Raw genomic sequence first — 57,671 nt, 5'->3', positions numbered from 1 at the left:
AAAGAAAACTTGAACACCAAGACTGTTAAACGTGGCGACAAGTTGGTTTACCAAGTATGGTTGGATACAACTAAATTTGATGCAGCTAACAAGGATAACATCCAATCAGTAGGAATCTCTGACAACTACGATGAAACTAAGTTGGATCTTGATTCTACTAAGATCAAAGCCTACGACTCAGTAACAGGTGCAGAAGTAACCGATAAATTCGATATCGCTGTGGACAACGGTGTGATTACTGCAACTCTTAAAGCTGGCTTCACTAAGTCACTTGGCGATGCAGAAAACACTCAAATCATTGACACAACTAAATTTGAATTTGGACGTTACTACAAGTTCGATATCCCAACAACAGTGAAAGCTGATGTGGCAGCTGGTGTAGATATCGAAAATACTGCGGCTCAAGTAGTCAACTACTACAACCCAACCACTAAGAAAGTTGAAAAACCAAGCAAACCAACTGAAAAACGTGTCAACAACGTCCCAGTTGAAGTAGAATTCAACTTCACAAAACGCTTGGAAGGCCGTGAGCTTAAAGCTAACGAATTCAGCTTCGTTCTTAAAGATTCAGAAGGTAAGACTCTTGAAACTGTAAGCAACGATGCATCTGGTAACGTTAAGTTCAAAGCTCTTGAATTCAAGAAGGGTGACGAAGGTGTTCACAACTACACAGTAGAAGAAGTTAAAGGCTCAGACGCAACCGTTACATACGATACAATGAAGGCTGCAGTAACAGTCACAGTGAAACAAGATGGAACAACTAAAGTTCTTGTGGCTACTCTTGGCGACATCGCTGATAAAGAGTTCAACAACCGTGTAACTCCTCCGGAAGAACCTAAGTTCCAACCAGAGAAATACGTTGTTTCTGAAGAGAAATTCGATATCACAGGTGACAAACTCGTTGATGATGACAAAGAATTGGCAGATAAGGTCGCAGATACCAATGCGAACCCATATGCGGACGATGCATCAAACAACGAAGCACAAAACTTGAATACGAAGACTGTTAAACGTGGCGACAAGTTGGTTTACCAAGTATGGTTGGATACAACTAAATTCTCAGCAACTAACAAAGAAAACATCCAATCAGTAGGAATTTCAGATGACTACGATGAAGCGAAGTTGGATCTTGATTCTACTAAGATCAAAGCTTACGATTCAGTAACAGGTGCAGAAGTAACAGATAAATTCGATATCGCTGTGGACAACGGTGTGATCACTGCAACTCTTAAAGCTGGCTTCACTAAGTCACTTGGTGATGAAGAAAACACTCAAGTTATCGACACAACTAAATTCGAATTTGGACGTTACTACAAGTTCGACATCCCAACAACAGTGAAAGCTGATGTGGCGGCTGGTGTAGATATCGAAAATACTGCGGCTCAAGTTGTAAACTACTACAACCCAACTACTAAGAAGGTTGAAACTCCAAACAAACCTACTCAAAAACGTGTCAACAGCGTACCAGTACCAGTAGAGTTCAACTTCACTAAACGCTTGGAAGGTCGTGAGTTGAAAGCTAACGAATTCAGCTTCGTGCTTAAAGATTCAACTGGTAAAGTTGTTGAAACTGTAAGCAACGATGCAGCAGGAAGCGTTAAGTTCTCTAAACTTGAGTTCAAGAAAGGCCAAGAAGGCGTTCACAACTACACAGTAGAAGAAGTTAAAGGAAGCGACGCAACCGTTACATACGACACAATGAAAGCGAATGTAACAGTCACAGTGAAACACGATGGAACAGCTAAAGTACTTATCGCGACTGTAGGCGACATTGCGGATAAAGAATTTAACAACCGTGTAACACCTCCAGAAGAGCCTAAGTTCCAACCAGAGAAATACGTTCTAAACGAAAAAGAATTTGATTTAACTGGAACTTCATTATTAGATGATGATAAAGAGTTGGCAGATAAGGTCGCAGATACAAATGCGAACCCATATGCGGACGATGCATCTAACAACGAAGCTCAAAACATCAATACGAAGACCGTTAAACCTGGTGCTAAATTGGTTTACCAAGTATGGCTTGACACAACTAAGTTTGATGCAAACAACAAAGACAATATCCAATCAGTAGGAATCTCAGATGACTACGATGAGGCTAAAGTTGATGTTGAAGCTACAACTATTAAAGCCTACGACGGTAAGACTGGTGCTGATGTAACAGATAAATTTGATATCACAGTAGCTAACGGAGTAATCACAGCAACCCTTAAAGATGGCTTCACTAAGTCACTTGGCGATGCAGAAAATACTCAAATCATCGATACAACTAAATTCGAATTTGGACGTTACTACAAGTTTGATATCCCAGCAACTGTTAAAGCGGACGTTAAAGGTGGAGTAGACATCGAAAATACTGCGGCTCAAGTAGTCAACTACTACAACCCAGTAAGCAAGACTGTTGAAAAACCAAACAAACCAACTGAAAAACGTGTAAACAGCGTGCCAGTACAAGTAGAATTCAACTTCACTAAACGTCTAGAAGGACGTGAGCTTAAAGCCAACGAATTCAGCTTCGTACTGAAAGATTCAACAGGTAAAGTTGTTGAAACTGTAAGCAATGATGCATCTGGTAACGTTAAGTTCTCTAAACTTGAATTCAAGAAAGAACAAGCGGGAGTTCACAACTTCACAGTTGAAGAAGTGAAAGGTACTGATGGAACTGTTACTTACGATGCGATGAAAGCAGTAGTAACTGTAGAAGTTAAACATGACGGAACAGCGAAAGCTCTCATCACTAACGTAACTGATCCAGCAGACAAAGAGTTCAACAACAAGGTGACTCCACCAGAAACTCCAGAATTCAACCCAGAGAAGTATATCCTGAATGAATCTAAATTCGATATTACAGGTAACAAACTTGTTGATGATGATAAAGAGTTGGCAGACAAGGTAGCGGATACTAATAAAGATCCATATGCCGATAAGGATGATAACAACGAAGCTCAAAATATCAATACGAAGACACTTAAGAAGGGTGATAAAGTATACTACCAAGTATGGTTGGATACAACTAAGTTCACTGAAGCTCACAATATTCAATCTGTAGGTGTAACAGATAAATATGACAGCGAAAACTTAGACGTCAACGTAGCAGATATTAAAGCATACGACTCTGTAACAGGAGAAGATGTGACAGCTAAATTTGATATCAAGGTTGAAAATGGTGTGATCACTGCAACTTCTAAGACAGACTTGACTAAGTCACTTGGAGATGCAGAAAACACTCCAGTAATCGACACTGCTAAATTGGCATTCGGACGTTACTACAAGTTTGAAATCCCTGCAACTATCAAAGCAACAGCTAAAGATGGTGTAGATATCGAAAACACTGCTTCACAAACTGTTCACCAATACGATCCAACTAAGAAATCTGTTGAAAAACCAGAAAAACCAACAGAAAAACGTGTCGTTAACATCCCAACTAAAGTTGAATTTAACTTCACTAAGAAACTTGAAGGACGTGAGCTAAAAGAAGGTGAATTTAGCTTCGTACTTAAAGATAAAGATGGAAAAGTTATTGAAACAGTTAAGAACGATGCAAAAGGAAACATCAAGTTCTCTGCATTAGAGTTCAAACGTGGAGAAGAAGGAACTTACACTTACACTGTGGAAGAGGTTAAAGGTACTGAAACAGGAGTTGAATACGATAAGATGGTAGCTACAGTAACAGTAACTGTTACTAAAGAAGGCAAAGTCTTAACAGCAACTTCTCAATTACCGGAAGATACTGAGTTCAACAACAAGGTAATTCCACCGAAACCACCAGTAACACCACCAACACCACCGGTGACACCACCAACACCACCGGTAACACCGCCAACACCACCGGTGACACCACCAACACCACCGGTAACCCCACCAACACCACCGGTGACACCACCAACACCACCGGTAACACCGCCAGCACCAGAACTTCCTTCTACTGGTGAAGAACAATCAGCTTCTGCTGCATTGTTAGGCGCTGCTCTTGGTTTGGTTGGACTAGCTGGCCTTGCAAGACGCAAGAAAAACGAAGACTAAACAAGTGGTAGACACTAACGATTCACACTAGGATCGGAAATGGTTTAGTTTTCCACAAGGAGGCCTCGCTCTAAGGAGTGGGGCCTTTTTGTTATTTCTTGAAAGCATTGAAATCACGTCTTGCAATATGATACAATAGAGGATATTTACAATAGTTAGGACAAAGATATGCTTATTTCGATTATTTCACAAGGCTTGATCTGGGCTATTTTGGGACTGGGGATTTTTATGACCTTTCGTATCTTGGATTTCCCAGATATGACTACAGAGGGCTCTTTCCCATTAGGGGGAGCCGTTGCGGTCACTCTGATCACCAAAGGGGTTCATCCTTTGCTAGCCACCCTAGCCGCCATTGGTGCGGGGTGTTTGGCTGGATTAGCAACAGGTCTTCTTTATACCAAAGGGAAGATTCCGACGCTGTTATCAGGGATTTTGGTGATGACTTCCTGTAACTCAGTCATTCTCTTCGTGATGCAACGAGCCAACCTGGGCTTGCTGGGCTACTCAAAAATTCAAGATATGATTCCTATCGCGAGTGGCGTAAACGAGATTATCATTGGGATCATCTTTGTGACCCTGGTGATTGCCACTATGCTCTTCTTTTTGGATACTAAATTGGGGCAGGCCTATATTGCGACAGGAGACAATCCTGAGATGGCTAAAAGCTTTGGGATCCATACCAGCCGGATGGAGTTGATGGGGCTAGTGGTTTCTAATGGGATTATTGCCTTGTCAGGTGCCTTGATGGCCCAGCAAGAAGGCTATGCAGATGCTTCTCGAGGGATCGGAGTCATCGTCGTTGGTTTGGCTAGCTTGATTATCGGAGAGGTTCTTTTTTCAAAACTAACCTTAGCAGAACGTTTGCTCAGTATCGTTATTGGATCAATCATTTATCAATTCTTGATTTGGGCTGTGATTGCCATCGGTGTCAATACTAGCTACATCCGTATCTTTAGTGCTATCATCTTGGCGATCTGTCTCATGATTCCAACCTTTAAAGAGAAACTGCTGAAAGGAGTCAAACTCAGCAAATGACCGCAATTGTAGAATTAAAAAATGCCACCATCGTGGTGAACAATGGCTTGAATGAAGAAAAAGTCATTTTGGACAATGTCTCTTTGGAGATTCATGAGCATGACTTTATCACCATTCTTGGGGGCAATGGTGCTGGGAAGTCAACCCTTTTCAATACCTTGGCTGGGACCCTTCCGCTAACCAGTGGTCAAGTCTTGATCAAGGGGGAGGACGTGACGCACTATGGTCCGGAAAAACGGGCCAAATACCTATCTCGTGTCTTCCAAGATCCAAAGATGGGGACAGCCCCACGTATGACAGTGGCTGAAAATCTCCTGATTGCAAAATTCCGAGGAGAAAAACGGGGCTTGGTTCCTCGTCGTCTTGCCCAGTACAAAGACGAATTTAAAGAGGTTTTGAGCCAGATCGGCAATGGTTTAGAGAGGCATGTCGATACGTCGGTAGAATTCTTATCTGGTGGACAACGTCAGGCTCTGAGCTTGTTGATGGCTACCCTGAAACGGCCAGAACTCTTACTTTTGGACGAACATACAGCTGCCCTCGATCCCAAGACGAGTCAAGCCTTGATGGAGCTGACGGATCGATTTGTCAAAACGGATCGACTGACTGCCTTGATGATTACCCATCATATGGAAGATGCGCTCAAGTACGGGAAACGCTTGATTGTCATGAAGGATGGAAAGATTATCCAGGACTTGAATCAAGAGGAAAAGGCTAAGATGGCCTTGACTGATTACTACCGTTTCTTTGAGTAAATTTAGAAACTAGTTTCAGCGTGTAATCGCTTGCAATACTGATATTAAAGGAGTATACTATAGGTGAAGATAAGGGAGAAGGGGTTGATACCAATGCCTTATAGATTCATACATTAGGTTACTTCGTTTTAGGTTTGCCTTCGCTGACACTTGATCGTGCTTTTTATAAAAAAGCCAGAACGTCGGAAATGTTAAATCGGTTGAGCCGTCAAGTAAGTCTGCTTAACTTACTAAATGACATTGAAATACGTGGAAATAGTAGTGGAAGCTTTAGATGGTTTTCGAACTTCGGTATGCTCAACTGAGTGCTTTGTAACAAAACTGAAAGAGAAATTGCAAAGAAAACCACTGGTATGTAAAAACGTACCATGAAAAGAAATGAAAATCATAACTGTTGTTTTCGTTAGCCTAAATGGTTAATCGCCTCTTGTCAGTGAAGCAGACCAGACCTCTAGTCCCGTAAGACTGGAGGTCTTTTTATCTGTCGTGGTGGAAAGTCGAGGTGAGGTCAGTGGGATTGCCATATGCACATGAATATAGCTGTCGAGATCACTTTAAAGAAAGAGCAATGGAACGATTTGGGGTCGATGAAGAGCAGTTGAGACGTTGGGTCAATCAACACGTGCCCTCGCTTCATCATTTTGACAGCAGTTTTGATCAACGGCCCGATACGGAAGCCTATGTAGCAGAGGACGGTGTCGTCTTTGTGTGTGATCTGAAGAATCGGGAATTTATTACTTGCTTCCAAGCGGTCAATTTGACGGTGGATGAAGAACAGAAGGAAGTCTGTCAAGACATTCATCGTGAGAATGTGCTCGCTTATAAACATAGCCAGAGCAAGCTCCTGAATCGCTACCGGTTAAAAGAAGCCAAAGAATTGCTGGCCAATATTGATGAGCATGTTGATCGGTTTTATAGCTTGTCTCAAACCCTTAAGAAGGGGGCGCTCAGCGATCGGAATTACCAGCACTTAGAAGAACTGCTAAACGAGTTTCATGTCATCAAGGCGGCGATACGGGTGATTGAGAATAAGAAAAATGACTATCATACGGACTAGGGTCTCTTTTTGACAAAGTTGACAATCTAGGCTATCGTCTTTGGTCTTAATAAAGTGAGAGTGGGACAGAAATCGGTAATTCGTTAGGATTGGATTTCGTCGTCCCACCTCCGCAAAGTTGAGTAGGGCTGTAAAAGCTGATGAAACCAGCGTAGTAGAGCCCACTCAACCACTGCGTCTTGCTCGACAATCCAAAGACAATTGAGAGGCTAGGACTTTTGTCCCAGCCTCTTTTGTTTGATCTGACTTTTGAAAAAATCGTGAAAAAATAGTATAATGTTCTAGATATGCAAGAAATTTGCAAAACTGTAATTCGACTTGGTGAGCCAAGGACCGTAAGTATGAACCATCATATAAAGGAGAAAACATGAGTAACATTAAGTTGATTACTTTAGGTGGAGTCCGTGAAAACGGGAAAAACCTCTACATAGCTGAAGTAAATGACTCTATTTTTGTTTTGGATGCTGGTCTCAAGTATCCAGAAAATGAGCAACTAGGGGTCGATGTTGTTATTCCCAACATGGATTACCTCTTTGAGAATAGCGATCGTATCGCAGGGGTCTTTTTAACGCACGGGCATGCGGATGCCATCGGAGCACTTCCTTATCTTTTAGCGGAGGCTAAAGTTCCAGTATTTGGGTCGGAGTTGACCGTCGAGTTGGCCAAGCTCTTTGTCAAGAGTAACGACAGTGTCAAGAAGTTCAATGACTTCCATGTGATCGATGCCAATTCAGAAATCGATTTTGGAGGAACCGTTGTTTCCTTCTTCCAGACAACCCACTCTATTCCAGAAAGTTTAGGAATTGTCATCAAGACTCCTGAGGGTAACATCGTCTATACAGGAGACTTCAAGTTTGACCAGACAGCGAGTGAGTTTTATGCGACAGACTTTGCTCGTTTGGCAGAGATTGGACGCGAAGGCGTGCTAGCTCTCTTGAGTGACTCTGCGAATGCTGACAGCACTGTTCAAGTGGCTAGCGAGCAAGAAGTTGGAGATGAAATCCTGGATACCATTGGGGACTGGGATGGCCGGGTCATTGTTGCTGCTGTTGCTAGTAACCTATCACGGATCCAGCAGGTCTTTGATGCAGCTGCAGAGACAGGGCGTCGGGTTGTTTTGACTGGATTTGACGTAGAAAATATCGTCCGGACAGGGATTCGTTTAAATAAGCTTTCTTTGGCCAACGAAAAATTATTGATCAAGCCAAAAGAAATGTCTCGTTTTGAGGACCATGAATTGATTATTCTTGAAACTGGACGTATGGGTGAGCCGATCAACGGACTTCGTAAGATGTCCATTGGCCGTCACCGCTATGTCGAAATCAAGGATGGTGACTTGGTCTATATCGTAACAACTCCATCTATCGCCAAAGAAGCGGTTATGGCACGTGTAGAAAATATGGTCTACCAAGCAGGAGGAGTCGTCAAACAGATTACTCAAAGCTTGCGTGTATCAGGACATGGAAATGCGCGTGATCTGCAGTTGATGATCAACTTACTGCGTCCGAACTATCTGTTCCCAATCCAAGGGGAATACCGTGAATTGGATGCCCATGCAAGGCTTGCTATGGAAGTGGGGATTTTGCCTGAAAATATCTTCATTCCGAAAAAAGGCTCTATCATGGAATATGACAATGGGGACTTCGTCCCAGCTGGTAGCGTCTCTGCAGGAGATGTTCTCATCGATGGGAATGCCATTGGAGATGTTGGGAATGTCGTTCTCCGTGACCGGAAAGTCCTTTCAGAAGATGGTATCTTTATTGTGGCTATTACGGTTAACCGTCGTGAGAAACGCATCATCTCGAAGGCAAAAGTTCACACCCGTGGCTTTGTCTACGTGAAGAAGAGTCGCGATATCTTGCGCGAAAGTGCAGAAATTGTCAACCAAAGTGTGGAAGAATACTTGGCTCAGGACAGCTTCGATTGGGGTGAGCTCAAGAGTGCTGTTCGTGATAGTTTGGCTAAATACCTCTTTGACCAGACCAAACGTCGACCAGCTATCTTGCCAGTTGTCATGGAAGTACGCTAAGATTAACATAAGAGGAAAAGTCGATCGTCGGCTTTTTCTTGTCAAAGAAGAAAGAAATGGTGAGGAAAGATAGATGGCAGTAATGCAGATTGAATATTATTCAGAAGCGCTCGCAATGGAATGGGGGATCAACGTCCTCTATCCAGATGCGTCTCGGGTGAAAAATCCGGATGATCAAGATATCCCGGTCCTCTATCTCCTTCATGGGATGAATGGCAATCAGTACTCCTGGTTGAAACGGACCAATGTAGAAAGGATCCTACGTTCGACCAATTTGATTGTCGTTTTGCCTAATACCAATAATGGTTGGTATACAGATACACAGTATGGTTATCCCTATTACACAGCCATCGCAGAGGAATTGCCTAAGACCCTGGCACGTTTCTTCCCCAATATGACTAAGAAGCGGGAGAAGACCTTTATTGCTGGTCTATCGATGGGGGGCTATGGCTCTTTCAAACTGGCTCTTCAAACCAATCGCTTCTCGCATGCCGCTAGCTTTTCTGGTGCTCTTAGCTTTGAGGGGCGTCAATTGGCAAACACCGACCTTGGAAGTGCAGCTTATTGGCAAGGGGTCTTTGGAAAGCTAGAAGATTGGACGACAAGTCCTTACTCCTTGGAAAGCATTGCGGAGAAGTACTCAGATAAAAAGACGGTCTTATGGGCTTGGTGCGGAGAGCAAGATGCTCTGTATGAGGCTAACAATATAGCTGTGGATCATCTGAAGGACCTCGGCTTTGATATTACATACAGCCATGGACCAGGAAAACATGAATGGTTTTATTGGGAGCGGGAGTTGGAACATTTCTTAGCAACCCTGCCGATCAATTTTGAACTAGAAGAACGACTCGATTAGGAAGCTACTCCTTGGGAGATATGCTATAATAGAGTGAAAAGTACCTGGGCCAGTTAGATGAGAAGCCCAGAATCAATGAACAATTAGGAGAAACATACGTGACTAAAGATATTCGTGTGCGTTATGCACCAAGTCCAACCGGACTACTACACATCGGAAATGCTCGGACAGCATTGTTTAACTACTTGTATGCGCGCCACCATGGTGGAACTTTTATCATCCGTATCGAAGATACGGACCGTAAGCGTCATGTCGAAGACGGAGAACGTTCACAGCTTGAAAACCTTCGTTGGTTAGGTATGGACTGGGATGAAAGTCCTGAGACGCATGAAAACTACCGCCAGTCTGAGCGTTTGGAACTCTATCAAAAATACATTGACCAACTCTTAGCTGAAGGAAAAGCCTACAAATCTTATGTAACAGAAGAAGAGTTGGCGGCAGAACGTGAACGCCAAGAAGCAGCAGGTGAAACACCTCGCTACATCAACGAATACCTTGGTATGAGCGAAGAAGAAAAAGCAGCTTACGTTGCAGAACGTGAAGCAGCGGGCATCATCCCGACGGTTCGTTTGGCAGTGAATGAGTCTGGTATCTACAAGTGGCATGATATGGTCAAAGGTGATATCGAATTTGAAGGTGGCAATATCGGTGGGGACTGGGTCATTCAGAAGAAAGATGGTTACCCAACCTACAACTTTGCCGTTGTCATCGATGACCACGATATGCAAATCTCTCACGTTATCCGTGGAGATGACCACATTGCCAACACACCAAAACAGCTCATGGTCTATGAAGCGCTTGGTTGGGAAGCGCCTGAGTTTGGTCACATGACACTTATCATCAATTCTGAAACTGGTAAGAAGTTGTCTAAACGGGACACTAACACCCTTCAATTTATCGAAGATTACCGTAAGAAGGGCTACCTTCCAGAAGCAGTCTTTAACTTCATCGCTTTGCTTGGTTGGAACCCTGGTGGGGAAGATGAGATCTTTTCTCGCGAAGAGCTCATCAAACTTTTTGATGAAAACCGCCTTAGCAAGTCTCCAGCAGCTTTCGACCAGAAGAAACTAGACTGGATGAGCAACGACTACATCAAGAATGCAAACCTTGCGACCATCTTTGAAATGGCTAAACCATTCCTTGAAGAAGCAGGTCGTTTGACAGACAAGGCTGAAAAATTAGTGGAACTCTACAAACCACAAATGAAGTCGGTGGACGAAATCGTTCCATTGACAGACCTTTTCTTCTCAGACTTCCCAGAATTGACAGAAGCTGAGCGAGAAGTCATGGCTGGTGAAACGGTTCCGACTGTACTTGAAGCCTTCAAAGCAAAACTTGAAGCCATGTCAGACGATGAGTTTGTGGTAGAAAATATCTTCCCACAAATCAAAGCAGTCCAAAAGGAAACTGGTATCAAAGGGAAAAATCTCTTCATGCCAATCCGTATCGCTGTTTCAGGTGAAATGCATGGTCCAGAATTGCCAGATACCATTTACTTGCTTGGACGTGAAAAATCCATCCAACACATTGAGAAAATGTTGGCAGAAATTTCTAAATAGGAATCAGCTTTCGAAAACATGCTGTTCATTTCTAAAAAGTCATCGATTCGATGGCTTTTTTGCTGAGTTAGAGCATAGATATAGCCAAAATGATTGAAAATAGGATTCAATCATGTATAATCAAGAGAGAATAATTTTTGAGGAGAGAGGGGCATTCTTACCTTGCTAAAAAAAACATGGAATAGAGTGACGAGATTTAAATTAATAAAATCGGGGAAACATTGGATTCGAGTAGCCTGTTCGAATGCTTCTTTTTTACGACCTAAAAAAGAAAGAGATGTTTCCAATCATTCTAGTATGGATGCTCCAAGCTCCATAGCCTTAAAAGGCTTGATTGCTACTGGATCCATTATGGGTGCGATGTCAATCGTGCATCAAGCAACTGCTGATGAACTAGCAGGTCCAACTATACAGTCAGAAGTAGCTTCAGAAGTGGGAGTGGTTGGTAAAGATAGCTTGGTGTTGAGCAGTGTGGAACAGTCGTCAATGACAAGTCTGTCTACGAGCGAGTGGTCTTCATCAGACTTACAGAGTGGGTCTCTTTCTACTACTATGTCCATGAAGCTTTCTGAAGCACCCTCTACTTCAATGACGGAAGTTAGCGTCCTTTCAAATGGGGTTCAAGAGGCTGTAACCGTCTCAGATCCTGCTAGGAACAAACAGCTTCAAAGTATAGCTTGGGACCTTTATTCTTATATAGAGCAAGCGAAAGAATTGAAAGGTGGAGAAGGAGTTGTGTTGGAAGCGGAAGAGGCTCTGGAGGCGATCCGTAACCAATTAGCCGATCCGGATCAAGATGGAGAGGCGACTCTTCTTCAGGCCAAGTCTGCTCGGAATCGCTTGGTCAATGCTGTGTTAAGAGAGCAATCAGGGAAGAGAGATCCGCGTACAGGTAGTGCCTTAGAAGCGGACAGTGCCTTTCGTGCTCCTTTTGTCATGAGCGGTCCGGCAAATAATCATCTCATTACAGCTTATAATTTAGATCCAATTAGGTTGCAATACATTGTGAGAGAGCAGAATGGTGGCGTCATTCTCACTTATATGGGCTATGCTCCCAATAGTGAACGGGTTGAGGGGGTTCTCGTTCCCAATGCAACCTTGAAATCGCCTTTTGCTCCCATGTTGATTGAAGGGAAAGTAGGAGGTACAGAGGTTGTCGAACCTGGGAAGACTTATACAATCACGGTTCGTTTTACCAATTCTAGAAATCAGTTCCTCGACCGTTCTTTCCGCATTAAAGTGTTACCTCAAAATGATGGTATCCGAAATCCAATTGCTCCAGTGACTTCTAATACTCAGGTGACTGATTTGACCAATCTGACTGAGTCTGAAAAAGTGCAGATTTGGGAAAAATTCAAGGCAGCAAATCCACGTCTACTGGCGTCTAAAGATTTTAAGAGCTATTCAGTCTCTGCTGGCGGAGACATTACGGTTGTCTTCAAGGATGATACGTCCAATACTGTAAAGGTGCCTTTGACAGAGGATCCTCGAACGCAGTCGCTCTCGGTGAGTTATTCCCAGAGCGTATCGGAAGCGCAAAGTACGTCTCAAATGCAGTCACAATCGGCCAAATTATCAGAGTCTTTGTCTGAGAACTATTCAGAATCGGAGAGTGCATCAACATCAATCGTTGCTTCTCAAAGCACCTCGCTCTCTACAAGTCTCTCGGTATCACAAGCGGCATCTCAATCTTTGAGTGTTCTAGAATCAGAGAGCCTTTCGGAATCTACTTCGGTTTCAGAGAGTGAGTCTGCATCAGTCAGTGTGGTGCTCTCAGAGAGTCAGTCAAAATCTGTAAGTGGATCAGAATCGTTGAGTACCTCTGTATCAGCCAGTGCTTCTCTTTCGACTTCTAAGTTAGAGTCGGTCAGTCAGTCTGTATCGGCAAGTGTTTCGGAGTTGGTTTCAGACTCGTTGAGTACTTCGGTTTTAGAAAGTGAGTCAGTTTCGACTTCAGAATACGAGTCGATCAGCCAGTCTGTATCGGCAAGTGTTTCAGAATCAGTCTCAAACTCGTTGAGCACTTCGGTTTCCTCCAGTGAGTCATTTTCGACTTCTAAGTCAGCATCAGTCAGTCAGTCAGCGTCGACAAGTGTTTCGGAATCGGTTTCAGACTCGTTGAGTACTTCTGTATCAGCCAGTGAGTCAGTTTCGACTTCCGAGTCAGAGTCAGGGTCGGTTAGTCAGTCTGCCTCGGCAAGTATTTCGGAGTCGGTTTCAGACTCGTTGGGCACTTCGGTTTCCGCAAGCAATTCAGTTTCGACCTCTAAGTCAGAGTCGGTCAGTCAGTCGGCATCGGCAAGTATTTCGGAGTCGGTTTCAGACTCGTTGAGCACTTCGGTTTCCTCCAGTGAGTCAGTTTCGACCTCTCAATCAGAGTTGTTCAGCCAGTCGGTATCATTAAGTATCTCCGAATCAGTTTCAGGATCGTTGAGCACTTCGGTTTCCACAAGTGAGTCAGTTTCGATTTCTGAGTCAGAGTCGGTCAGTCAGTCGGTGTCATTAGGTATCTCCGAATCAGTCTCAGGATCGTTGAGCACTTCGGTTTCCACAAGTGAGTCAGTTTCGATTTCTGAGTCAGCGTCGATCAGTCAGTCTGCCTCGGAAAGTATTTCGGAGTCGGTTTCAGACTCGTTAAGCACCTCGGTTTCCACAAGTGAGTCAATTTCGACCTCAGAATCCGAGTTGATTAGGCAGTCAGCGTCGGTAAGTGTTTCAAAGTCAGTCTCCGAATCCTTGAGTACCTCGGTTTCCACAAGTGAGTCAGTTTCGATTTCTGAGTCAGAGTCGGTCAGTCAGTCTGCCTCGGAAAGTATTTCGGAGTCGGTTTCAGACTCGTTGAGCACTTCTGTTTCCACAAGTGAGTCAGTTTCTACCTCAGAATCCAAGTCAATCAGCCAGTCAGCGTCGGCAAGTGTTTCAGAGTCAGTCTCCGAATCCTTGAGTACCTTGGATTCTACAAGAGAGTCGGTTTCAACTTCCCAGTCCGAGTCGATCAGTCAGTCTGCCTCGAAAAGTATTTCGGAGTTGGTTTCAGACTCGTTGAGTACTTCGGTTTCCGCCAGTGAGTCATTTTCGAGTTCTGAGTCAGCGTCGATCAGCCAGTCGGTGTCAGTAAGTATCTCCGAATCAGTCTCAGGATCGTTAAGCACTTCGGTTTCCGGCAGTGAGTCAGTTTCGACCTTTGAGTCAGCGTCGATCAGTCAGTCTGCCTCGGAAAGTATTTCGGAGTCGGTTTCAGAATCGTTGAGTACCTCGTTTTCCGCAAGCAATTCAGTTTCGACCTCTCAATCAGAGTCGATCAGCCAGTCTGTATCGGCAAGTGTTTCAGCATCAGTCTCCGAATCCTTGCGTACCTCGTTTTCCGCCAGTGAGTCGGTTTCAACTTCCCAGTCCGAGTCGACAAGCCAGCTAACATCAGCCGTGTTATCAGAGTCAGTCTCCAAATTAATGAGTACCTCAATTTCTGCAAGTGAATCTATGTCGGCTTTCCAATCTGAGTTGGCAAGGAGTTCAGATTCTATCTCGAGTTCCTTGAGTCAATCTGCTCCAATAAGCGGGTCTGTCTCAACATCGGAGTCTAGGTCTGAATCAGTCAGTCTAACCGAGTCGTCATCGGAATCCTTGAGCGGTTCAATCTCAACTAGTGAAACCCTTTCAGAATCCTCATTTGACTCACATAGACACTTAGAGTCAATCAGTCATTCTCAGTCTCTTTCAAGGTTGAATTCAACAAGTGAGGCTCAATCTGATGGGGCTCCGGGATTACTCATCCAGTCCCTATCCAACAAAGAAAGCTCTTCGAAAACCGTTCTTCCGGCAACTGGTGAAAAGAGATCTACAGCATCAACCTTATTTGCTACTCTTGCATCTTTCATTGGACTAGCTCTATTGGGGCGCCGTAAAAAAGAAGAGGAAGAATAATGATATTTCTCTGTGAGGAAACCCCCGTCTAGTATTCAAAGTGTCTGCAAAAGAATCTCATTTTGAGGTTCTTTTTTTGTTTTTTACCCTACTAAATTTTACGGATTTTATTAAAAGAAAACGGAATTGCTTTTGGGGAGGAAATTTTTTGAAATTTAAATTGTTATCTACCTCAAATTACTTGAATATGTATAGTAATGATGTATAATATTAATGACTATAATGTTGAGGGGATATTCATGTTTTTGAAAAGTTTGAATGGAAAAGTTAGGGAGATGGATCGAACGACTCGTTTCAAGTTAATCAAGTCTGGGAAGCATTGGGTTCGATCTGAAAATTCTACTTTAGGTTTATTTAAAATTGTTCGTGGAGAAGTAGAAACAACAGTTGTAATAAAGTCAGATAAGGAGCGGGATGGGATCCGTTCTACAAGTCAATTCGTACTGAAAGGATTATTGGCGACAGGAGCAACTGTTGGTGCCACCGCTATTATCAATACGGCCTATGCGGATGAAGCAGGTGTTGATGTGGTGACAACCTCTGAATTACAGAAAGAAACCTTAGCAGAAGCTAATAGCTTAGTGATTGGTTCAGTATCTGATGCAAGATCACTGTCAGAAGAAAGTCTAGAATCGACAAGTGCTTCGGCTTCTTTAAGTGAGCAAGGTTCTGAGAATCTTGCTGTGACTCTGAGCGAATCTACCTCAGAAGCTGCGACGACATCAGAGTCAAGCGTGGAAACGACAGAAACGGTTCTAGGAGCAACGGATAAAGTTGGTCTGGAACAGAATCTGTCAGAGGCGACCTTATTGACCCAGATGGCCGAAAACTATGCTTCAAACCTTACAGATGCGAATCAGAAAGCAGCTCTCTCGGTTGCGATCGCTAAGGTGCAAACAGAATTGTCAACTAGTACTCAGTTGCTTCATGAAAATGTGGCAACGCAAGCATTTGTGGATCAGCGTCAACGGTTAAATAAGTCTGTTGACGAGATGATGCTTGCTTTGAAAGCGACAGGTTTTGTGGGGAATAGCAGTGTAAACGGTAAACCTGCTATTGTAGCTCAGTTAGCCCCAATTTATGAAACAGTAAGAGATTCTAATGAGTTATCAGAAATTACCCCTGATTTGGAAGACCGAAACGGAGCTAACATCGAAGATGTTGCTTTGAAATTTGCAGGAGTAGAAAAGGATCCGCATTTAGATAAATCTGTTACAAATCTTGATCCTGAGGCTCTCAAATCTCTTTCTGAGACTCATGATGTGACGCGCTATACTTTTGCTATTTGGGATTTCGTTAATCGAGTGAAGCCGGATCCTCTGGATTATTATGCAACCTTATCCGTCGATCGTAGCTCGATTGGTTCAACTACTCCTAAAGGTGTCGATGTATACTTCCGCTTGGTTAAAAAGTCTAGTGGTACGGAGGTTTATGCTCAAACAGTTAAAGCAAATAGTGTGGTTGAGTTTGATTTACCAAAGGAATTAGTTGGTTCAGATACAAACCGCCAATACAGGGTCTTTTACTCAATTTATAATGATGGGAAACCTGGAGTTATACGGATGCAAAGTGTAAGTTACCAGACTCCTAAATTTATGATTCAACAGCTTTATGATGTGCTAGAACCTAAAAATGTAGGTCTTTATGCACCATCGACAGTAGCATCCATTGTTCCATCACGAAGTGCTGAACATGTTACCTATTACAAGCTCATTCGGGACAAGGGAGAATTCCGACAAGGAGCTTACGTCCCGAATGGCAGGGAAACTGTTTTGGCTTCTTATGCCCAGGTTGGTATTGAAGGTCAGGAGTACACAGCTTCAGCTGCTCGACAATTGGATGGTTTTGTTCAAGTTCCGCTAGTAGACTACCATCAGAATAAAATGTCTGGTATTTTTGATCTTAGTGAAGTTGGGAAACAGACTGTCGAAGCATATCGAGGAGGGGCAAGAGACCACTATATTAAGCTTGTCCGAGAAGTGACGAGTCCAAATGGCGATTTCACTTTAAAATACTATGTGTTGGATCCTTCCAAACAGAGAAATTACCGGAAAGGTGATAACGGTACAGTATTTGACCTTGCAAATTATACCTTAGTCTATGAAAAGGCCTTTAGAAATGATCATTGGAATGAAACCTTTGAACATCTTGAGACGCGAGAGGTAAAAAGTAAGAAAGAAGATTATTCTCTTACAGTTACTCCTGAGTTTTCAGATGGAAAAAACTTTAAGCTAAAGATCTCAGGTTGGTTCTCCTTGACAGAGAAGGTAAGCTATACAGATGAAAAAACGGGTAAGGAATACTCTTTCCGAAAACCCTATACTTCCGCTCCAGAAAATCAGGCCAAGCTGAGTGGTAGCCATATTGTAGGAGATGATGCATCTCTGCAAGGTGCTGATGGCTTTTCTAAGTTTTATCATACAGTTTCGACTGGTGTTAGTTACTCGCCATCGAAGAGTGTGAATTACTATTACCGAAGAATGAATGCTTCTGAATTGGCATCTCAATCACTCAATCATTCATCTTCTCATTCGATATCAGCGCAAGCTAGTCTGTCATACTCAGAAAGTAACTCGCAAGTAGTTGCTTCAGAGTCTCAATCTCTGTCTGCATCTGTTTCTCTATTGGATCGTCAATCAACGTCATTATCTGAGTCGATGTCAACTAGTGACTCGGTATCAGATAGTCTATCGATTTCACAGGTACTTGAATCTCAATCGTTATCCTCTTCTCAGTCTGATTTTCTGAATAACTCAGAGAACTCAGCCTCAGTAAGCAGTTCTCTATCAGCTTCAGAAAAATCCGCTTCTGAATCATTAAGTGGGTCGCTGTCTGTATCGGAATCGGTTGCTTCGGCATCGACAAGTGCATCGGTCTCAGCGTCAGAGGTAGTCACTTCGGAATCTGCAAGCAGTTCTCTATCGGCCTCAGAGAAGAGAACTTCTGAATCATTGAGTGGTTCCATGTCTGTGTCAGAATCGATTGCTTCGTCATCGACAAGTGCATCGGTCTCAGCGTCAGAGGTAGTCACTTCGGAATCAGTAAGTAGCTCTCTATCAGCCTCAGAGAAATCCGCTTCTGAATCATTGAGTGGTTCCATGTCTGTGTCAGAATCGATTGCTTCGTCATCGACAAGTGCATCGGTCTCAGCGTCAGAAATAGTCACTTCGGAATCAGTAAGTAACTCTCTATCAGCCTCAGAGAAATCCGCTTCTGAATCATTGAGTGGTTCCATGTCTGTGTCAGAATCGATTGCTTCGTCATCGACAAGTGCATCGGTCTCAGCGTCAGAAATAGTCACTTCGGAATCAGTAAGTAACTCTCTATCAGCTTCAGAGAAATCCGCTTCTGAATCATTGAGCGCTTCCATGTCTGTATCAGAATCGATCACTTCGTCATCGACAAGTGCATCGGTCTCAGTATCAGAGGTAGCTGTTTCGGAATCTGCAAGCAGTTCTCTATCAGCTTCAGAGAAATTCGCTTCTGAATCATTGAGCGCTTCCATGTCTGTGTCAGAATCGATTGCATCAGCCTCAACCAGCACATCAGCTTCGGTAGCTCAAATGGAATCTTCTGAACTTCAATCAGCCTCAGTCTCTGAGTTGACTTCGAAATCAATCAGCGTTTCCATTTCAGCAAGTACATCCGAATCTGAATTGAATTCTAAGTCTGTTTCAATTAGTAACTCTGAATCAAGCTCACGCAAGCAATCTTCTGAATTTGCGTCCGTTTCAGCTTCAGAGTCAGTATCAACCAGTGAGTCTGTATCAGAATCGATTGCTTCGGCATCGACAAGTACATCGGTCTCAGCGTCAGAGGTAGTCACTTCGGAATCTGCAAGCAGTTCTCTATCAGCCTCAGAGAAGAGAACTTCTGAATCATTGAGTGGTTCCATGTCTGTGTCAGAATCGATTGTATCTGCTTCAGCAAGCAGCTCGTTGTCAGTCTCAACTAGCACTTCAGAATCTGTAGCTCGTATGGAATCTTCTGACCTTCAATCTGCATCAGTATCTGAGTTGACTTCGGCATCTACTAGCATTTCAGGTTCAGTGTCGTCAAGTGCATCAGTATCCGTCTTAAATTCCGAAACAGTTTCAAACAGTGTATCTGAATCAAGCTCACGCAAGCAAGCTTCTGAATTAGAGTCAACATCAACATCTGATTCAGTGTCAACTAGTGAGTCGGTATCAGTAAGTAGTTCAGAATCTAATTTGAATTCTACATCGGTTTCAACAAGTGCATCTAAGTCAACCTCAAACAATCAGGCCTCTGAGTTGGCGTCTGTTTCAATGTCTGGTTCAGCTTCAACAAGCGTATCAGACAGTGTCTCAGTTTCAACAAGTGCCTCCGAGTTAGTGTCAACCAGCACTTCAGCATCTGAAACTCAGATGGAATCTTCTGACCTTCAATCCGCTTCGGTATCCGAGTTGATTTCAGAATCAGCTAGTGTTTCAGTTTCAGCTTCGACAAGTGCGTCCGAATCGGAAATGAATTCAACATCGGTTTCAGAAAGTGCATCCGAATCTGCCTCAAACAAACAAGCCTCTAAGTTGGCGTCCACTTTAGCTTCAGAGTCAGTCTCAACTAGCACTTCAGCTTCTGTAGCTCAAATGGAATCTTCTGAACTTCAATCTGCATCAGTATCTGAGTTGGCTTCGGAATCAACCAGCGTGTCAATTGCGGCATCGACAAGCATCTCAGAATCCGTCTTGAATTCAACATCCGATTCAATCAGTACATCAGAATCTACCTCAAGCACGCAAGCCTCTGAGTTAGAGTCAGCATCAACATCTGATTCAGTATCAACCAGTGAGTCTGTATCAGTAAGTAGTTCAGAGTCTGTTTTGAATTCAACATCGGTTTCAACAAGTACCTCCGAGTTAGTGTCAACCAGTGAGTCTGTATCAGTAAGTAGCTCAGAATCTGTTTCAGAAAACGCATCTGAATCAAGCTCACGCAAGCAATCTTCTGAATTTGCGTCCGTTTCAGTTTCCGAGTCAGTATCAACCAGTGAGTCTGTATCGGTAAGTAGCTCAGAATCTGTTTCAATTAGTAGCTCTGAATCAAGCTCACACAAGCAAGCTTCTGAATTTGCATCCATTTCAGCTTCAGAGTCAGTATCAACCAGAACATCAGCGTCTGTAGCTCAAATGGAATCTTCTGAACTTCAATCAGCATCAGTATCTGAGTTGACTTCTGAATCAATCAGCGTTTCTGTTTCAGCATCGACAAGTGCTTTAGAAGCTAGTGAGTCAGTTTCAAGTAGCGCATCAGAATCGGTTTTGAATTCCGAGTCAGTTTCAGTAAGTACATCTGAATCAAGCTCACGCAAGCAAGCTTCTGAATTTGCGTCCGTTTCAGTTTCCGAGTCAGTGTCAACCAGTGAGTCTGTATCGGTAAGTGGCTCAGAATCAGTTTCAACCAGTACCTCTGAATCTGCTTCAGAATCAACCAGCGTGTCAACTTTGGCATCTACAAGCGCATCCGAATCTGAATTGAGTTCTAAGTCTGTTTCAATCAGTACATCTAATTCTGTCTTGAGTTCAGTATCCGCTTCAACAAGCGTATCTGAATCCGTCTTGAATTCTGCATCCGTATCTGAGTTGACTTCAGAATCCGTTTCCGCGTCAGCAAGCGTATCTGAATCGGTCTTGTATTCAGCCTCAGTTTCAACAAGTACATCAGAAACAACTTCGAGCAAACAAGCTTCTGAATCAGAGTCAGCTTCCGTATCAGAGTCCATCTCAACCTTGGCTTCAGCATCGCTTCAAACGAGTGCTTCTGATCTGTCTTCGACTTCGATAGATAGATCGACTTCGTCTAGTCATTCTATGTCACTGACACCAAATTGGTCATCCGTTTCGACCTCGGCTTCAAACGTGGTAAACGAATCTACAGTGGTGTACGAGTCCGCTTCGACGATTCTTCAGGAGCCGGTGAGCACACTTGTTTCATCAAAAGCAAGCCAGCTCTCCTCAGAATCGACTTCTCTTTCAACGAGTCGTTCTACCTCTAGTTCGACAAGCCAATCCCATTCACAAAGTCAAGCGACTCCTCAGATGAGCTCTTCTGGTGAGAAATCGGCTGCTTCTGTATCTGAAGCAAAATCGACGTCGGACTCTCTGGGAGTGACGTCACGTGAGCTGTTTATCACGCTTGTAGTGGCTTTCTTTGCAGGTTTGGCCTCATTCTTCCATCGTAAAAAGTAAATACAATCCTCTTTCTTAAAGGTGAGAATTTGCTTCTTTCGATTCTTCTGATATACCGGCAGATCCATGAGAGGATTTGTCGGTTTTCTTTGAGAATGTCGGGTGAAAAGCCTAGTGAAATATGGTATAATGAATGGAGAAAAGCTAGATGAATAGTGGTTCTTCAGATCATCTTCTGAAGAACTTTTTTTCTCTTATAGATCAGGGATCGTTTGGGTGAAATGGTCAAGTTTTACGCGAGTATTTGATGCGCGGATTTAGTTAGGATAAGCATTCGAAAGAAGGGGGAGTAGAAGAGTAGGATATGATGAAACAATCTGGAGTTAGGAATCGATTATTTTGGACGATCCTATTCGTCTTTGTTTATGTTTTAGGAAGTAAAATCACTTTACCCTTTGTAGACCTAGCGAAGGTTCTAAATGTGAACGAAGGTACCGCAAGGGGGCTGGAGTTGACGAGTGCTATCATGGGTGGGAACCTTCGTGGCATGTCCATCTTCGCTCTTGGACTTTCTCCCTGGATGTCTTCCATGATCTTGTGGCGGTTGTTTACAGTATCTAAACGTCATAACCTGGAGAGGACCAGTTCGGACCTTGTGGAGCGACGGAAGATGTATCTGACACTTGCTTTGGCTCTTGTTCAATCTTTGGCCGTTTCCCTCTATCTCCCGTTAGAAACAGACCTGAGCCCTCTTCTAGTCGTCTCACTCAATGCCTTGATTATGATAGCAGGTACTTTTTTCTTAGTCTGGTTAGCTGATTTAAATACCGCACTAGGCTTGGGGAATTCTATTGTGATCATGATGGCGGGGATGCTCCTCTACTTGCCAGAGGATGTCCTTGGGACCTTGTCAAAGAGCGGGCTTCCAGCATACAGCCTCCTGTTTCTATTGCTCCTCTTATTCGCATTTGTTTTTATGGTCGTATGCATCGAGTATGCTCGCTATCGGATCCCTGTGAATAAGCTGGGGATTCACAACAGTTTGAAAGCTCACACGTTTTTAGATGTTAAGCTCAATCCAGCTGGGGGCATGCCCTTTATGTATGCCCTGACCTTGGTTTCTATCCCGCAATACATCTTTTTGCTGGTCCAAGTCATCAATCCCCGTGCTTCATGGGCTACCACTATCGCTAAGGAGTTGGTCATTGGAGAGCCGGCGTGGATATTGCTCTACAGTCTGATGATGGCAATTCTGTCCTTTGCTTTTGCTTTTGTGACGGTCAATGGGGAAGAAATCGCCGACAAAATGATGAAAAATTTAGAGTATATTGATTTCGTTTATCCTGGAGAAGAGACGCGTAGGTACATCAATCGAATTGTCTTCCGCTTAACGGTCTTTGGGACGCTTTATTTAATCCTGTTTACCGTGTTGCCCTTCCTTCTTCTACTTTGGGATAGAGGGCTCCTGCGTTTGGTCATGGTTCCAGGAAGTTTTCTCATGTTTGTGGGGATGATTTCGACGATCCGGGAGGAAGTTCGAGCTCTTCGCGTGAACCAAGGCTACACAAGATTGTTTTAGGAGTTGCTATGTATTACTTTATACCAGCCTGGTATGGCAGCGAGCGTATTTGGCACAATACGACGATGCCTTGGTATTGGTCGAAAGATATGATTGAATTTGATGAGACTATTCATCAAATTCGCGTCTTCCATGAAGCGGGAGTGGATCGGAAATTAGTGCTTCCACACTATTGCCCACAACTGCGTTACTACCTCCACCGGCAAGATTTGTTGGAAACAGATTATCTATCGACTTTTGATCACATTCAGGGAGTTTCCCCTCATCAAGAGATGGTCCCAATTCAGATTGAGGATTTGGAATGGCCTGCTCACACAAGCTTTACTTATACGCCGTTTCAAATAGTGGCATTCTGTCGCGGTCAGGAGATTGCTAGTATCGATCTGGGGATAGACGGGAATATCTTATCAGTTAGACGGGTAAAGGATAAGGAAACGGTTTATGTGCAGTATCTGGATGACCGAGGATTTATTTCCAGTGTCATTTATTACAAAGAGGGAAGTCCCTTTTTCCAAGACTATCTAACCCCCGAAGGAGAATGGGTTTTAAGAGAGTTGTTGACTGATGCTAGCCATATGGTTTTTGTCAATGAAGCTTTTCAGAAGCAGTTTAAACGAGAAACCTACCCGGACATGGGAGAAGTAGTTGCTGAAAAAATGAAAGCCAGCCTAGGAGACCTAGTGCCGGATCAAGATCGTCTGGTGATCGCGGCTCATCCAGCCAATCTACCCTTTGTTCAACAAGTGGGACTAGGTGTTTCAAAGGTTCTCTCTTTTTATGGACAACGCCAGCCATTATCTCAAGAGGATTCATCGCTTCATTTTTCTTTAAAAGAGGTTGACTTGGTGCTGACAGATAGTGAAAAAACGAAACAAGCCTTGCTTGGTCTTGCCCCAAGTCTCGCTTCTAAGGTCCATCGACTGACGTCCTTTGATTCGCGGTTGAGACTGGGAAGTAGTCAGGAAAGGAAGGAATCGAAAATCTTTTTCTACCTGGATGAAAAGAATCTCCCCTCTCAATCCGTTTTACAGAAAGTGTTTGAAATCTTAGGGAAAAATCCTTTATTTGAAGTTGTTTTCGCGATCTACAATGCTTCTGATGAAGCAGTAGCAACACTGGATCATCAGTTAGAAGACTTGGCTAGAGAGAGGGGGATAGCTTCTATAGGTGTTCAGGTTGATTCTCAAGAACTGGGAGAAAACCACCTCCTTGAAGATGCCCCTCTCTTTGAAAAGAAGCAAGATCGTTATCGGGTTCGAAATTTCTTTAATGAGAACGACATTATCAAAGAACTAGAACAAACTCGCTTAATAGTAGACATAAGTGAGGAACCCAATCTGTACACACAAATTGCAGGCATTTCGGCAGGGATTCCTCAGATCAATCGGACCCAAACGGAGTATGTAGACCATTTAAGGAATGGGTATGTCTTGGAGGAGATGGAAGAAGAGCTAGAAAAAGCGATGGACTATTTCCTGAGGGACCTTAAACCATGGAATGAGTCGCTGATTTATTCCGTCGAAAAGATTCAAGAATATACAGGCCAGCGCTTGATTGCCAAATGGGAAGGATGGATGAAAAACTAGGATGGACAGGAAGTTGGAAACGGGCCATATTCTTCAAATTGGACCTACAAATTGGCAGGAAGAAGTGACAATTCCAGAAGGTCTTACCTGGCATTATTTTTCTATTCAAACACCTCTAAAGATAGAGGACTACATGACGGAGCAAGGTATCAAGCAGTTTAAGGCTTTGGTGCTGGATCATCCCGAAAGGCTATTGAGCTTCAAAGAAGAATTGAGTCTATTTCAGCCCTACACCGTTTTCTATGATCAAACATATGATCAAGAGTCAGTTACAGAAGAAGTGGATCATCTGAGACAGCTGGTTCAGGCTAAGGCTTGGAATTTTTCTGATAAGGCTCACTTCCTCTATCAACTCCATCGTTTCCTTTATGACGGACAGTATGGGGATGCCTTTAGTGTTAGAGAGTTACGAGTTAGAGCTGACTTTGTAGGCAGGCAAACGGTTAAAGGCAAGCATTTTTTAGAACTTGATGGCTCTTATGGAGAGGAGTTTACTCCCATAGCCCAGTGGGTCAACACCTATTCTTATGATGGGGCCATTCCTACGGATCTATGGCTAGAGTACGAAAAAACTCCTGACTGTCAGATCCAGTTGCGGGTCCAATTTTTCCAGAGTGGGACCTTGGGATCTTTAGCGAAGGAGCTTGTCTATTCAGAAGTAGATTTGGAAAGTCCGGTTCTGATTGATGAGCTTGGTCGTTATTACCTAACCTTTTCACTGGAAGCGAAGGGGCAGGGGCGACTCGTGATTGGTGCTCTGCACAAGCGCTTCTCCCATGGGCCTTTTGGAGAAATTGCTCTTGGTTCACAGACTCTCAGAGACAGCAAGCATCAGGAAATTTTTGCTTATTTCCATCCAGGAGACCTGAAGCCACCTCTGAATATCTATTTTTCTGGCTATCGTCCTGCAGAGGGCTTTGAAGGCTTTGTCATGATGAAAAATATGGGAGCTCCCTTCATTCTCTTTTCAGATCCGCGTCTAGAGGGAGGATGCTTTTATCTAGGCTCTCCAGAGTTAGAAAAGAAGATTCAGAATTTTATCGATTACCATCTCCAATCTTTAGGTTTCGGTCCAAAAGAATTGAACTTTTTAGGTCTATCGATGGGCACTTATGGAGCCCTCTACTATGGAGCCCCTTACTCGCCTCATGCGATTCTGGTTGGGAAACCAATTGTCAACCTTGGGGATGTAGCTGCTAATCTGAAGTTTAAACGGCCAGATGAATTTGGAACCTCACTCGATATGATGCAATTGTTAGTCGGTCAAGTGACGAGTGCAGGGATAGAGGCCTTGAACAAGCGTTTTTGGGATCGCTTTCATAAAGCAAAGTTGAAGGATACCATTTTAGCCTTGGCTTATATGAGGGATGATGACTACGACCAGAAGGCTTATTCAGATATTTTAGAAGCTCTTTATCACCAGCCTATTCGGATCATTAGTTCAAGTCGGCCGGGTCGCCACAATGATGCAACGGAAACCATCATCGAGTGGTTCTTGACCCAATACAGAGAAATCATGGAAAGAGATTTTGGAAGAAGCGGATGATTAGGATGAGAAAGCAAAAAAATCGTCCCCTTTATTGGGGGCCAATCTCTTCAGCAGATTATTTATGGGGGTCTGTGATAGAAAGACTAGCAGAAGATCAGATTCGGTTTATGAATCCTTTGATGCCTTCTGGTCAAGTCTTAAAAACTTGGAAATCTCTCACAAGCTATGGGGAGGACCGGATGGCACCCAGTCTCCCACTTTTACAGAGAGGCCAGACCTATGTAGTTGAAGTTCAGATGACTTCTTGCCCTGCTCATACGGTTATGCTAGAAGTTGTTTGCCAGGACCGTTTTGGAAAGATAGTGGACCGGCAAGTCAGTACAGAAGGGCAAGTTAAGTTTGTGTATCCAGAGCAAGCCTATTCTTACCAAGTGCGTCTCCTCAGTGCAGGGATGCAAGAGTTTACCTTTCACCATATCACGATTTCATCGATTTCGTCAGAAAAATGAGATATTCAGATACGGACCAAATAGATTGCAGTAAATGAGGACCTAGTGGATTCTATAAAATTGAAAAAAATAAAAAAGATCTTAAACGAGGTGAATAGCTGGAAAGATCGAATGTCCCAGTTGACAGACCAGCAGTTACAAGAAAAGACAGAGGAATTCCGCCGTCGTTTCCGACAAGGGGAGACACTGGACGATTTGCTAGCAGAAGCTTATGCAGTCGTGAGAGAAGTCTCTCAGCGAGTCTTAGGGATGTTTCCTTACGATGTTCAAGTCATGGGAGCGATCGTCCTCCACCAAGGAAATATCGCTGAGATGGGAACTGGGGAAGGAAAGACCCTAACGGCAACCATGCCCGCCTACCTGAATGCGATAGAAGGGAAGGGGGTTATGGTGATTACCCCCAATACTTATCTGGCAACTCGTGATGCGGAAGAAATGGGGAAGATTTATCGTTTTCTAGGTTTGACGGTCGGAGTTCCACTTCAAGACACTGAGAGTGAACTCTCCCCGGCTAAGAAGCGGTTACTCTATCAAGCTGACATTGTCTATACCACCAATAGCAGCTTGGGCTTCGATTATCTTTCAGAAAATTTAACTGCCTCTGTTGATGGTCAATTCCTAGCAAATTTGAACTATGCGATTGTAGATGAAATCGATTCTATCTTATTGGATAGTGCTCAGACACCCTTAGTGATTTCGGGCTCTCCTCGCGTGCAGTCCAATCTATATGGGATTGTAGACACCTTGATCCGAACCTTCAAAGAAGGTGAAGAGTACAAGGCCGACGGGGACAAGAAACAGGTGTGGTTGACCCCAAAAGGTGTAAAAGCAGCCGAGGCTTTTCTATCCCTGCAGCATTTGTATGATCCTGAGCACCGTGATCTTGTCCGCCATATTCGTCTGGCTTTACAAGCACATCAACACTATAAAAGGGACAAGGACTATGTCGTCCGTTCCAATAAAAAAGGAGAACAGGAGCTTGTCCTTTTGGATCAAGCAACGGGGCGTCTTATGGAATTGACTCGTCTTCAAGGGGGACTTCATCAGGCTCTTGAAGCCAAGGAAGGACTTTCCTTGACACCAGAGACACGGGCCATGGCTTCGATTACTTACCAAAATTTGTTCAAGATGTTTCAAAAACTTGGTGGTATGACGGGAACCGGGAAGGTTGCAGAAGCTGAATTTTTGGAGACCTATGCCATGTCAGTGATTCAGATCCCAACCAATCGAAAACGTATTAGGCAGGATCTTCCAGATGAGATATACCAGACCTTGCCAGAAAAAGTCTATGCCTCTATGGCCTACATCAAAGAAGTTCATGCAAAGGGAAACCCGATTTTGATCTTTGCCGGTTCGGTTGAGATGTCTGTCTTGTATTCAAACCTTCTTCTTCGTGAAGGAATTCCCCATAATCTGTTGAATGCCAATAAGGCTTTTCGTGAAGCGCAGATTATTGCTGAATCTGGTCAAAGAGGCGCAGTGACCGTTGCGACCTCGATGGCAGGTCGGGGGACAGATATCAAATTAGGGCAGGGTGTAGCTGCCTTAGGTGGCTTGGTTGTCGTCGGGACGGAGCGGATGATGAATCGCCGGATAGATCTCCAGATTCGAGGACGATCAGGACGTCAAGGAGATCCTGGAAAAACCAAGTTTTTTGTCTCTCTGGAGGATGATTTAATCAAACACTGGGGGCCAAACTGGATCCAAGATAGGTATCAAGATTACGACGTAGAGGATCGACTTCGAAAAGCCAAACCTCTAACCCGGAGGAAATACCAACGCATCGTCGCTCAAGCTCAGGATGCGAGTGAAAGTGCTGCGCAAGCTAGTCGTCGCTTGACCTTGGAGTTCGCAGAGAGTATGAACATTCAACGCGATTTGGTTTATAAGGAACGGGATCGGTTGATCAGGCTGGACAGACGTTTGGATGGACTGATCGAGAAAATTGCTCGGGAAGTGTTTGCCCAAGTGGCTAAAAATAAGAAGTATCAAGACCCGATTGCCTTCTATCACTATATTTTAGATCATATCAGTTATCAGGTTAATCCTGCTCAGATCCATCAAGCCTTTCCTTCCAAGCAGGCAAAAGAGGATTTCCTCTGGGAGCTAGCCCGCTCGGAGTTGCTTGCTAAATATCAAAGGCTGGAATCCGATGAGGTAATTGCTCAGTTTCAACGGATGGTGCTCTTAAAAGCTATTGACGAAAATTGGGTGGAACAAGTGGATTATTTGCAACAATTACGTGTGGCCTTGTCTGGTCAGTACGCCAGTCAAAAGAATCCACTGGTCGAATTTTACCAAGAAGCCTCTTTATCTTTTGATCGGATGAAGGCTTTGGCAAAAGAGCAGATGGTTCGCAATCTCTTACTCAGTCGAGTAGAAATCAATACAAAAGGGGAAATTGTCCTGTATTTCCCATAAAAGAGGATTTATGACAGTATACAATATCAATCTTGGGATTGGATGGGCCAGTAGTGGCGTCGAGTATGCACAAGCCTATCGGGCCAAGTTGCTAAGACAGATCCAAGAACCTGCAAAATTTATTTTTATGGATATGATATTAGCAGACAATATTCAACACTTAACAGAGAATATTGGATTTAAAGACCATGAAATCATATGGATCTACACCCATTTTACGGATATCAAAATTGCGCCAACCACTTATACGGTGGATCAAGTCCTGGCTGGGTTCGCTGGGAAGCCAACGCGAGAAGAGACCACAGGGAAGGTGAAGCGCTATTTCTATGAAGACCAAGACAGTTTTTTGACCTGCTATCTTCGGGACGAAAAGAGTCCTTATGTAGAGCGCTGTGAGTATGTTTCCAGAGGGATTCTAGTCAGAAAAGACTATTTTTCCTATACTCGCTACTGTACAGAGTACTTTATCCCTAAAAATAATCAAGCCAACTTGATTGAACGACGTTTCTACAATGAAGATGGAAGTGTGGCCTATCGGATGCAGTTGGCAGATGGTCAGGAGATTTACCGTTTTCCAGATCGTTATCTCTTCGGTCGGCAGGAATTGATTCGCTACTTTATGCAAAGTCTCAACTTGACCAAACAAGATCTGGTGATTTTGGATCGGGAGACTGACATCGGCCAACCTATTTTTGAAGAGGCCCAAAAAGCTCGTCTAGGAGTCGTGGTCCATGCGGAGCACTATAGTGTCAACAGTACTGATGATCAATATATTTTGTGGAACAATTATTACGATTACCAATTTACCAATGCAGATAAGGTGGACTTCTTTATTGTTGCGACCGATCGCCAAAAGGAAGTTTTAGCAGCGCAATTTGCAAAATATACCCATCATTCTCCTGTTATTTACACCATTCCGGTAGGAAGTCTTGCCAGTCTACCGCAAAGTGACTCTCGTAAACCTTTTTCTTTGATGACTGCTTCGCGTCTGGCAACAGAAAAACACATCGACTGGTTAGTACGAGCAGTTGTCGAAGCAAAAAAAGAGCTACCGTCCCTTTCTTTTGATATTTATGGAAAAGGCGGAGAGGAAGAGAAATTGCGGTCTCTGATTGAAGAGTTAGGAGCGACGGACTATATCCAGCTCAAAGGGCATATGGATTTGACGGCTATTTACAAAGATTATGAAGTCTATCTATCGGCTTCAACTAGTGAAGGCTTTGGTCTAACCTTGATGGAGGCGATTGGTTCTGGTCTTCCAATCATTGGCTTTGATGTACCCTACGGCAGTCAGAACTTTGTTAGAGATGGGGAGAATGGCTACTTGCTTCCGACTGACCCAGACCAGGTTGTGGACAGGATAGCGAGGTCCTTCGCTGAAATGATCTGCTTGCTATACCAGAGTCAAAAGATGACTTCTATGCGTCAAACATCTTATGCGCGTGCAGAAGATTTTCTAACCAGTAAGGTTGAAAAAGCTTGGACTCAATTGATTGAGGAGGTGACCCATGCTGAACGTGTTTGATCGGTTTTCGCGCGAAAGCCAAGATCTGCTCTATTCTTTACAAAGAGCAGGTTACACGCATCCAACAATCGTCTTGGAACCAAATGGTTTTTTACCTGATGGAGTGGAGTCGCCCTTCCTTTACTTTTTAGGTCGACCGACAGGTGAAAAACGGGGGTGTTTCTTTAACGAAATTTTAGTCCCTGATTTTTGGGAAATCACTGGGGATGCGTCTGGTGGACGGATTTCTTATTACGGCCAAGAAAAAGCGCGTATCTATTACCAAGGAGCGACTCATAAGCGAATCGTCGAGCGGGTAGAGTGGTTCAATCAAGAGGGACAAGTAAGGACAGTGGATCACTATGATCAATACGGTCGAAAAATAGCGGTAACCAGTTGTGATGGTCAGGGCAATCCCTTGTTAACCACCTACTTTGAAGGAGAGATGGAACGCCTGACAGAAAATCATCAAACAGGTGATTTGATCTTGACGCTGGATCATGAGCCCATGCGGATCTTCAAAAATCGACTAGATTTCTACGTCTTTTATGTCCAAGTCCGAGGCTTTGCTTTGGATCAAGTGCTCTTCAATACGCTGGCACAGTCTTTTGCTTTGAGTTTGCAACTCGGCAAAATGGGGATTGCAGGTCGAGATTTCTTGGTTTGGCAAGAGCCATTACAGGATAGCTTGCCAGGCAATATGCAACTGATCCTAAACAGTCCAGAGATACGGACGAAGAAGATCTTCATCCCTCAAAGAGAGACCTATCGCCGTGCCCTACAGTTGGTATCAGCAGAGCAAGAGGACTTTTTTGCCCCTCTTGGTTATATCTACGATTTTGCTGTCAAAGACGATATCCGTAAGGATGCTTTTGTATTAACAAATTCAGATCAGATTGAAGCCTTACCTTATTTGCTAGAGCAATTACCGGATGTGACCTTCCGAGTTGCTGCTGTGACAGAAATGTCTCCAGAACTTATGTCTCTGGTTCGCTACCCCAATTTGGTCTTGTATCAGAATATTAGCCAGGAGCGGATCAAGGGACTCCTTCACAAGTCTAGTATCTATCTAGACATCAATCATTTTGGGGAGGTACAAGGGATTGTTCGTCAGGCCTTTGAATACCAACAGCTAATCCTTGGCTTTGAACAAACCTTACATGACCCGCCTTATCTTGCTCAGGAAAATGTCTTTAGGCAAGGAAAAAAAGATGAACTCGTGGCACGCATCAAAGAAATCTATCAATCAATAGAGAACTACCGACAAGCAGTTTCAAATCAAATTGTACAGTCTAACGCGATCGAACAGGAAGTATTCCGTTCGAGATTCCAAGAAGGGATAGGTGATAGAAATGCCTGATCAGAAGAAGGATTTGTTTTATAAAGAAGTAGAAGGACGGATGAATGCGCTGAAGCGACGATCCGCAGAAAAAGAAAAAGCAACGCGCTCAGAAAACGTCAATCTGACTTTAAATGTCATCATCGGCCTCGTTATCTTGTTGGGGGTACTGCTCACCCTTTTCCGAGTATTTGGAGGCTAAGATGGACATGCTATTTGTTGTGCTGATTTTCCTTCTATCAATCAGTCTAATCTTGTTGGTAATCTTTCAACCTCGTCAACAACAAACACTGTCAACAGATGCGACCAGTAACTTAGGGAAGCCAAGCTATTGGCTAGCCCGTCGAGGGATCAAGCTAGCGACCTTGATCGTTAGTGTCCTCTTCTTTTTAACCTTGTTTATCTATCTGTTCCTTTCACGGGTATAGAAGGATAGGAAGAACCTTTCTCTTGAAGTAGCGACTTTGAATGAGAGCGGAAGTAGGATTGACATGTCTCAACCTTTTCTTCTTGGTGATAACTATTTTTTATGGAAGGTATATGAAATATATATTTTTCAAGCTTTCTATTCTATGATAGACTAAGTGTCACCAAGAGAAAAAAGAGGTACATTTATGACAACATTCCAGATTCATACAGTTGAGACAGCACCAGAAGAGGTAAAAGAGGTTCTTGAAACCGTCCAAAAAGATAATAACGGCTATATCCCGAATCTCATCGGTCTTTTAGCAAATGCACCAACAGCTCTGGAAGCCTATCGTACAGTCGGTGCGATTAACCGCCGTAACAGTTTGACACCAGTTGAACGTGAAGTGGTCCAAATCACTGCAGCTGTGACCAACGGTTGTGCCTTCTGTGTGGCAGGGCATACAGCTTTTTCGATCAAACAAATCCAAATGAACGATGACCTTCTTCAAGCTCTGCGTAATCGTACTCCAATTGAAACCGATCCTAAATTGGATACCTTGGCTAAATTCACCCTAGCAGTAATCAACACCAAGGGACGCGTTGGAGATGAGGCCTTAGCTGAATTTTTAGAAGCCGGTTATAGTCACCAAAATGCTTTGGATGTGGTTCTAGGTGTGAGTCTAGCTAGTCTCTGTAACTACGCCAATAACCTAGCCAACACACCAATCAATCCAGAATTGCAACCCTACGCGTAAAAGAACCAAGTTTGTGCATGAAATGATGGAGCCAAGCTTAACAATAAGGAAATGAGAAGTAGCTTTTATGCCTACTTCTTTTTTGATATGGTTCCTTCTCTTTTATGGTATACTGAAAACGATAAAATATTTGGAGATCAAGATGAAAAAGATTCCTTTAGCATTTTCAGGTTGTCTATTAGGTTTAGCAGGAGCGGGAAACCTTCTGTCTGATACTTTCCCAGTTCTGGCTCATTTATTCAGTTTGACGGGTTTGATCCTATGGGCTTTCTTTTTGTGTCACCATCTGATCTACTGGCAAGAAACCAAGATCGAACTTCAAGAACCAGCCCTTCTATCTGGAATGGCGACCTTTCCCATGGCTGGGATGATACTATCGACTTATCTTTTCCGACTCTTTCCGACATTTGGAGGACTCGCCCAGGCAGTTTGGTGGTCTGCTTTCCTCTTAGATTGTAGCTTGATTTTCTACTTTACCAAGAGCCATATATTGGCAAAACCAAGAGCCAATGCAACCCCTAGTTGGACCGTCCTTTATGTGGGGATTGCTGTGGCAGCCTTGACCTATCCAGTGGTAGGAGTGGTTGAGTTGGCCTATCTGACTCTCGGGTTTGGCTTTGTCTTAACCTTGATTCTTTACCCGCTGATCTATCAGGGATTGAAAACCGCCCCTTTACCGAGCCACTTATTGGGGCAAGAAGGCATCTATTGTGCGCCCTTTTATCTTCTGTTAGCGGCCCTGGTTCGTGTGGGTGGAGCCAGTCTACCGGTTTGGCTGTTATCTATCATGATCGGTCTCTCTCAAGCTTTTTATTTCTTCGTTTTAACGCGTCTGCCCAGAATGATAAAAGAGGGCTTTCAACCAGCCTTTTCAGCCTTAACCTTCCCAACGGTCATCACAGCTACTTCCCTGAAAATGGCCCAAGGTCTATTGCAAAGTTCTCTGTTAAGGCCCCTTGTCTGGTTTGAGACCATTCTTTGCCTAGCCATTCTTGTGTCGGTGCTAGTGGGTTTTATGACTTACAGAAAAGGGTAGAGGGAAGCTGATGGGCGACTACAATAAGTTTGTATTCCAATAAAAACTAGAGGTGAGAGACGGCTGTCTCGACCTCTTTTTTGTCCACTTTCTAATTGAATCCTAGGAATGATTATGGTAAGATGCAATAAATCATTTTTAATCCCTTGAAAGGAATGTATGAAATTTTTAAAAACAAAGGCCAAGTTCTTTTATCCACTTTTACTACTGGTCTTTTATATCTTAGTTCGACCACAATTTCGCGAGTTAGCCCAGCTGGTCAGCAACCAAGTCGGCCAAGCCCTTAGCTATTTTTGGACCCTTCTCTTTTTAGAGGCAGGATATCTGATGCTTGTTTTTTCATTGGTGAAGAAATACAGTCCACGTACCGTTTTTCAATGGGCAAAGAAGAAACAATTCCTTCCCGCTATCTACGCTACTATATTCACAAGTTGTGCCATCTATTGGTTAGACTACTTTCTCAGTGGGTTCACCAAAGGTCGTCTAGCTATTTATCATTCCTTTCCAGTGAATTTAGAAGCTATAGGCTCTCTCATCCTATTCATATTAGTGGTCGTCATTCGACCGATGACAGTGGAGTTGATCTTCCGTGGGGCCCTTGTTCAAACTTATTTTAAAAATTGGCCCCTCTATGCTAGTGTATGGGGACCGGCACTTGTCTATGGGGGAATCCAACTCTTTTACCATCCGTTTACCATCATGAGTTTTTTGATCTATATCATCCCTTCCCTGTTTTTTGGATTACTGAATGAAAAGACGGGCTCCTTGTATTATCCTATCCTTGCTCATATCGGCTTGAACTTCATTTATAGCTTGCCCATCATCTTGTCCATCATCCAGCATCTCTTCTCCTAGTCGTTTTGACGATACTGGAGAAGGCTTCAAACCAAGGGCCAGAAGGTCGTTGGTTTTTTTTGAAATTATGGTATAATAGAATAAATTTAAAAGAGGGAGTGGGAGTTTGAGAAAAAGCTATCGTGTCAAGCGAGAAAAAGATTTCAATGCCATTTTTAAAAGTGGTATGAATTGTGCGAATAGAAAATTTGTGATCTACCGTTTGCCGCAAGAGCAGCCCCATTTCCGTGTCGGCTTATCCGTGAGTAAAAAATTAGGAAATGCTGTGACACGCAACCGAATCAAGCGCTTGATTCGTCATGTTTTAATGAAGCACCAGGATCATCTTGTAGCAGATGATTTTGTTGTGATTGCTCGAAAGGGAGTTGAGGAACTGGATTTTGATCAGGTCGAAAAAAATCTAGTCCATGTATTAAAATTAGCGCAAGTCTATCATCAGGAAAGGTAATTACGTGAAAAAGAAACTAAAAATAGCTAGCTTACTCGGAGGAGCCCTCCTTTTATTAACTGCCTGTGGAACGTCTGAAGTGACTTCTCAATCATCAGGAGTGTGGGAAAAATTCGTCTACTTCTTTGCAGAAGTCATCCGTTTTCTTTCTATCGGAGGAAACATCGGAGTTGGGATTATCCTCTTCACTCTCTTGATTCGGACGATTCTTTTACCAGTTTTCCAATACCAAATGACCTCCTCGCGCAAAATGCAGGAGATTCAGCCTCTAGTGAAAGAAATCCAGGCCAAGTACCCTGGGAAAGATTTGGAAAGTCGCACTCGTATGTCAGAGGAAATGCGGGCCCTCTATAAAGAAAAAGGAGTCAAGACTTCTTCTGCCTTCTTGCCATTGTTCATTCAAATGCCAGTCTTGATGGCCTTATTCCAAGCCTTGAGTCGGGTAGAATTCCTAAAAGTCGGTCATTTCCTTTGGTTGGATATGAGCGCAACAGACCCAACCTTTATTTTGCCAGTTTTGGCAGCGGTCTTCACCTTCTTTAGTACCTGGTTAAGCAACAAAGCCATGCCAGAAAAAAATGGTGGAATGACGGCCATGATGTATGCAATGCCAGTGATGATTTTCTTCTTCGCCATGTACTCAGCCAGCGGGGTTGCACTCTATTGGGTAGTTTCCAATGCTTACCAAGTTGGGCAAACTTACCTGTTGAACAATCCCTTTAAGATCATTGCGGCGCGTGAAGCAGAGCAACAGGCAATCAAAGATATAGAAAAACAAAAACGACGTGCATTTAATAAAGCACAGAAAAAGAAAAACTAAGAAGGAGTTTGACAGATGGTCCAATATACAGGAATCAATGTTGAAGAAGCCATTCAAAATGGTTTGAAAGAATTAGATATCCCGCGCATGAAAGCACATATTACGATCGTTTCTCGTGAAAAGAAAGGCTTCCTCGGTCTCTTTGGTAAGAAGCCAGCTGTGGTAGATATCGAACCGATTGCAGAAACTACGGTTACAAAAGCCAATCAACAAGCTATTAAGGGAGTTCCTGAGGAAATTAATGCTCAAAACGAACCTGTCAAGAGTGTCAGTGAAGAGACTGTTGATTTGGGTCGCGTGGTAGCTGCGATTAAAAAAGTTGAAGAAGAAGGCCAAGAAGTTTCGGAAGAGGTGAAGGCTGAGATTCTTAAACATGAGAAGGCTCCTGAAACCATTCTTGAAGAACAAGGTCATGGGGAGATTCTCGATTCAAGTCTTAAAGAAACTGAGTCACGCAAAACGTCTGATTTTGCTGATTTGGGCATTGAAGTTGAAGAAAGCTATGACATTGAAAAGGTTGTCTCTGATGTTACTTCTTATGTTCAAACTGTTATTGATGAAATGGATGTAGAAGCTAGCATTTCAAGTAGCTACAACCGTCGAACCATCAATATGCAGATTGATACCAATGAGCCAGGTCGTGTAATTGGTTACCACGGGAAAGTTCTCAAGGCCCTTCAATTGTTGGCACAGAACTACCTTTACAATCAGTATTCTAAGAATTTCTACATTGCTATCAACGTCAATGATTATGTTGAACACCGTGCAGAAGTCCTTCAAAGCTATGCGCAAAAATTGGCAAGTCGTGCTCTAGAAGAAGGTCAAGCACAACATACAGATCCAATGTCTAATAGCGAACGCAAGATTATCCACCGTATCGTATCGAAAATGGATGGAGTAACGAGCTATTCAGAAGGGGAAGAACCAAATCGTTACGTTGTCGTCGATATTGAAGGTTAATCTGCCGTCTAAAAAGGAAGATTTCAAAAGGGAGAGAGGAGTGTAAGCTTGGTCTCTCCTTTTCTATTTGAGAAAGGAAAATCGGAATGTATAGTAAGATGAGAGACTTTTTGAATTGTCAGGGAATCAAGTACCTAGCTCCTGCTAAAGCAGGTGAGGATGGAGAGCAAATGTTGGCCTATCGAGAGATGGGGCAAGAAGCTCGCAAGGAGTTCACTCATTTGGTTAGTGATTTTCAGATGATCTTTCCGCGTTTAAAACAAGACAGGACCAGTCAGTGGATGAATCAAGCCCAAATCCTTCGCCCTCATTTTTGGGCTTATCTCCAAGGAGAGGGAGAAATAGCGGATCCGATGTTTGCCTTGCGACTTTATGGGGATGCGAAGGACTTTGGTGTATCCTTGGAAGTAAGTTTTATCGAACGCAAGAAGGATGAGGAGAGTCTACAAAAGCAGAACCGAGTTTTAACTCTTCCGGTTTCTTCGCTAGTCTATTATCTAGCCCAAGTCGAAGGTGTCAGTCAACGATTCCAAGGGACAGAGGCCAATCGCCTGAGTCTTCTCAAAGGTGTGGAAGCTGGCCAGGTCCGAAAGGTCTTGGTAAAGGTCGATGTGAATCTATCGCAAGCGACTAGCCGAGATGCCATTCTTGAGGAATTAAAGAAAGGAATGGCTAGCTTGCGTCCCTACTATGAAGCAACTCGTCAAAGGATAGAAGGAGATGCCCGATAAAAGCGGTATCATTGAACCAGACCCAACAAATTTTTCATAGCTATTGACAAACAGGCTCGAATCAGATAGAATAGTAAAGTATGTTTAGTAACTGATCACATTATAGCCGGCTAAACGAATACAAAATCTATGAGGAGGTATTCATCGTGAAACGTACTTATCAACCAAGTAAACTTCGTCGTGCGCGCAAACATGGTTTCCGTCACCGTATGGCAACTAAAAACGGTCGTCGCGTATTGGCAGCTCGTCGTCGTAAAGGACGCAAAGTTTTGGCTGCGTAATTCAGATAAAAACCTAAAAACCAGTAGAAACTCGAGACTACTGGTTTTTGTTTTGCCGAAAGTGAATTTAGAGGCTCTTTCTGCTATAATAGAAAGAAGAAAAACTCAGAAGAAAAGGAAAATCATGCAGATTTTTGATACCCATACTCACCTCAATGTTGAAGAGTTTGCAGGGAGAGAAGAAGAGGAATTAGAACTAGCAAAAGATATGGGAGTCATTGCCCATAATATTGTTGGCTTTGACAAACCGACCATTGAGCGAGCATTAGAATTGGCAGACCAGCACCCAGAAGTTTATCTTACCCTTGGTTGGCATCCTACTGAGGCGGGCGATTATAGTCCTGAGGTAGAGGCCTATCTACTGGAACAGCTGAAACATCCCAAAGTCGTTGCCCTAGGAGAAATCGGTCTGGACTACCACTGGATGACAGCACCTAAGGAAGTTCAAGAGAAGGTCTTTCGCCGTCAGATTCAACTGTCTAAGGAACTGGACTTGCCTTTTGTAGTGCATACGCGTGATGCGCTAGAAGATACCTATGCCATTATCAAGAGTGAAGGAGTGGGTCCACGCGGTGGGATCATGCATTCCTTCTCGGGAACCTTGGAGGAAGCGAAGCGCTTCATGGATCTGGGAATGATGATCTCTTTTTCTGGCGTGGTGACGTTTAAGAAGGCGACAGACATTCAGGAAGCAGCCAAAGAGTTACCTTTGGACAAAATCTTGGTCGAAACAGATGCACCCTATCTGGCACCAGTTCCTAAGCGGGGCCGTGAAAATAAAACAGCCTATACCCGTTATGTAGTAGACTTTATTGCAGAGCTTCGTGGAATGACTAGTGAAGAAGTAGCTCAAGCCACCTATGATAATGCGAGAAAGGTATTTGCCCTTGACTGAGAAAAGAAAAATACCAGAAGTGATTGTTGTTGAAGGCAAGGACGATACGGCTAATCTGAAACGCTATTATGAGGTGGATACCTATGAGACACGTGGATCCGCCATTAATCAAGATGACCTCGAACGAATTGCCACCTTGCAGGAGTTGCGTGGAGTCATAGTTTTTACGGATCCTGATTACAATGGGGAGCGGATTCGTAAGATCATCATGCAAGAAATTCCGCAGGCTAAGCATGCCTTTTTAAATCGTGGCGAAGCAGTACCCAAATCCAAAACCAAGGGCCGTTCCTTGGGAGTAGAGCATGCCAGCTTTGAAGACTTAGAAAAGGCCCTAGCTGGACTGGTTGGCTCCTATGAAGATGAGCATTTCTTTGATATTACCAAGTCAGACCTGATGCGACTCGGCCTGCTGATGGGCAGTGACAGTCGCAAACGACGGGAATATCTAGGCGAAGCCTTGCGCATCGGCTATTGCAATGGCAAACAACTGCTCAAACGCTTGGAGTTGTTTGGGATTTGTTTGGCCCAAGTAGAAGAGGCTTTGGTTCGTTATTAAAAATAGGAATAGAGGTAGAAGATGGGATTGTTCGACCGGTTTACAGATAAGAAAAAAGTGATGGGCTTTTCGTTAGAGAATGTTCAAGCAGAACACCAAAAGAACCCGCGACATTTTTTGATTCCGAGTCAAGAAGAAATCGACCAATTGAAGCTTGGAGATCAGGTTCGCCTTATCTTTGTGCTAGATACAGTCTTGGAGAATGGGTGTCGGGCAGAACGTATGTGGGTCGAACTCACTGAAATCCGCGATGAGAAGTTTAAAGGACGTTTAACCAATCAACCCGCTTTTATTACCTCCATCCAGCTTGATGATGAGCTAGATTTTGCGCGGGAACATATTGCAAGCCTGATGGTCCCTCCACTGAATCTAGATACGCAAAAAGGGGCCATAATTACCAAGGATTGCTTTCTGAAACGTGAGATTAATTGGGCCATTCACGATGAACCTCATCACCCACAAGATAGTGGTTGGCAGTTCTTTACAGGCTTTGAGTCTCAAGATGACTTGGATGATCCATCTAAGATCACCATTATCAGTCTTGAAGACGCCCTGGAAATGGAGCCCTTGTTGGAAACCGTCTTAGATAAGAACGGGGAAGCTTATGTTTATCAAGCGGAGCAGAATGCTTTTGTGGAAGACTGTTAGGCTAGATTGTAGAGAAACACAAGAGAAATAGAGTGATTATTTCTTACACTAAACGGATTAGAAAAGAGAAAAAATGAGAATTGCAGATTATAGCGTGACCAAGGCAGTGCTGGAGCGTCACGGCTTCACCTTTAAAAAATCCTTCGGTCAGAACTTCTTGACCGATACCAATATCCTTCAAAAGATTGTGGATACTGCTGAGATCGATAAGCAAGTCAATGTCATCGAAATCGGTCCAGGAATTGGAGCTCTCACTGAGTTTTTGGCAGAAAATGCGGCAGAAGTGATGGCCTTTGAGATTGATGACCGCTTGGTTCCCATATTAGCGGATACCTTGCGTGATTTTGATAATGTAACGGTTGTCAACCAAGACATCCTCAAGGTGGATCTCAACCAGTACATCGCAGAGTTTAAAAATCCAGAGCTTCCGATCAAGGTCGTAGCTAACCTTCCATACTACATCACGACTCCGATCCTCATGCACTTGATTGAGTCTAAAATTCCTTTCCAAGAATTTGTGGTTATGATGCAAAAAGAGGTGGCAGATCGCATTTCAGCAGAGCCTAATACCAAAGCTTATGGGTCTTTGTCCATTGCTGTCCAATACTATATGACGGCTAAGGTGGCCTTTATCGTACCACGTACCGTCTTTGTGCCAGCGCCAAACGTCGACTCAGCCATTTTGAAGATGGTCCGTCGTCCAGAGCCAGCTGTGGAAGTTAAGGATGAAGATTTCTTCTTCACTGTCAGCAAGGCTAGCTTTGTCCACCGTCGCAAAACGCTTTGGAACAACTTGACTAGTCGCTTCGGTAAGACCGAAGAAATCAAAGCCAAACTGGAAGCTGGGATCCAAGCAGCTGGATTGAAACCATCTGTACGAGGAGAAGCACTTAGCTTAGAAGATTTCGCCCGCTTGGCAGACAGTCTTCTAGAAGCAGGAATGAAATAATAGAAAAGACATGGACTACAAAGCCCATGTCTTTTTGAGTGATGGAAGGAAAGGACGGGATTTGAACCCGCGCGTGAAGAAAAATCCACTTGCCGGATTTCGAGTCCGGTGCTGTACCGAGCTGAGCCACCTTTCCAAGATGCGGAGAAAGGGATTTGAACCCTCACGCCCGAAGGGGCACATGCGCCTGAAGCATGCGTGTCTGCCGTTCCACCACCTCCGCATAGTTCTATTATACTCTTTTTAAAAGAAATGCCAAGAAAAAATAGCATATTTCTTTTTATCGAACCTATAGAGGAAATAGAAAAAGGCTGGGAAAATCCAGCCTTTTCTTTCTTTTACTTATTCATAACTTAGTTGAGGATAGAGTTCTTCTTGTTCTGCAGAGGTATCTTTGAGAATAAAGATGGCCCATAAGAGAGCAAGGAGAAAGACGACTAAGCCAGGGATCCCGCCTTCAGGTCCAAACTCACCACCTGTGATAAAGGTCCGGTTTGAAGTCGTGAAGTACATAAGAGAGGATTCACTATCAAAGCCACTGACATGGAAGCCGTAGACATTGCCCATAATGAAGTTCCAGGCGAAGTGGAAGCCACAAGGTCCCCAGATATTTCCTCTCTTTAAGGCATAGACAGCTGTGAAGAGACCGAAAACGAAGAGGTGAACCGTTGAGAGCCAAGAAGCTCCGTTGTTGTTCAAGTGGAAGTAGGAGAACATGGTAGAAGAAATGAGGATAGCTAAGTAAGCATTCTTATGATAAGAAATAATCGGAATCAACCAACCACGGATATAAATTTCTTCTGCTGCCGTTTGAAAAATATAGCCAACCAGAACCAAGATCCAAGATACGAGGAAAGGAAGACTAAATTGAATGCGATCGAAACGAACATCACCAGTAATAAAGAAGACGATTAATACCGTGGTAATCATAATGGCGCCGACCAAGACTCCCTTAGCGAATTCGGACAGTCCATTTCCTTTGGAAAAGCCCATGGTCCGAACCGGTCGTTTTTCAATGAGTTTCACCCAGAGGAAGAAGGCTATGATGGTATAGAGGAAGGACAAAAGATCCAGAATATTCCACCAGTCGGGAATCCAACTTTGTTTGTTCAAAAAGAAGTTTGTGGAAGCAGTACTGATCGGAGACATGTACTGGGTGATGTAATAGAGAATAAAGGGAGCTAAAAACCAAGGGGTTAAGAACTTCCCTTTCTTTACATTAGAAACGAGAGGGTTACTCTTAGAAAGAAATGAAAAACTCATAAAGGACCTCCTTATAACTGGCAGGGATTAGTAAGAAAGTCAGAAATCAGGCACCAAAAAGAGGGCTTCTTTCATTACTAATCAGGTAGCTTCGTCAAGAAATGTATCAGTCTCCGTCACTTCCTTTCTATAAAATAGTTTGTACTTCCCACAAGAGGCATATATATTATGTCCGTCTCCTCTATTATAAACCTATCTGAAAACGTTTACAACCCCTTGTCTGCATCTTGCTCAAAAAAACTGAATGGACTTCTTTTTTCATCTCCAAGTAAGCAAGCGCTATCGTATATTTTTTGATATAATGGTAGTATTAACTTTAAAGGAGTGCTAGTTGCAAGGAACGATTGTTAAAGCCTTGGCCGGTTTTTATTATGTGGAGTGCGAGGGGGAAATATACCAAACACGCGCCCGAGGAAATTTCCGGAAAAAGGGACAAACTCCCTATGTTGGAGACAAAGTAGAATTTTCAGCAGAAGAAAATTCGGAAGGCTACATTTTAAAAATATTCCCGCGAAAGAATAGCTTAGTCCGTCCACCGATTGTTAATATTGATCAGGCTGTTGTCATCATGTCTGCCAAAGAGCCCGATTTTAATGTTAATTTATTGGACCGCTTTTTGGTCCTCTTGGAGCAAAAGGCGATTCATCCGGTTGTATATATTTCAAAAATGGACTTACTAGAAGATCCAGCTGAGATGCTTCCTTTCCAGGAAGTCTACCGCCAAATGGGTTATGACTTTGTCACGGACAAGGAAGAGCTCTTGCCTCTCTTGAAGGATCAGGTGACGGTCTTTATGGGCCAAACAGGAGTGGGGAAATCAACCCTCTTGAATACTTTGGCTCCGGAGTTGGAGCTAGAGACAGGAGAGATTTCCGATAGTCTTGGACGAGGCCGCCATACGACGAGAGCTGTCAGTTTCTATGATCTCAATGGGGGCAAAATTGCGGACACCCCTGGCTTTTCCTCTTTAGATTATGAAGTCGATAATGCGGAAGATCTGAATCATGCTTTTCCAGATATCGCCAAGGTAAGTCAGGAATGCAAGTTCCGTACTTGTACCCACACACATGAACCATCCTGTGCCGTCAAGCCTGCTGTTGAGGAAGGAATCATAGCTTCCTTCCGCTTTGAGAATTACTTACAGTTTTTGAGTGAGATCGAAAATAGACGAGAAACCTATAAAAAAGTATCGAAAAAATTACCCAAATAAGGAGATCTGAATAATATGAAAATAAACAAATTAGCCCCTTCTATTTTGAGTGCAGATTATGCAAATTTTGAAAGTGAATTGAAAAAATTAGAAGCATCTGGTGCGGAGTACGCTCACATCGATGTGATGGACGGCCACTTTGTGCCTAATATCAGCTTTGGAGCTGGTGTAGTTGCTAGTATGCGTCCTCACAGCAAGCTAGTGTTTGACTGCCACTTGATGGTTACCAATCCTGAGCAACATATTGAAGAGTTTGCGCGTGCTGGGGCAGATATCATTAGCATTCATGTAGAAGCGACTCCACACATCCATGGTGCCCTTCAAAAAATTCGTTTGGCAGGTGTGAAACCAAGTGTGGTCATCAATCCAGGAACCCCTGTTGAAAGTATCCAACACATCTTGAACTTGGTAGATCAAGTACTTGTTATGACTGTCAACCCAGGATTTGGTGGGCAAGCCTTCCTGCCAGAAACCATGGATAAGATTCGTCAATTGGTTCAATTGCGTGAAGAAAAAGGCTTGGATTTCGATATTGAAGTCGATGGGGGAATTGACGACAAGACGATTCACGCTGCGAAAGAAGCAGGAGCAAACGTCTTTGTAGCAGGTTCCTATGTGTTTAATGGAGATGTGAATGAACGAGTTCAAACCCTTCGAGCAGCCATCCAAGACTAAGGTTGCGATTGTAGCTGGAGGCCGAGTGGAAGCCGTTCCGCTAGACTTGGATGTTTATGTCGGAGTGGATGCAGGATGCCTTTTCCTATTAGAGCAAGGATTGGAACTATCTTTAGCAGTTGGAGATTTTGACTCTGTCGAGCCAGAGGAATTCCAGAGTATTCAATCTGCGGCTCACGAATTACGGACTTCGGTAGCAGAAAAAAATGATACGGATCTGGAATTGGCGATTAAGGAAGTATTAGCAGGTTGGCCTCAGGCGGAAATTCTAATCTTTGGAGCTTTTGGTGGTCGCCTGGATCACCACTTGGCCAGCGTTTTTTTGCCCAGCGATCCAGAGATTGCACCCTTTATGTCGCAACTGTGCTTGATGGACCAACAAAATTATCTCTGCTATCGTCCAGCAGGTCGCCATACCATTCTGCCTATAGCAGGCTATACCTATGTAGCTTTTATGCCAGTTGAGGGAGCTTCCATCCAGATTGAAGGAGCCAAGTATCCCTTAAATCAGACCAATTATTTTAAAAAGGCTATTTATGGTTCCAACGAGTTTATCAATCAGCCGATTACCTTAACCCTTGATCGAGGCTATGCCCTTATTATTTATAGCAAGGATGGGAAATAAGATGGAATTAATCCTTTTTGTATTAGGAGTGGGAAATATGGTCTTGCTCTTCTTACTCTACCAGCAACGGGCAACGGATAACAAACAGGTCCGTGACTTACTAGAAGATCAAGAAGATCATCTTTCGGATCAGCTGGATTACCGATTTGAGAGAGAGCGACAAGCTCAGCAAATCACTGGCCAGCAGATAGAGATGGCGATCAGTGACCGACTAATGGAATTACGGACAGAAATGCATCAGCAAACGACTGCTTTACGAGCAGAACTTGCTGAGAATTTCACTAAAAACCGAGACAAAACGGACGAGCGGATGCAACAGATTCAAGCTTCCAATGATTTGCGGTTGGAGCAGATGCGTCAAACGGTCGAAGAAAAACTAGAAAAAACCTTGCATAGTCGTCTCCAAACCTCCTTTGAGACGGTCTCCAAACAATTGGAATCGGTCAATAAAGGCCTTGGGGAAATGCAGACGGTCGCTAGAGATGTGGGAAGTCTCAATAAGGTCCTCTCCAATACCAAAACCCGTGGGATTATGGGAGAACTCCAACTGGGCCAGATTATCGAAGATATCCTAACTCCCGCCCAATACGAGAGAGAGTTTGTAACAGTTCCCAACTCCAGCGAACGCGTCGAGTATGCCATCAAGATGCCTGGTCAGGTCAGAGGGGAATACGTCTATCTGCCAATCGACTCTAAATTTCCTCTGGAGGGTTATTACCGACTGGAAGAAGCCTATGAAGGTGGAGAGAAAGAGGAGATTGAGCGGTGTCGCAAGCTCCTATTGGCTAGTATCAAACAATTTGCCAAGGACATTCATCAAAAATACCTCTATCCGCCTGCCACTACTAATTTTGGGATTCTCTTTTTACCGACGGAAGGCCTCTATTCAGAAGTGGTCCGCGACCCAGCCTTCTTTGATCGCCTCCGAAGAGAGGAACAGATCGTCGTCGCGGGTCCAAGCACGCTTTCGGCCTTGTTAAATTCCCTATCGGTTGGATTTAAGACTCTTAATATTCAACGAAGCGCAGATGATATTAGTAAGGTCCTTGCTTCCGTCAAGACGGAGTTCCAAAAATTTGGAGGCGTTTTAGAAAAGACCCAACGGCAGTTGAAGCATGCTTCTGGCAACATCGATGAACTCTTAAACCGGAGAACAAATGCTATCGAGCGTACACTCCGAAACATTGAAACGTCAGAGAATCTAGATATAGCAAGCCTATTGAATTTAGAAGATGGAGAAGATGATGGTCAAAATTAATCAAATGAAAAAAGACGAATTATTTGAAGGCTTCTACCTCATTAAGTCAGCAGATGTTCGTCAGACACGGGCTGGAAAGAACTATCTTGCCTTTGTCTTCCAAGATGAGACAGGCACGATTGAAGGAAAATTGTGGGATGCTCAGCCACATAATGTGGAGCAGTTCCAAGCTGGTCGCGTCGTTCATATGAGCGGCCGCCGGGAGGTTTATAATAATACGCCCCAGGTCAATCAATTAACCTTGCGGTTGCCTCAAAACGGGGAACCGTCTAACCCAGCAGACTTTAAAGAAAAACCTCCAGTGAATCCAGTCGATTTGAAAGATTACCTGTCGGGGATGATTTTCAAAATAGAAAATCCAGTTTGGCAACGTGTGGTTAGGGCGCTCTACAGCAAGTACGACAAAGAGTTCTACTCTTATCCTGCGGCCAAAACCAACCACCATGCCTTTGAGACAGGCTTAGCTTATCACACAGCCACTATGGTCCGTTTGGCTGAGAGCATCTCTCAGGTTTATCCTCAATTAAATCAAAGTCTTCTCTATGCCGGAATCATGCTCCATGATCTTGCCAAGGTACTGGAACTCTCAGGCCCTGAAAATACGGAATATACGGTTCGAGGAAACCTCATCGGGCACATTGCTCTGATCGATGAAGAAATTACCAAGGTCTTACAAGAGTTGAAGATTGATGATCAAAAAGAAGATGTGATCGTGTTGCGACATGTGATTTTGAGTCACCATGGTCTACTAGAATATGGTAGTCCGGTTCGTCCAAAAATCATGGAAGCGGAGATCATCCATATGATTGATAACCTAGATGCAGAAATGATGATGATGACTTCTGCCTTGGCTTTAGTGGGCCCTGGTGAAATGACCAATAAGATTTTTGCCTTGGATAACCGTTCCTTCTATAAGCCGAATTTAAAAGATTCCTAATAAACAGGAGCCAAAAAGGTCACTCTAAGTTTGTTAGTAAAAAAACGATAAACGAATGTTGTGAGACTAACAATGTTCGTTTTTTGGTATAATATGGTATAATACAATAAAAAACTATGTGGAGAGAAAATGAAGCTAAGAAGAAGTGAGCGGATGGTTGTGATCTCGAATTACTTGATTAATCATCCCTACGAATTGACGAGTTTAAATACATTTGCCGAAAAATACGAATCTGCCAAATCCTCTATTTCTGAAGACATTGTCATTATTAAACGGGCCTTTGAAGAGATGGAAATTGGAAACATTGAAACTCTTACCGGTGCAGGTGGAGGGGTCATCTTTACTCCTTCCATTTCTGATGCAGAATCAAAAGAAATTGTTCAAAATTTGTGCAATCAATTGTCAGAAAGTAATCGGATTTTACCAGGTGGATATATCTACCTTTCGGATTTGCTAAGTGATCCAAAAATCTTAAATAATATTGGGCGCATTATTGCCAAGGCCTTCCGAGATCAAAAAATCGATGCTGTTATGACGGTGGCAACCAAGGGAGTCCCATTAGCAAACGCGGTAGCCAATGTCTTAAATGTTCCTTTTGTCATTGTGCGTCGCGATTTAAAAATTACAGAAGGCTCAACGGTCAGCGTCAACTACGTATCTGGTTCTAGTGGCGATCGGATTGAGAAAATGTTCCTATCCAAACGTAGTTTGAAGGCTGGAAGCCGTGTTCTGATTGTCGATGACTTCCTTAAAGGAGGGGGAACCATCAGTGGGATGGTTAGCCTCTTGGCTGAGTTCGATTCAGAGTTAGCGGGAGTCGCTATTTTTGCGGACAATGCTTCGGCTAGAAGTAAAGATTTATTTGATCACAAGTCACTTCTACGTGTGACCAACATTGATGTAGCAGAAAATAAAATTGATGTAGAAATCGGAAATATTTTCGATAAGAGCTAAGGCTGGAGAGGGAGAAAGGAAAATGAAAACAATTTTAGACCGTTTTGATCGTAGTCCCCTATGGCTTCGATTGGCAACGATATTCATCTTGACAGGAGTTCTTGTCGGTGGGCTTTATACAGTTCGTAAAAATTCTGCAGACCAAGTTACAGTGGTGAAACAAGAAACCAAAAAAACAGGTTCTCTTCCTATTAAGAAGAAAGACCCTAAAAAAGTCAAAGAAGAAGAGGAAGCCAAAATAACTGAAGCGGCTGAAAAAGCAGTTGCTCATTTTGAAACGACTGCAACTCAAGAAACCTTAACCGCTGCCCAAGAGGCCGTAGAAAAAGTGAAGGACGAAACCAAGAAACAGGCCTTCCAAGCTCGTATTCAATATATTGTAGACTACTATGGCATGCAAACCAACCAGAATACTCAATCAACTGATCTGAATCAAGCTAACCAAATAGGGCAACCTCAACAAGTGGTTCCAGCAGAAGTCCCTCAGTATCAGTCCAATGAGGTTCCTCAGGTTTCGAATGCAACAATTCCAGCTGTAACGCAACAATCTGAACAATAATGTAGCGCGGTTTTAGGAAGAAGCAATCGTGCAAAAAAGAGAAAAAAATCTTGACAGTGAAAGTACCGCTATGTTACAATAATAGACGGTACTTTTTACTTTTGGTCTCTCAAGAGTGTACAGGGACGTGCTGACAAATGTTGCAAAAGTACACACAGATGGTAGCTGTCACCAAGTGTATCATCACCAAAAATAAAAAAATACAGGAGAATGTAGATGCCTACAATTAACCAATTGGTTCGCAAACCGCGTAAATCAAAAGTAGAAAAATCTAAATCACCAGCTTTGAACGTTGGTTACAACAGTCATAAAAAAGTTCAAACAAACGTTTCTTCACCACAAAAACGTGGTGTTGCAACTCGTGTTGGAACAATGACACCTAAAAAACCTAACTCTGCCCTTCGTAAATTCGCTCGTGTACGTTTGAGCAACTTGATCGAAGTTACTGCCTACATCCCAGGTATCGGACACAACTTGCAAGAGCACAGCGTGGTGCTTCTTCGTGGTGGACGTGTAAAAGACCTTCCAGGGGTACGTTACCATATCGTCCGTGGTGCACTTGATACTGCAGGTGTTAACGATCGTAAACAAGGCCGTTCTAAATACGGTACTAAACGTCCAAAAGCATAAGGAAAGGGGATAAAGAGAAATGAGTCGTAAAAATAGAGCTCCAAAGCGCGATGTATTGCCAGATCCGCTTTACAATTCACAACTAGTTACTCGTCTTATCAACCGCGTTATGCTTGATGGTAAACGTGGTACAGCAGCTTCAATCGTTTACGGTGCTTTTGAGCAAATCAAAGAAGCTACTGGAAATGACGCGCTTGAAGTATTTGAAACAGCAATGGAAAACATCATGCCTGTACTTGAAGTACGTGCACGTCGTGTTGGTGGATCTAACTACCAAGTCCCAGTTGAAGTTCGTCCAGAACGTCGTACAACACTTGGACTTCGTTGGTTGGTAACCATCGCTCGTCAACGTGGTGAGCACACAATGGTTGACCGCCTTGCTAAAGAAATCTTGGATGCTGCAAACAACACTGGTGCAGCTGTTAAGAAACGTGAAGACACTCACCGTATGGCTGAAGCTAACCGTGCCTTCGCACACTTCCGCTGGTAAGATCATGATGCTAGGAACGGTAAGGATGCAAGGTGAAAATAGGAAACTGACGCAGTATTCGACGAATACAAGGAAGTTTATCTTTTTCACACAGCATCCCGTTCCGGCTCAAATCGGCTAACTAACTTTAGCCCGAGTACAATTCAGCTTACCATCTTGCAAGTTGAAACCAACCAAACAGGATAAACAATGAGAACGGGTAGGTCCTGCCTATCCGTTTTTGTTAAATCATGTTATAATAGTATAGAAATAAAAAATATAGGAGAACAAAACCTCATGGCACGCGAATTTTCACTTGAAAAAACTCGTAATATCGGTATCATGGCCCACGTCGATGCTGGTAAAACAACTACAACTGAGCGTATCCTTTACTACACTGGTAAGATTCACAAAATCGGTGAAACTCACGAAGGTGCGTCACAAATGGACTGGATGGAGCAAGAGCAAGAACGTGGTATCACCATCACATCTGCTGCGACAACAGCTCAATGGAAAGACACTCGTGTTAACATCATCGACACACCAGGACACGTGGACTTCACGATCGAAGTACAACGTTCACTCCGCGTTTTGGACGGTGCTGTAACGGTTCTTGACTCACAATCAGGTGTTGAGCCTCAAACAGAAACAGTTTGGCGTCAAGCTACTGAATACCGTGTTCCTCGTATCGTATTTGCGAACAAGATGGATAAAATCGGTGCTGACTTCCTTTACTCAGTAAGCACACTTCATGATCGTCTTCAAGCAAACGCACACCCAATTCAATTGCCAATCGGTGCTGAAGATGACTTCCGTGGAATCATCGACTTGATCAAGATGAAAGCTGAAATCTACACCAACGACCTTGGTACAGACATTCTTGAAGAAGATATCCCAGCCGAATACCTTGAACAAGCTCAAGAATACCGTGAAAAATTGGTTGAAGCAGTTGCTGAAACTGATGAAGACTTGATGATGAAATACCTTGAAGGTGAAGAAATCACTAACGAAGAATTGAAAGCTGGTATCCGTAAAGCGACTATCAACGTTGAATTCTTCCCAGTATTGTGTGGTTCAGCCTTCAAGAACAAAGGGGTTCAATTGATGTTGGATGCAGTTCTTGACTACCTTCCAAGCCCACTTGATATCCCTGCAATCAAGGGTGTGAACCCAGATACAGACGAAGAGGTAGAACGTCCAGCATCTGACGAAGAGCCATTTGCAGCGCTTGCCTTCAAGATCATGACTGACCCATTCGTAGGTCGTTTGACATTCTTCCGTGTTTACTCAGGTGTCTTGAACTCAGGTTCTTACGTATTGAACACTACTAAAGGTAAACGTGAACGTATCGGACGTATCCTTCAAATGCACGCTAACACTCGTATGGAAATCGAAACAGTTTACTCTGGTGATATCGCTGCTGCTGTTGGTTTGAAAGATACAACAACTGGTGACTCATTGACAGATGAAAAAGCGAAAGTTATTCTTGAATCAATCGAAGTTCCAGAACCAGTTATCCAATTGATGGTTGAGCCTAAATCTAAAGCAGACCAAGACAAGATGGGTATCGCTCTTCAAAAATTGGCTGAAGAAGATCCAACCTTCCGCGTTGAAACAAACCCTGAAACAGGTGAAACAGTTATCTCTGGTATGGGTGAGTTGCACTTGGATGTCCTTGTTGACCGTATGAAACGTGAATTCAAGGTTGAAGCCAACGTTGGTGCTCCTCAAGTATCTTACCGTGAAACATTCCGTGCTTCTACACAAGCACGTGGATTCTTCAAACGTCAATCTGGTGGTAAAGGTCAGTTTGGTGATGTTTGGATTGAATTTACTCCAAACGAAGAAGGTAAAGGATTCGAGTTCGAAAATGCGATCGTCGGTGGTGTGGTTCCACGTGAATTCATCCCTGCAGTAGAAAAAGGACTTCAAGAATCTATGGCAAACGGTGTCCTTGCTGGCTACCCAATGGTTGACGTGAAAGCGAAGCTTTACGATGGATCATACCACGATGTCGACTCATCTGAAACTGCCTTCAAGATCGCTGCATCTCTTGCCCTTAAAGAAGCAGCTAAATCAGCTCAACCAGCAATCCTTGAACCAATGATGCTTGTAACCATCACAGTTCCTGAAGAAAATCTTGGGGATGTTATGGGTCACGTAACTGCTCGTCGTGGACGTGTAGACGGTATGGAAGCACACGGTGCAAGCCAAATCGTTCGTGCTTATGTGCCACTTGCTGAAATGTTCGGTTACGCTACTGTCCTTCGTTCTGCAACTCAAGGACGTGGTACTTTCATGATGGTATTTGACCACTACGAAGATGTACCGAAATCAGTACAAGAAGAAATCATTAAAAAAGCTAAAGGTGAAGCATAATTTTACCATCTAGCTAAAAGCTTTCCTCTTAGGAGGAGAGCTTTTTTGATTCGAAAAGAGTATAACACCTCTTCCTCATAAGAGATAGTGAAAATGAATATGAAAGTTTGTGTAATATTTCTAATCCTAATGAAATCAGTTGCATTTTAGGGGAAGAAAGTATATAATAATATTGTTGAAAGATGATTTGTAACCTATCAAGTTACTCTTTTCACATAAAAAATTTTTTGATTTTCATAAGGAGGAAATCACGAATGGTAGTTAAAGTTGGTATTAACGGTTTCGGTCGTATCGGTCGTCTTGCTTTCCGTCGTATCCAAAACGTAGAAGGTGTTGAAGTTACTCGCATCAACGACCTTACAGATCCAGTTATGCTTGCACACTTGTTGAAATATGACACAACTCAAGGTCGTTTCGACGGTACTGTGGAAGTTAAAGAAGGTGGATTCGAAGTTAACGGTAAATTCGTTAAAGTTTCTGCTGAACGTGATCCAGAACAAATCGACTGGGCTAACGACGGTGTAGAAATCGTTCTTGAAGCAACTGGTTTCTTTGCTAAGAAAGAAGCTGCTGAAAAACACTTGCACCCAGGTGGAGCTAAGAAAGTTGTTATCACTGCTCCTGGTGGAAATGACGTTAAAACAGTTGTATTTAACACTAACCACGACATTCTTGATGGTACTGAAACAGTTATCTCAGGTGCTTCATGTACTACAAACTGCTTGGCTCCAATGGCTAAAGCTCTTCAAGATAACTTTGGTGTTGTAGAAGGATTGATGACTACTATCCACGCTTACACTGGTGACCAAATGATCCTTGACGGACCACACCGTGGTGGTGACCTTCGTCGTGCTCGCGCTGGTGCTGCAAACATCGTTCCTAACTCAACTGGTGCTGCTAAAGCTATCGGTCTTGTAATCCCAGAATTGAACGGTAAATTGGACGGATCTGCACAACGCGTTCCAACTCCAACTGGATCAGTTACTGAATTGGTTGCAGTTCTTGAAAAGAACGTTACTGTTGATGAAGTGAACGCAGCTATGAAAGCAGCAGCTAACGAATCATACGGTTACACAGAAGATCCAATCGTTTCTTCAGATATCGTAGGTATGGCTTACGGTTCATTGTTTGACGCAACTCAAACTAAAGTTCTTGATGTTGACGGTAAACAATTGGTTAAAGTTGTTTCATGGTATGACAACGAAATGTCTTACACTGCACAACTTGTTCGTACTCTTGAATACTTCGCAAAAATTGCTAAATAATTCATCTGTATGATGAGAGGAGGGTGACCTCCTCTTTTTTTGTACTTTTTTTAGTTCCTCCTCACCTTATTATAGGATTTGCTAAAATGAATTGACAGACTCCTCTTTAAAGCGGTAAACTAAATCTGAGTGAAGATTTCCAATCAAACAAAAATGTAAGCGATTCCACATAAGCAAAGAAGGAGTGTTTTAGGAGATTGGAAATTAGTAAAATAAGATGGAGGTCAAGATGAAAGGTCATCAATTTGAAAAACAACAACGTTTTAGTATCCGGAAATTCAGTGTAGGAGTTTGTTCTGCACTGATTGGATTGGCATTTTTAGGAACGGGGGCTGTCTCAGCGGATGAGAAGCATGCTACTAATGAACAACCCTTAGAAGCTTCCACAGCAAATACGGAAGATGTCAATCATTTGATCAGAGAAGCGGGTGTCTACACTGCAGATGCTGTCTTGCCAACTACAGAATCAGCAAAACCAACTGAGGAGGCAACTCCAGCAACAACAGAGGTTGGTCCTTCAAGTACAGAAGCTAGTACGACGACAGATAGTCTAGCTGTTTCAGCAACTGAACAACCAAAAGTAGCAACAGAAAAAGTGGAAGATTTACCAACCAATGAAGAAAAACAATTAAGACCAAAAGAGGTCAAATTTGATACTTGGGATGATTTGTTGAAATGGGAACCTGGTAAACGAGTGGATGATGATTTGAACCGAGCAAGTGTTCCCCTTGCTAGTCGTTTTCAAGGGAAGCAAATTAACGAGCAAGCCAACCCGGATGCAAAAATTCAAGCCCTATCTAACATGAACTCAAAGGCTAAGGATCATGCTTCCGTCGGTGGGGAAGAATTTAAGGCTTATGCTTTTGACTACTGGCAATATTTGGATTCCATGGTCTTTTGGGAAGGACTTGTCCCTTCAGCAGATGTGATTGATGCTGCTCACCGAAATGGGGTTCCCATCTATGGAACACTCTTTTACAACTGGTCAAGTAGCATCAAGGATCAAGAGCGCTTTGCAGAAACCTTGAAAGAAGATAGTGAAGGATCTAAAACCTTCCCGATTGCTCGGAAATTGGTTGATCTAGCGAAATACTATGGTTTCGATGGTTACTTTATCAACCAAGAAACAACAGGGAGCCTAGTAGAGCCTTTGGGGCCAAAATTAAGAGATTTCCTACTTTATACTAAGGAGTATGCGAAGAGCATCAACTATCCGATCAAGTACTCTTGGTATGACGCCATGACTTATGAATATGGTCGCTACCACGAAAATGCACTGGGTGAGTACAACTACAATTTCATGCAACCTGAAAAGGGAGAAAATCCAGTTGATACCTTCTTTGCCAACTTTAACTGGGGCAAAACAGAAGTTGATTATTCCATCAGTACAGCAAAATGGATTCAGCGCAATCCTTATGATGTTTTAGCGGGACTGGAACTTCAAAAAGGAGGTTCTTATAAGACCAATGTCGACTGGAATGCGATTTTAGATGAACATGGCAAGTTACGCCTTTCTCTTGGTCTTTATGCACCAGATACCATTACAGGTCTAGGAAAGACGGGAGAAGGTTACCATACCCATGAGGATTTATTCTGGACTGGCTTCCAAGGAGATCCAACCAAAGGAAAACCAGCAGACCAATCTTGGTACGGCATGTCTAATCTAGTAGTGGACAAAACCCCAATCACTAGTGAAGATTTCAATACTTCCTTTAATACTGGTCACGGAAAACACTGGTTTGTCGATGGCAAGATTTCTAAAGAAGGGGAATGGAACTACCGTTCTGTTTCTGGCTACCTTCCAACATGGCGCTGGTGGGTAGAGCATAGTGAAGATAGTACACCATTGAAAGGGCGCTATGATTTTGATCAAGCCTACAATGGAGGGAACTCTCTAGCCTTTGAAGGCGATCTGAAAGCCAATAGCAGTCAAAATGTCATGCTCTATTCGACCAAGATTCCTGTGACAGAAACGACAAAATTGAGCGTCTCTCACAAAGGTGGAGTCGGAGCAACTGCATGGGTGGCAGCTGCTACAAAAGAAGACTACTCCGAATATGTATGGAAAGAATTGACGCCAAGCGCAGATTGGTCTACTCAAACTTTTGATTTGGGAGACCTGGCTGGCAAGACCATTTATGCGATTAAATTCTTCTTTGACCATGATGCAGATGTCAAAGACTACAAATTTAATCTCGGTCAGTTGTCGATTACGTCGAACCAAGAAAAACCAGCTGCGCCTTCTGAAGTAACCGTGCAAGGCAAACGCCTGCAAAATGCGCAAGAAGCAGAAGCAGTCCTAAATTTTAAGGGAGTTGCAGATGCAGATTACTATGAAGTCTATGAGAAAGATGGCGATAACTGGCGTCTCTTAACAGGTTCTTCTGCTACAACCGTCTATCTTCCAAAAGTTAGTCGTTCAGCAAGTGCTGAAGGGACCACCCAGGAACTCAAGGTTGTTGCTGTTGGTAAGAACGGCCAACGTTCAGATGCGGGAACTGTGGCCTTTGATTGGGGCATGACAGTGTCAGATACCAGTCTTCCAAAAGCCCTAGCACCAAACGTGGTCATCGGAGCCAAAGTCATCGGTTCAAGTTTCCCAGATGCAGATGGTAGTGAGGGCATCGAGGGGATGTTAAATGGTACCATTACCAGTCTTTCGGATAAATGGTCTTCGGCTCAATTGAATGGAACCGTCGATATTCGCTTGACACAACCACGGACCATTGTTCGTTGGGTTATGGACCATGCGGGAGCTGGTGGAGAATCTGTCGATGATGGCAAGATGAACACTCGTGACTTCGATCTTTACTACAAGGATGAAGCCGGCGAGTGGAAGCTCGCAAAGGAAGTTCGTGGCAATAAAGCCCATGTGTCTGATATTACACTCGACCATCCGATCAAGGCTCAAGACTGGCGTCTCCACGTCATTACAGCAGATAACGGAACCCCATGGCAAGCCATCCGGATTTACAACTGGAAGATGTATGAAAGTCTGGATACTGAAACGGTCAACATCCCGATGAAACATGCTGCAGCGCAGAACCTAGGCAATCATTTTGTTCAAGTTGGTTTCAAAGATGTCCCAGCCAATACCACACTGACCCTTTATGCGGATAAAGAAGCAACTAGCCCAATTGCGACCATGACAGCTAATCAAGCTGGAAATCTGATCTTTAAACCGCTGGCTTTTGAATCCACCCCATCTCTTCTATACTATCGTGCGCAAGAACCTGGTAAAGATATCAGTAATGTCTTGGCGATTGAAGTTCCAAAGAATGATAAAGAAATTGCTGGACTTCAATTTGAAGAAGGTTTGACCAAGAAGGTCTACCGGGAAGGCGATGCCCTTTCCTTGAAAGGAGCAACACTCCGTGTTCATTATAAAGATGGCCAAGCAGATCAACTGGTCAACCTCACCAACTCAGGAGTAGAGATTCATGGATTTGACAGTAGCAAACTTGGAGAACAACACCTAGAAGTTTCCTACCTTGGTCAGAAATTGGATAAGACTCTCACTGTTTTTGTGGTCAGTGCAGAGGAAGCAGGTGAAAAAGCAGTTGCTGGTCTAGAATTGACCGACAAACCAAAAGTAGAATATATCGTCGGAGAAGCATTTGAAAAAGAAGGCGGACGCTTTACAGTTGTTTTTGATGATGAAACAACCGAAACGCACGCTTTGACCGATGAAGGGGTGGAAGTAACTGGCTTTGATGCGACCAAGGAAGGCCGTCAAACCATCACCATCCATTACAAAGGCGCTAGCACAAGCTTTGATGTCCTCGTCAATCCAAAACCAGCTCTCAACGATGAATACCTCAAGCAAAAATTGGCTGAAGCTGAAGCTGCAAAAGCCAAAGTAGACTTCACATTTGCCAGTCCTGAAGTCAAAGAAGCCTTGTTGGCTGGAATGGCTGCTTCTGAAAAAGTCTTGAAAGAGCACGATACCAGCACACAAGATCAGGTCAATGAGGAGTTGAACCAATTGACCGCTCTCTTGAAAGCCTTAGATGGACAAGCTAATCTAGTCAAAGAGAAAGAAGCACTTTCTGCTCTGACAGAAGAAGCGACAGCTCTATTAGCAAGCAAGCCAAATCACCCTTCTGGTGACGCTTTGCAGGCACTGGTTGAGAAAAACAAAGAACTCCTAGACTCTTCAGAGCTCACTCCTGAAGCGCTCGCAACCGCAAAAACAGGTCTAGAGACTTTGATTGCGCTCCTGAAAGAAGATAAGCCAGCGGTCTTTGTAGACCCTGCGACTGGAGTCGAAGTTCAGTTCTCTAACTTGGAG

General features: G+C 43.4%; 43 protein-coding genes and 2 tRNA genes (2 of these 45 running past the window's edge). 42 read left to right on the top strand and 3 right to left on the bottom strand.

All coding sequences use genetic code 11. The features are described from left to right. From EL081_RS09200 to rsmA, 30 genes are all read left to right on the top strand, one after another. Positions 1-4,023 carry the final stretch of an SspB-related isopeptide-forming adhesin gene (locus EL081_RS09200; protein WP_126404915.1) on the top strand. Its footprint begins 5,706 nt before the window's first position, so the window shows 4,023 of its 9,729 coding nt (coding positions 5,707-9,729); its start codon lies beyond the left edge, outside the window; the stop codon is at positions 4,021-4,023. A 168-nt stretch (positions 4,024-4,191) separates the two neighbouring features. Beyond that, positions 4,192-5,058: an ABC transporter permease gene (locus EL081_RS09195; protein ID WP_126404914.1), complete on the top strand. Its 867-nt coding sequence runs from the start codon at positions 4,192-4,194 to the stop codon at positions 5,056-5,058. Further along, positions 5,055-5,813 carry an ABC transporter ATP-binding protein gene (locus EL081_RS09190; RefSeq protein WP_126404913.1) on the top strand — a complete coding sequence of 253 codons (759 nt, stop codon included), beginning with the start codon at positions 5,055-5,057 and terminating at the stop codon, positions 5,811-5,813. Before EL081_RS09195 ends, EL081_RS09190 begins: the two co-directional genes overlap by 4 nt. A gap of 568 nt (positions 5,814-6,381) precedes the next feature. Continuing rightward, positions 6,382-6,870, top strand: coding sequence for a hypothetical protein (locus EL081_RS09185; protein ID WP_126404912.1), 489 nt, complete (start codon positions 6,382-6,384; stop codon positions 6,868-6,870). A 367-nt stretch (positions 6,871-7,237) separates the two neighbouring features. Continuing rightward, complete coding sequence (locus EL081_RS09180) at positions 7,238-8,899, top strand: ribonuclease J (protein ID WP_006595487.1); 1,662 nt, start codon at positions 7,238-7,240, stop codon at positions 8,897-8,899. A gap of 73 nt (positions 8,900-8,972) precedes the next feature. Continuing rightward, positions 8,973-9,755, top strand: coding sequence for an alpha/beta hydrolase (locus tag EL081_RS09175; protein WP_126404911.1), 783 nt, complete (start codon positions 8,973-8,975; stop codon positions 9,753-9,755). 98 nt (positions 9,756-9,853) lie between these two features. Then, a complete protein-coding gene (gene gltX / locus EL081_RS09170; protein ID WP_126404910.1) occupies positions 9,854-11,314 on the top strand; it encodes a glutamate--tRNA ligase in 1,461 nt (486 codons plus the stop codon). Between the two features lie 186 nt (positions 11,315-11,500). Beyond that, the gene (locus EL081_RS09165) at positions 11,501-15,238 is read left to right on the top strand and encodes an LPXTG cell wall anchor domain-containing protein (RefSeq protein ID WP_232011420.1); all 3,738 of its coding nucleotides are present in this window, start codon (positions 11,501-11,503) and stop codon (positions 15,236-15,238) included. A 239-nt stretch (positions 15,239-15,477) separates the two neighbouring features. Further along, positions 15,478-21,447 carry an accessory Sec-dependent serine-rich glycoprotein adhesin gene (locus EL081_RS09160; protein WP_164555456.1) on the top strand — a complete coding sequence of 1,990 codons (5,970 nt, stop codon included), beginning with the start codon at positions 15,478-15,480 and terminating at the stop codon, positions 21,445-21,447. Between the two features lie 304 nt (positions 21,448-21,751). Then, entirely contained in the window at positions 21,752-22,966 is a 1,215-nt protein-coding gene (secY2, locus tag EL081_RS09155) for an accessory Sec system protein translocase subunit SecY2 (protein WP_126404907.1), read from the top strand. Between the two features lie 8 nt (positions 22,967-22,974). Then, positions 22,975-24,552 carry an accessory Sec system protein Asp1 gene (gene asp1 / locus EL081_RS09150; RefSeq protein WP_126404906.1) on the top strand — a complete coding sequence of 526 codons (1,578 nt, stop codon included), beginning with the start codon at positions 22,975-22,977 and terminating at the stop codon, positions 24,550-24,552. Between the two features lies 1 nt (position 24,553). Then, complete coding sequence (asp2, locus tag EL081_RS09145) at positions 24,554-26,098, top strand: accessory Sec system protein Asp2 (RefSeq protein ID WP_126404905.1); 1,545 nt, start codon at positions 24,554-24,556, stop codon at positions 26,096-26,098. A gap of 5 nt (positions 26,099-26,103) precedes the next feature. After that, complete coding sequence (gene asp3 / locus EL081_RS09140) at positions 26,104-26,550, top strand: accessory Sec system protein Asp3 (protein WP_232011421.1); 447 nt, start codon at positions 26,104-26,106, stop codon at positions 26,548-26,550. 45 nt (positions 26,551-26,595) lie between these two features. Then, on the top strand, positions 26,596-28,971 hold the full coding sequence (gene secA2, locus EL081_RS09135; protein WP_126404903.1) for an accessory Sec system translocase SecA2: 2,376 nt from the start codon (positions 26,596-26,598) through the stop codon (positions 28,969-28,971). 10 nt (positions 28,972-28,981) lie between these two features. After that, on the top strand, positions 28,982-30,496 hold the full coding sequence (gtfA, locus tag EL081_RS09130) for an accessory Sec system glycosyltransferase GtfA (protein ID WP_126404902.1): 1,515 nt from the start codon (positions 28,982-28,984) through the stop codon (positions 30,494-30,496). After that, the gene (gene gtfB, locus EL081_RS09125; protein ID WP_126404901.1) at positions 30,480-31,835 is read left to right on the top strand and encodes an accessory Sec system glycosylation chaperone GtfB; all 1,356 of its coding nucleotides are present in this window, start codon (positions 30,480-30,482) and stop codon (positions 31,833-31,835) included. The genes gtfA and gtfB overlap by 17 nt, the downstream gene beginning before the upstream one ends. After that, entirely contained in the window at positions 31,828-32,016 is a 189-nt protein-coding gene (gene asp4, locus EL081_RS09120; RefSeq protein ID WP_126404900.1) for an accessory Sec system protein Asp4, read from the top strand. Before gtfB ends, asp4 begins: the two co-directional genes overlap by 8 nt. A gap of 1 nt (position 32,017) precedes the next feature. Then, on the top strand, positions 32,018-32,242 hold the full coding sequence (asp5, locus tag EL081_RS09115; RefSeq protein WP_126404899.1) for an accessory Sec system protein Asp5: 225 nt from the start codon (positions 32,018-32,020) through the stop codon (positions 32,240-32,242). A gap of 186 nt (positions 32,243-32,428) precedes the next feature. Continuing rightward, positions 32,429-32,977: a carboxymuconolactone decarboxylase family protein gene (locus tag EL081_RS09110; protein WP_023024535.1), complete on the top strand. Its 549-nt coding sequence runs from the start codon at positions 32,429-32,431 to the stop codon at positions 32,975-32,977. 142 nt (positions 32,978-33,119) lie between these two features. Further along, positions 33,120-34,013 carry a TDT family transporter gene (locus EL081_RS09105; RefSeq protein ID WP_126404898.1) on the top strand — a complete coding sequence of 298 codons (894 nt, stop codon included), beginning with the start codon at positions 33,120-33,122 and terminating at the stop codon, positions 34,011-34,013. Positions 34,014-34,172: 159 nt separating this feature from the next. After that, entirely contained in the window at positions 34,173-34,868 is a 696-nt protein-coding gene (locus EL081_RS09100) for a CPBP family intramembrane glutamic endopeptidase (RefSeq protein ID WP_126404897.1), read from the top strand. Between the two features lie 106 nt (positions 34,869-34,974). After that, positions 34,975-35,316 carry a ribonuclease P protein component gene (gene rnpA, locus EL081_RS09095; protein ID WP_006595513.1) on the top strand — a complete coding sequence of 114 codons (342 nt, stop codon included), beginning with the start codon at positions 34,975-34,977 and terminating at the stop codon, positions 35,314-35,316. Positions 35,317-35,320: 4 nt separating this feature from the next. After that, entirely contained in the window at positions 35,321-36,136 is an 816-nt protein-coding gene (locus EL081_RS09090; protein ID WP_006595514.1) for a YidC/Oxa1 family membrane protein insertase, read from the top strand. 15 nt (positions 36,137-36,151) lie between these two features. After that, the gene (gene jag, locus EL081_RS09085) at positions 36,152-37,096 is read left to right on the top strand and encodes an RNA-binding cell elongation regulator Jag/EloR (RefSeq protein ID WP_126404896.1); all 945 of its coding nucleotides are present in this window, start codon (positions 36,152-36,154) and stop codon (positions 37,094-37,096) included. Positions 37,097-37,176: 80 nt separating this feature from the next. Beyond that, positions 37,177-37,827 carry an HI_0552 family protein gene (locus tag EL081_RS09080; RefSeq protein ID WP_414485336.1) on the top strand — a complete coding sequence of 217 codons (651 nt, stop codon included), beginning with the start codon at positions 37,177-37,179 and terminating at the stop codon, positions 37,825-37,827. 146 nt (positions 37,828-37,973) lie between these two features. After that, a complete protein-coding gene (gene rpmH, locus EL081_RS09075) occupies positions 37,974-38,108 on the top strand; it encodes a 50S ribosomal protein L34 (protein ID WP_003003086.1) in 135 nt (44 codons plus the stop codon). A gap of 124 nt (positions 38,109-38,232) precedes the next feature. Then, positions 38,233-39,003, top strand: coding sequence for a TatD family hydrolase (locus tag EL081_RS09070; protein WP_126404894.1), 771 nt, complete (start codon positions 38,233-38,235; stop codon positions 39,001-39,003). Beyond that, positions 38,975-39,559, top strand: coding sequence for a ribonuclease M5 (gene rnmV, locus EL081_RS09065; RefSeq protein ID WP_185946470.1), 585 nt, complete (start codon positions 38,975-38,977; stop codon positions 39,557-39,559). The genes EL081_RS09070 and rnmV overlap by 29 nt, the downstream gene beginning before the upstream one ends. A 21-nt stretch (positions 39,560-39,580) precedes the next feature. Further along, positions 39,581-40,207 (top strand): immunity protein Imm33 domain-containing protein, encoded by a 627-nt coding sequence (locus EL081_RS09060; RefSeq protein ID WP_126404892.1) that lies wholly within the window; start codon positions 39,581-39,583, stop codon positions 40,205-40,207. A 73-nt stretch (positions 40,208-40,280) separates the two neighbouring features. Next, on the top strand, positions 40,281-41,156 hold the full coding sequence (gene rsmA, locus EL081_RS09055) for a 16S rRNA (adenine(1518)-N(6)/adenine(1519)-N(6))-dimethyltransferase RsmA (protein ID WP_126404891.1): 876 nt from the start codon (positions 40,281-40,283) through the stop codon (positions 41,154-41,156). Positions 41,157-41,202: 46 nt separating this feature from the next. On the opposite strand, the gene EL081_RS09050 is transcribed toward rsmA, so the two are convergent. The 3 genes from EL081_RS09050 to EL081_RS09040 form a co-directional block, all read right to left on the bottom strand. Further along, a tRNA-Ser gene (locus tag EL081_RS09050) sits at positions 41,203-41,292 on the bottom strand. Positions 41,293-41,296: 4 nt separating this feature from the next. After that, positions 41,297-41,379: transfer RNA gene (locus EL081_RS09045), tRNA-Leu, on the bottom strand. Between the two features lie 119 nt (positions 41,380-41,498). Further along, the gene (locus tag EL081_RS09040; RefSeq protein ID WP_126404890.1) at positions 41,499-42,419 is read right to left on the bottom strand and encodes a CPBP family intramembrane glutamic endopeptidase; all 921 of its coding nucleotides are present in this window, start codon (positions 42,417-42,419) and stop codon (positions 41,499-41,501) included. A 331-nt stretch (positions 42,420-42,750) separates the two neighbouring features. Here EL081_RS09040 and rsgA point away from each other — a divergent pair, with 331 nt between their 5' ends. The 12 genes from rsgA to EL081_RS08975 form a co-directional block, all read left to right on the top strand. Then, positions 42,751-43,629 carry a ribosome small subunit-dependent GTPase A gene (rsgA, locus tag EL081_RS10110; protein WP_126404889.1) on the top strand — a complete coding sequence of 293 codons (879 nt, stop codon included), beginning with the start codon at positions 42,751-42,753 and terminating at the stop codon, positions 43,627-43,629. A gap of 15 nt (positions 43,630-43,644) precedes the next feature. After that, the gene (gene rpe / locus EL081_RS10105) at positions 43,645-44,304 is read left to right on the top strand and encodes a ribulose-phosphate 3-epimerase (protein WP_006595523.1); all 660 of its coding nucleotides are present in this window, start codon (positions 43,645-43,647) and stop codon (positions 44,302-44,304) included. Beyond that, positions 44,264-44,929, top strand: coding sequence for a thiamine diphosphokinase (locus EL081_RS09025; RefSeq protein WP_126404888.1), 666 nt, complete (start codon positions 44,264-44,266; stop codon positions 44,927-44,929). The genes rpe and EL081_RS09025 overlap by 41 nt, the downstream gene beginning before the upstream one ends. Before the next feature lies 1 nt (position 44,930). Further along, a complete protein-coding gene (locus tag EL081_RS09020; protein WP_126404887.1) occupies positions 44,931-46,187 on the top strand; it encodes a DNA recombination protein RmuC in 1,257 nt (418 codons plus the stop codon). After that, on the top strand, positions 46,174-47,124 hold the full coding sequence (locus tag EL081_RS09015) for a 3'-5' exoribonuclease YhaM family protein (RefSeq protein WP_006597096.1): 951 nt from the start codon (positions 46,174-46,176) through the stop codon (positions 47,122-47,124). Before EL081_RS09020 ends, EL081_RS09015 begins: the two co-directional genes overlap by 14 nt. Before the next feature lie 129 nt (positions 47,125-47,253). Then, positions 47,254-48,078, top strand: a complete 825-nt coding sequence (gene purR / locus EL081_RS09010) for a pur operon repressor (RefSeq protein WP_126404886.1) — start codon at positions 47,254-47,256, stop codon at positions 48,076-48,078. Positions 48,079-48,100: 22 nt separating this feature from the next. Next, positions 48,101-48,637 (top strand): hypothetical protein, encoded by a 537-nt coding sequence (locus EL081_RS09005; protein ID WP_126404885.1) that lies wholly within the window; start codon positions 48,101-48,103, stop codon positions 48,635-48,637. Between the two features lie 216 nt (positions 48,638-48,853). Continuing rightward, entirely contained in the window at positions 48,854-49,267 is a 414-nt protein-coding gene (rpsL, locus tag EL081_RS08995; RefSeq protein ID WP_001142332.1) for a 30S ribosomal protein S12, read from the top strand. Positions 49,268-49,286: 19 nt separating this feature from the next. Beyond that, complete coding sequence (gene rpsG / locus EL081_RS08990; RefSeq protein ID WP_003003105.1) at positions 49,287-49,757, top strand: 30S ribosomal protein S7; 471 nt, start codon at positions 49,287-49,289, stop codon at positions 49,755-49,757. A gap of 276 nt (positions 49,758-50,033) precedes the next feature. Beyond that, positions 50,034-52,115 (top strand): elongation factor G, encoded by a 2,082-nt coding sequence (gene fusA, locus EL081_RS08985; protein ID WP_126404884.1) that lies wholly within the window; start codon positions 50,034-50,036, stop codon positions 52,113-52,115. Between the two features lie 254 nt (positions 52,116-52,369). Further along, on the top strand, positions 52,370-53,380 hold the full coding sequence (gene gap / locus EL081_RS08980; RefSeq protein WP_006595530.1) for a type I glyceraldehyde-3-phosphate dehydrogenase: 1,011 nt from the start codon (positions 52,370-52,372) through the stop codon (positions 53,378-53,380). A gap of 229 nt (positions 53,381-53,609) precedes the next feature. Beyond that, positions 53,610-57,671: the 5' portion of an endo-beta-N-acetylglucosaminidase gene (locus tag EL081_RS08975; RefSeq protein ID WP_126404883.1), read on the top strand. 738 nt of this gene lie beyond the right edge of the window; only the first 4,062 of its 4,800 coding nucleotides appear in the window; its start codon is at positions 53,610-53,612; its stop codon lies beyond the right edge, outside the window.

The sequence above is a fragment of the Streptococcus viridans genome, from assembly GCF_900636365.1.
Taxonomy (GTDB): Bacteria; Bacillota; Bacilli; order Lactobacillales; family Streptococcaceae; genus Streptococcus; species Streptococcus viridans_A.
The sequence above is the reverse complement of the archived record's forward strand: the minus strand, read 5'-3'. Positions and strand labels throughout refer to the sequence as shown.

Coding starts and splice junctions, on each gene's coding strand:
- EL081_RS09110 (WP_023024535.1), top strand. CDS start 32,429: ATGACAACATTCCAGATTCATACAGTTGAGACAGCACCAGAAGAGGTA.
- EL081_RS09100 (WP_126404897.1), top strand. CDS start 34,173: ATGAAATTTTTAAAAACAAAGGCCAAGTTCTTTTATCCACTTTTACTA.
- rnmV (WP_185946470.1), top strand. CDS start 38,975: ATGCGAGAAAGGTATTTGCCCTTGACTGAGAAAAGAAAAATACCAGAA.
- asp4 (WP_126404900.1), top strand. CDS start 31,828: ATGCCTGATCAGAAGAAGGATTTGTTTTATAAAGAAGTAGAAGGACGG.
- EL081_RS09020 (WP_126404887.1), top strand. CDS start 44,931: ATGGAATTAATCCTTTTTGTATTAGGAGTGGGAAATATGGTCTTGCTC.
- secY2 (WP_126404907.1), top strand. CDS start 21,752: ATGATGAAACAATCTGGAGTTAGGAATCGATTATTTTGGACGATCCTA.
- jag (WP_126404896.1), top strand. CDS start 36,152: ATGGTCCAATATACAGGAATCAATGTTGAAGAAGCCATTCAAAATGGT.
- EL081_RS09015 (WP_006597096.1), top strand. CDS start 46,174: ATGGTCAAAATTAATCAAATGAAAAAAGACGAATTATTTGAAGGCTTC.
- rpe (WP_006595523.1), top strand. CDS start 43,645: ATGAAAATAAACAAATTAGCCCCTTCTATTTTGAGTGCAGATTATGCA.
- asp1 (WP_126404906.1), top strand. CDS start 22,975: ATGTATTACTTTATACCAGCCTGGTATGGCAGCGAGCGTATTTGGCAC.
- EL081_RS09105 (WP_126404898.1), top strand. CDS start 33,120: ATGAAAAAGATTCCTTTAGCATTTTCAGGTTGTCTATTAGGTTTAGCA.
- EL081_RS09040 (WP_126404890.1), bottom strand. CDS start 42,419: ATGAGTTTTTCATTTCTTTCTAAGAGTAACCCTCTCGTTTCTAATGTA.
- rpsL (WP_001142332.1), top strand. CDS start 48,854: ATGCCTACAATTAACCAATTGGTTCGCAAACCGCGTAAATCAAAAGTA.
- EL081_RS09160 (WP_164555456.1), top strand. CDS start 15,478: ATGTTTTTGAAAAGTTTGAATGGAAAAGTTAGGGAGATGGATCGAACG.
- EL081_RS09195 (WP_126404914.1), top strand. CDS start 4,192: ATGCTTATTTCGATTATTTCACAAGGCTTGATCTGGGCTATTTTGGGA.
- EL081_RS09025 (WP_126404888.1), top strand. CDS start 44,264: ATGAACGAGTTCAAACCCTTCGAGCAGCCATCCAAGACTAAGGTTGCG.
- gap (WP_006595530.1), top strand. CDS start 52,370: ATGGTAGTTAAAGTTGGTATTAACGGTTTCGGTCGTATCGGTCGTCTT.
- gtfA (WP_126404902.1), top strand. CDS start 28,982: ATGACAGTATACAATATCAATCTTGGGATTGGATGGGCCAGTAGTGGC.
- rsmA (WP_126404891.1), top strand. CDS start 40,281: ATGAGAATTGCAGATTATAGCGTGACCAAGGCAGTGCTGGAGCGTCAC.
- EL081_RS09005 (WP_126404885.1), top strand. CDS start 48,101: ATGAAAACAATTTTAGACCGTTTTGATCGTAGTCCCCTATGGCTTCGA.
- EL081_RS09070 (WP_126404894.1), top strand. CDS start 38,233: ATGCAGATTTTTGATACCCATACTCACCTCAATGTTGAAGAGTTTGCA.
- gtfB (WP_126404901.1), top strand. CDS start 30,480: ATGCTGAACGTGTTTGATCGGTTTTCGCGCGAAAGCCAAGATCTGCTC.
- rpsG (WP_003003105.1), top strand. CDS start 49,287: ATGAGTCGTAAAAATAGAGCTCCAAAGCGCGATGTATTGCCAGATCCG.
- EL081_RS09190 (WP_126404913.1), top strand. CDS start 5,055: ATGACCGCAATTGTAGAATTAAAAAATGCCACCATCGTGGTGAACAAT.
- EL081_RS09185 (WP_126404912.1), top strand. CDS start 6,382: ATGGAACGATTTGGGGTCGATGAAGAGCAGTTGAGACGTTGGGTCAAT.
- asp3 (WP_232011421.1), top strand. CDS start 26,104: ATGAGAAAGCAAAAAAATCGTCCCCTTTATTGGGGGCCAATCTCTTCA.
- asp5 (WP_126404899.1), top strand. CDS start 32,018: ATGGACATGCTATTTGTTGTGCTGATTTTCCTTCTATCAATCAGTCTA.
- EL081_RS09175 (WP_126404911.1), top strand. CDS start 8,973: ATGGCAGTAATGCAGATTGAATATTATTCAGAAGCGCTCGCAATGGAA.
- EL081_RS09060 (WP_126404892.1), top strand. CDS start 39,581: ATGGGATTGTTCGACCGGTTTACAGATAAGAAAAAAGTGATGGGCTTT.
- EL081_RS09180 (WP_006595487.1), top strand. CDS start 7,238: ATGAGTAACATTAAGTTGATTACTTTAGGTGGAGTCCGTGAAAACGGG.
- purR (WP_126404886.1), top strand. CDS start 47,254: ATGAAGCTAAGAAGAAGTGAGCGGATGGTTGTGATCTCGAATTACTTG.
- fusA (WP_126404884.1), top strand. CDS start 50,034: ATGGCACGCGAATTTTCACTTGAAAAAACTCGTAATATCGGTATCATG.
- asp2 (WP_126404905.1), top strand. CDS start 24,554: ATGGACAGGAAGTTGGAAACGGGCCATATTCTTCAAATTGGACCTACA.